The sequence below is a fragment of the Parageobacillus sp. NEAU-HV-2 genome, from assembly GCF_059115485.1.
The window spans coordinates 56,276-112,480 of the sequence record NZ_JBXUJJ010000003.1 but is presented as its reverse complement, the minus strand read 5'-3'; the positions used below and the strand labels follow the sequence as shown (position 1 = coordinate 112,480).

Here is a 56,205-nt window from a genome sequence, read left to right as displayed (position 1 = left end):
GCGGCAAACGTACGTAAAGCGTAAGGAGGGAACAAGGTGATATCGCTTCTGGTGGTATCACCTTTTTTACCGCAGGCGGCTCATTTCGAAAACAAATTCACACTGGCGCAGCTTCGGAGCTGCAAGGATGGATGAGAGGCAGGGCTTCCATTGTTTTTGTTTTTTTGTATGATAGATATATAGATATATCCCGTTTTTAGTTGTCATAACTTTTATTATGTAAACAAAGGGAGGAAAGAAATGAGGCCGCTGCTATACCGTGTGTTTGTGTATGGAACGTTGTTAGTGGGGGAAGCGAACCATTATGTCGCCGCTCCTTATATCCGCGATATTCAGCCGGGAAAAGTGAAAGGACGCTTATATGACGTCGGGGCATACCCCGCGCTCGTTGTCGAAGAAGAAGGCGAAGTAATCGGCGAATGGTTTACCGTAACGGAAGAAGGGCTGCAAGCGATGGATGAGCTCGAAGGATATGAAGAAGGGGGCCGACATAACGAATACGAGCGGGTTTGGGTGAAAGATCTGGAACAGCCGCTCGAAGGGTATGTATATGTATACCCAAAAAGCAAAGCGGCGCACCTTCCGCTCATTCCGTCGGGGTCATGGCGGCACCGTCATCTTCATTAGCAGCATGCGAGAAGGACGGTGTTTTTGGTGAATGAAATCAACAATGCATCGCTTTTTGTCATATGGCTGTTTATCCTTGTGCCGGTATTTATATCATACCGCCATTCATTAAAATTGGAAAAAGACATTATTTGGTCTTCATTGCGCGGATTTGTTCAATTATTAATATTAGGATATTGTATTTCTTATCTTTTTTCTTTAGAAAAATGGTATGTCATTATTGGTTATGTGCTATTGATGGTTGCTGTTGCCTCGTTCAATGTTTCGGAGCGGGGTAACGATACAAAACGTACGTTTTTTCTTGTTTTTTTCAGCATGATTGTTTCTGTTGGGATTCCAATTATGTTATGGCTAATTTGCCGCATTATTCCGTTTCAAGCGCGATACATTATTCCTGTTGCAGGAATGTTTTCAGGAACAGCGATGGTTGCCTCAAGCGTCGTATTAGAAACGATGAAACAAGAGCAACGTGACAATATAAAACAGTACGCCGTCAAAATCGCGATGATCCCTACGATTGATACGTTAAAAACAATGGGGCTTGTACAAATACCTGGAACGATGACGGGAATGATCTTGGCGGGAGCAGATCCGATTGCTGCGGTCAAATACCAAATTTTTATCGTATTTACCCTTCTTGTCGTTGCGGCCATTTCGGCGATTGTCGTTTGTTTTCTCAATTATCGAGCATTCTATCAAACCAATGATTGCTGAGACGGTGATTATAATAAATTCTCTTGGTAATGGCTACATATGTTTATCATAGCGGCTGCCTAAAAGGGTGTTGATGAATTCACCATTATAGGCAGCTGTCTTTTTTATTAATGGAAAAGCATAAATATACAGATATATCACTATTTATAACTCGATTTTTGTGGTTTTTTTGAAAGCGTTTTCTAGTTAGCGTAATAAAAATACAGAAAAATAAATAAAAAAAGTATTGCCAAATACGTGCTCCTTTCCTATAATAAAGACATGTTATAAAAATAAACGTCAGAATGTGAGGTAATGTAACATGTCAAAGGTGATGGTTTCTCCTACAAGCGATCGGGAAGCAGTGCTTGAACAAATCAAAGAAATAATCAAGCAAAAACATGTCGAGCTTTTGCATCTGCAATTTGTCGACATCGAAGGAATTTTAAAACACGTTACGGTGACGGTAGAGCAGCTTGATGATGTTGTGGAAGGAAAAATCATGTTTGACGGCTCCTCGATTAAAGGATTTTCCCCTATCAACAAATCCGATCTCTATCTTCTTCCTGACTTAAACACGTTTGCCGTATTGCCTTGGACGGTAGAGGAAGGATATTCCGAAGCCCGTTTCCTTTGTTCTGTTCTCAATCCTGATGGAACGCTGTTTGAAGGGGATCCGCGCAACGTCTTAAAGAAAACCGTGGACTGTGCTGCAGAAAAAGGGTATACGATTTCTGTCGGTCCAGAATTGGAATTCTTTTTATTCAAAGCGGACGAAAATGGAAACCCGACGACAGAACTCCATGATAGCGGCGGATATTTCGAACCGTCTCCAAAAGATCTTGGCGAGCGCGTTCGTTTAGAAATTTACCGCGCGCTAAAGGCGATGGGCTTTACGATTGAAGCATCTCATCACGAAGTTGCAGAAGGGCAGCATGAAATCAACTTCAAATACGCCGATGCGTTAGGGGCGGCAGACAATGCAACTACATATAAGTGGGTTGTAAAAACGATCGCCAATAAATATGGACTGCACGCCACGTTTATGCCAAAGCCGGTGTTCGGCATCAATGGTTCCGGCATGCATGTGAACATGTCGCTATTTAAAGACGGTGAAAATGCGTTTTTTGATCCAAATGATGAAAACCAATTATCGGAAACGGCCTATCAGTTTATCGCAGGTTTGCTCGCGCATGTTAAAAGCTTTGCCGCCATTACGAACCCGCTAGTAAACTCGTACAAACGGCTTGTCCCGGGATATGAGGCGCCTTGCTATATCGCGTGGTCGGCGTCGAACCGTTCGGCGTTAATCCGCATCCCAGCCAAACGCGGTATGGCGACCCGCGTCGAGCTCCGCTGTCCAGACCCGTCAGCCAACCCTTACCTTGCGTTTGCCATCATTGCTGCCGCTGGTTTGGACGGAGTGGAAAAAGGCTTACAAGCTCCGGCGCCGATTGATGAAGATATTTTCCATATGACAGAAGAGCGCCGCTCTCTGCTTGGCATCGAAAATCTGCCATCGAGCTTAGGAGCGGCAGTGGAAGAGTTCGCAAACGGCACGATCGGCCGCGAAACGCTCGGGGAGCATGTGTTTGAGGAATACGTCGCCATGAAAAAAGCGGAGTGGGACAGCTACCGCACCGCTGTGCACGCTTGGGAAATTGAACAGTATCAAGCGAAATTTTAACATTTTTCCCAATTCACCTCCCTCCTTGAAACGAAGTGAAGGGGAAAATGAATCACATGATAAAGTTCTATTGTTCACACCTAGACAAAACGGGGTTCAGATGATGAGTCTGAATCCCGTTTTGTTTTTTAAAATTCATAGTTGACAACTATGAATACTTGGTATTAATGTATTAATTAATAAAAATATTCGATCATTTCAGATGGAGGGAATGAAATGAAAAAGTTAATCGTGTTTGTGATTGTTGGATTTATCGCTCAGCTTATCGACGGTTCGCTCGGAATGGCGTATGGGGTTACGTCAACAACGCTGTTGCTTGCGTTCGGGATTGCCCCGGCGGTCGCTTCCGCCTCGGTGCATTTAGCGGAAGTAGTCACAACCGCAGCTTCGGGCGCATCTCATATTAAATTTGGAAATGTCGACCGCGACATGGTGATCAAATTAATTATTCCCGGCTCGCTTGGCGCGTTTGTCGGCGCCTGCTTTTTAAGCAATCTTCCAGGGGATTTCATTAAACCATATGTTTCACTATTTTTGTTGGCGCTTGGGTTTTATATCATATATCGGTTTTTATTTCTTTCTGCCAGGCAAGATCAGCAACCGCCGCGAAAATTTTCGAACAAGCAACTTGTTCCTCTTGGTTTAGTGGCCGGCTTTCTCGATGCGACCGGCGGAGGAGGATGGGGCCCGATCGCTACACCGGTTCTTCTTGCGAATAAAGGAATGGAGGCAAGAAAAGTGATAGGAACGGTTGATACGTCTGAATTTGCCATTGCTTTATCCGCTACTATCGGATTTGTCATTTCGTTAGGCTGGGAACAAGTCAATTGGTTTTGGGTAGGAACGCTGATGTTAGGGGGAATCATCGCTGCACCAATCGCGGCGTGGCTCGTTCGCAAGCTGCCATCCCATTTGCTTGGGGTATTAGTCGGGGGATTAATCATTTTTACTAATGTTCGCACCTTGCTTCATGCGTGGGGAGCTCCTGACAACTGGTATCCAGCCGTGTACGGCGCTATTGTGCTCGGTTGGGCAGTTTCGATATGGTTGGCGGTTCGCAATCATCGGAGGGTATCGTTATCGAATGACCTGGCGTCGTAAGTATATACCACGGTGTTTTTTAGGTAACAAAGTGCAGGATACCGTGTGTCGTGGGAGTGATTTAATATGTGTTATTTTTAAAAAAGCAGGCATAACGCCTGCTTTTTTGGTTGCCCTTATATTTTAGAATAGTAAAAATATTTAAAATTATTGTTGATAAAATACTTATAGAGATGATATAATTCTTTTGTAAAACGATTTACTAAAACGATTTACAAAAACTTATATAAAGGAGGTGAGTTATAAGTGAGGAAAATAGTCATCCCATTAAATGCTTTTAATAGCAAAGAGGTACTGGAAAAGGGACAGGGTTTTTTTGTTCCTATGATTTCACGGGCAGGCGCTAACGGTATAGAGATTCGTAGGGAACTATTGACAAAACACGATTATCCACTGACACAACTGAAAACAATCATTATGGATTCTTGTCTATTTCTTGTTTACTCTGCCCCTAATCCATTATGGAAAGCAGATGGAGTGTTGAATAGTGAAGAACTTAACTCTGTGATTCAGGAAGCAAAAGAGCTAGGAGCGTCTCTCATAAAAGTACCATTAGGCCATTATGTGCCGAGTTATTCAAATATTCGTGATATGGAACAGCTGTTAAAAGAAAGTGAAACTAATATTAAGTTGCTTGTAGAAAATGACCAAACTCTTTACGGAGGAACCATTCATCCTTTGTCCTGTTTTTTTCAAAATGTCCACAAAAACAAATTGTCCATTCATATGACGTTTGACATCGGAAACTGGAAGTATTGCGGGGAAAATGTAGTTGAAGCGTTGCGTCAACTCTATCCATTTATTCGTTATATCCATCTTAAGCATGTAGAAAGACATGGAGAGTCATGGGAAACACTACCGTTACCGATGGAAAAATCTGCTGAATGGAAGAGGATTTTGGCAGCGCTTCCGCAAGACTTGCCGGTTGCATTAGAGTTTCCGATCGAAAATGTTCAGCTTATCCAACGTTATATTCGTATACTTCAAGCATCGTAGAGAAGAAAGGAGTACATCAATGGATGTTGTTACATTTGGAGAAGCAATGGTGATGTTTATTGCTGACGAAATAGGCCCTTTGCATCAAGTAAGCTGTTTTCATAAGTCGTTAGCGGGGGCAGAGGTGAATACCGCGATCGGTTTTGCAAGATTAGGTTTGAAAAGCGGATGGGTAAGCAAAGTGGGGGACGATGCATTTGGTGCTTATATTATTGAACAATTGCAAAGTGAAAAGGTAAATATTGATCAAGTGACGATCGATGCAGACCATCCAACTGGTTTTCAACTAAAGTCCAAGGTCTTTGAAGGAGATCCTGAAGTGCAATATTTTCGAAAAGGTTCCGCAGCCAGTTATTTAAACACCGCAGATTTCGATGCAGAATATTTTCGGACGGCAAGACATTTACACATGACAGGAATCCCACTGGCTATTTCCCGTTCTATGAGAGAGTTCGCTAAGCATGCACAATCATTTATGAAGAAAGAAGGAAAAACAGTATCATTTGATCCTAATTTGAGACCTTCTTTATGGAAATCAAAAGAGGAAATGATTAGCGTCATTAATGAAGTTGCATTTGAAAGCGATTACTTCTTACCAGGCATACATGAAGGGGAATTGCTAACAGGATTTACCCAACCGGATGATATTGCTGATTTTTATTTAGACAGAGGAGTAGAACTAGTTGTTGTAAAGCTTGGGAGCAAAGGAGCTTTCTACAAATGTAGCAGTGAGGAGGGATATGTAACCAGCTTTCTGGTTTCTAAAGTAATCGACACAGTTGGAGCAGGCGATGGTTTTGCTGTAGGTGTCATCAGCGGATTGCTTGAAGGGTTGTCTATACGCGATGCAGTATTGCGCGGGAATGCAATAGGCGCTTTAGCAGTTCAGTCAGCGGGAGATAGCGATGGGTATCCAACTCGACAAGAGCTGGAACGATTTATAGAAAAATTCGTAAGGAGGGCTTAATATGAAACATACATTGGCGAAATCACGGTGGTATCGCCTTATTCCCATCGTGTTTATCACTTATAGTTTAGCTTATCTTGATCGAGCAAATTATGGATTTGGTGCGGCAGGCGGTCTGGCAGAAGATTTGAATATTTCCGCAGCAACTTCCTCATTACTGGGATCGTTATTTTTCCTTGGATATTTCTTCTTTCAAATACCGGGGGCTCATTATGCAGAAAATAAGAGTGCGAAAAAATTGATTTTCTGGTCTTTAATTTTCTGGGGAGGACTTGCTAGCGCCACTGGGTTAGTAAGTAATATTCATTGGTTGATGGTTATACGTTTTTTATTGGGAGTTGTCGAAAGCGCTGTCATGCCTTCTATGCTCGTATTTTTAAGTCACTGGTTTACGAAAGAAGAGAGATCTCGAGCCAATACGTTTTTAATCCTTGGAAACCCCGCAACGGTATTATGGATGTCCATTGTATCAGGATATTTGGTCGAATCAGTGGGATGGAGATGGATGTTTGTAGTGGAAGGTCTTCCTGCTGTAATATGGGCATTTATTTGGTGGAAATTAGTAGATGATGAACCGAAAACGGCGACATGGTTAACGAATGATGAAAAACAACAGCTGCAAACACAGTTAGAACAGGAGCAACAAGAACTAAAACCTGTTAAAAACTATCGCGAAGCATTTCAATCGAAAACGGTTATTTTATTAAGCTTGCAATATGCTTTATGGAGTATCGGAGTATACGGGTTTGTGATGTGGTTGCCATCCATCATTAAAGCGGCGCCTCATATGGATATTGTTAAAACAGGATGGTTATCATCGGTTCCATATATTTTTGCGATCATTTTTATGATTGGTTCTTCCTATTTTTCTGATAAGACATTAAATCGTTCAGAGTTTGTATGGCCGTCCTTATTAATTGGAGCTATTGCATTTTATGCTTCGTACGCTATTGGAACTAGTCATTTTTGGGTTTCCTTCATCTTGTTAGTAATTGCAGGGACCGCTATGTATGCGCCGTATGGTCCATTTTTTGCGATCATTCCAGAAATTTTACCTCGTAACGTAGCTGGTGGTGCTATGGCCTTAATTAACAGTATGGGTGCGTTAGGTTCATTTGCCGGATCTTATGTTGTCGGTTACTTAAATGGAGCAACTGGAGGATTTGGAGCATCGTATATTTTTATGGCTGGATCGTTACTCCTTGCATCATTTTTAACACTTATTGCAGTAAAAGGGGTCAATAGACAAAAAAATGTGCCTGATGAATGGGCAGTTCATCAAGCACAAAAATAGGCTATTACCGATTAGTTATTATACTATAAATGATTTGTGTTTGCATTGTTGACGCTTAAACTTATCAGGTATGTTCGGTAACCAATAAAAAATCAGCTATAATGGATCAATTCACGATTTTTTTGCCGTAGTCGGCAGGCCGATGCTTGCCGACTGGGCATGCGATATGAATGCTTTCCTCGAACGAGGAACGTTTTTCGGACAAATTTATTCATCTGATCACGTTCTCGTTCGGGTATCACGGCAGAAAAACACTAATATAGTGGATAATCAACACTCGTGTAAATTTATACTTAAGGGGAGAGAGTATGTCGGTTTACCTTGATCTAGAAAGAAATGGAATTGTAGCAGTGCTTCGCCATGCAAGGATCCAAACGGTTGTGCCTATTGCCCAAACGTTGAAGGAAGCAGGAGTGACAGTATTGGAAGTGACGATGGAAACACCAATGGCACTGAGAATAATAGAGAAATTGTGTACTGAATTTGCGAGTAATATGACAATAGGAGCTGGAACAGTCCTGGATGCAGAAACAGCTAGAACAGCTATATTAGCTGGGGCGCAATTTGTCGTTTCGCCGACAGTCAATATAGAAACAATTCGTACAGTAAAAAGATATGGGGTACTATGCGTGCCGGGGGCGATGACACCATCAGAAATTTTAACAGCCTATGAGTTTGGGGCAGATATAGTAAAAGTTTTTCCAGCTAATGTTCTCAGTCCGGCATATATAAAAGCAATAGCTGGACCATTTCCTCATATTCCTTTATTGGCAACAGGGGGAATCAACTTAGAAAATGTTGAAGATTACATCAAAGCAGGTGCCATTGCGGTCGGATTGGGAAATTCATTGTTAGATCCAAGTAAAGAGATGACAAATGGAGAGTTAATCAGGCTAAAGGAAACGGCGCACCGTTTTGTTGAAAAGGTAAGGAACGCCAAGCAATGGCTGATAGATAGGACACTTGGATAATTATTTATTTCTTCTATATATTTGGATAAGCTACGTTATTCTTGTTAAAATGGAAGCACCAAAAAATCAGTTAATTAATATAGAGGATGATGCAAATGAAAAGGGTAACGCTGGCTGACGTAGCGAAAGAAGCAGGTGTTTCAAAAAGTACGGTATCCCAATTTTTAAATAAACGATATGAGCATATGGGAGACGAAACAAGAGAAAAGATAAGAGCAGCCATTGAAAAACTTGGATATCGTCCAAACTATATTGCAAGAAGTTTAAAGCAAAAACGGACATCAATGATCGGGATTATCGTCGCCAATATTATGCATCGAGTTTCTACGGAAGTTAGTAGAGCGATTGAAGATTATTGTCATGAACATGACATGCATGCGATCGTGTGCAATGCAGATGATGATCCCGTAAAAGAAAGAAAGTATATTGAGATGTTACGCGCGCGGCAGGTAGACGGGTTAGTTATTTTTCCGACCGGAGGCAATATCGAGCTTTACAAACAGATGGAGCGAGAAAACTACCCAGTTGTATTTGTGGATCGGAAAATAGATGAGGTAAATGTCCATACGATTGTTGTAAATAATAGAGAGGCAACATATCAAGCAGTTTCCCATCTTATTGAACAGGGGCATACGCGTATAGGAATAGTAACGCCACCTTTAACAATCTATCCACGCATTGAGCGAGTTAACGGCTATAAACAGGCATTAATGGATCACCATGTTGAGATCAAATCAGAATATATGGCTTCTGATGAGATACACCGTATTTCTTCGCGATTAGAGCAGATGTTTGCTTTACCACAAAGACCTACAGCACTATTAGCGGGAAATGATTTATCTTTTTTTGAGGCAATGGCGTTTATTAAACAGCAACGCATTCGTGTTCCACAAGACTTGGCTGTAATCGTGTTCGACAACATTCCATTTGCTAGCATCTCAACACCAACCATTACAACCATTGCACAGCCTGCGTATGAAATGGGAAAAAAGGCTGCAGAACTGTTATGGAAACAAATTAATAACCAATGCGAGAAAGCGCAATTATATACGTTTTCTTGCAAATTAATTATCCGTGAATCTTCAAACAGGAAAATAATAGGTGTGTAAAATGTAGAAATACCTATGAATGGAGAATGGACGATGTATATTCAGCTTGCTCTTGACAGAATGAACATAAATGATGCCATTCAAATTACTAAACAAGTGGAGGAGTATATTGATTGGATTGAAGTAGGCACCTCCCTTATTAAGGAGTTTGGAATAAAAAGTATCGAAACGGTGAAATGTTCATTTCCTAACAAAACGCTTGTTGCTGATGTAAAAACGATAGATAACGCGAAATATGAATGTAGTCTATGTTTTGGAGCAGGGGCGGACATTATTACGGTAATGGGCGTCGCACCGCAGATTACCGTAGAAACATGTTTGAATGAGGCGAAAATCCATGGAAAAAAGGTAATGATTGATTTATTAAATGCGAGTGAGTCGACGATGCAACAACTACTGAAATATAAAGATGCTATTTTCTGTGTTCATGTCAGTAAAGATGAACAAGAGCTTTCCCTATGGAAAGAAAAACATTCTTTTGCACGCTTTAAAAGCTTTAAGGGTAGCACCCTAGCAGTAGCTGGGGGAATTTCTGTTGCTACAATTGAACGAATTAAACCGCTTCATCCCTCCGTTGTTATTGTTGGTTCTGCAATCACGCAGGCAAAAGATCCGGAAAGTGTGGCTAAGGAATTAAAACAATTGATTAAAAATAGGGAGGGAAAATGATGAATCCAATTGAAGTCATTTTCTCAGAAATGGAACAAGTTTTTGAGGAATTTGACAATGTGAATATAAATCGCGTAGCTGTTAATCTTGCGAAAGCAAATAGAATTTTTGTCGCAGGTGAGGGGCGTTCGGGATTGATGGGGAAGGCGTTTGCCATGCGACTTATGCATCTTGGAGCGACCGTCTATGTAGTAGGAGAAACCATTACTCCTTCGCTTCAAAAGGAAGACACGTTAATTGCTATATCTGGCTCAGGAACTACGAAAAACACGGTGTGGATTGCGGAAAAAGCGAAACAACTCGGGTGTGATATTATAGCGTTCACTACTGACCTGTCGTCTGCTTTGGCCGAAACGGCTTTACTCACTGTTCATGTACCTGCAGCAACAAAATATCGTCGTGGCCATGAGAAGCAAAGTAAACAGCCGTTAAGTTCCTTGTTTGATCAATGTACGCATATTATTTTTGATGCGATCTGTTTACAGTATGCGAATATACGGCAAATTGAACATGAGCAGGCGTTTCAGCGACATAGTAATTTAGAGTAAGCATAGCGCTCCAAGCGGAAATATCGCTTGGAGCGCTATATATTAAAATTATGCCTTATCTTTGCTTTGAGAAGATCTCCGTTTCAACGGAAGGAAGGTGGAAGAAAAGGACGCATATTAGTAGAGATTATTTATTTTGTTTGTTAGAATATTCTGTATAAAATATATCGATAGGAGATGAAATGATGAAGCAGCCAGTCGATTTAGGAAACCGAATTTCCTTAATTGATTTGTATGATTTAAAAACACCGCAGCGCACCGGTACATATGTGCTTCACGAAGAAGAGCTTGCTATTATCGAAACGGGTCCAAGTCCTTCCGTTCCGTATTTATTAGAAGGGTTGGAAGCGCTTCATATTGATCCTGCGGATATCCGCTATATTATTGTGACACATATTCATTTGGATCACGCCGGCGGTGTTGGGGTGCTGCTTGAAAAATGTCCGAACGCCCGCGTCGTCGTCCATCCGAAAGGGAAGCGGCATTTGGCGGACCCGTCACGATTAATTGCTGGGGCGCAAGCGGTGTATAGGGAGAAATTTGATGAATTGTTTTCCCCCGTTTTGCCGGTTTCAGAGGATCGCCTTATCGTAAAAGAAGATGGCGATACCCTCACACTCAGCGGCGAGCGCGTGTTGACGTTTTTGGATACGCCTGGCCATGCCAACCATCATTTCTCGATTTACGATTCGCGCAGCCGCGGCGTTTTCACTGGCGATACGATCGGGGTGTTTTATCCGCAGTTGCTAAAAAATGGCTTGGAATATTGCTTGCCGTCCACTTCTCCGAACCAATTTCAACCAGAGGCGATGTTGCAATCGGCTGAGCGTCTCGAACAGCTTCAGCCTGAACGTATTTATTTTGGTCATTTTGGTATGCTTGAAAATCCTCGCGTAGCGTTTGAGCAGCTTCGTTTTTGGCTTCCGAAGTTTGTCCAAGCAGGAGAAAAGGTGATGGCTGAGCAGGCGGATGCATCGGTGCAAGAAAAAGCGGAAGCGGTGTTTCAAGCGTTATATCAAGAAGTCAGCGCCTTTTTGCAAGCAAAAAATATTCCATCGACGTCCGAAGTGTACGATATTATCCGTCTCGATCTCCAAGTATGTTCGATGGGAATTGTCGATTATTTGCAAAAGACAATCAAACAAGGTTAGAATGGAACATTCGAAATCCATCGGGTGTGGGACGCTGATTTGAATAAACAAGTATCCATGAAACTGGTTCGTACATAATGGGCTTGGTGAATATCACCAAGCTGTTTTTGTTGGGCAGAAAGTTCATGCCATCGCAAGTACCCGATTAGGCACCATCCGCGAAAATGTTGTATGATAAAAAACAAACGCAAGAAAGGATGATCATATGCGACGCGGTATCGTAACCGGCATTGTCGTCTTGTCCGCGCTGGCGGGAATATTATGGCTTGGCGGTCTTGCCCTGACCATTCAAGACCAGTTTTTTTCCGCCGCAGCGCCGCCGGCAGGCACGACAAAATATATAAAAGAGAAAAAAGCGGACAACCGTGAAATTTATATTGTCGCCCTCGGCGATTCGCTCACAAGAGGAACGGGAGACGAAAGCGGAAAAGGGTATGTCGGCTATATGGTCGATCAGCTCCGCAAAAAAACAACGAAGCCGATTCGTGTCACGAACTTGGCCATTAAAGGACAGCGGTCTGACGGACTCCTTAAGCAATTAGGACAAGCCGAAATCGAGCGGCAGCTAAAACTAGCCAATATCATTGTCATGACCATCGGCGGGAACGATTTGTTTCAAGGCGGAGAAGCGCTCAAGCTTACGCCAAGGCAAATCGAGCAGGCAAAAGTTTCGTATTTGCGCAACTTAGACCGCATTTTTCAAACGATTCGCCGCGTCAATAAAGATGCCGTTGTTTTTTACATCGGGCTTTACAACCCGTTTAGCGACCTCGGCGACGCGAAGAAGACATCAGCGATCGTAAGGCAGTGGAATTTTGCTTCGGCAGAAACAGCGGCTCGCTATCCGAATATTATCGCGGTCCCGACATTCGATTTGTTTGCGCTGCATGTGAATGATTACTTATACAGCGACCACTTTCATCCGAATAAAGATGGATATAAACGGATTGGCGAACGCGTCGCTTCCTTAATTACATTCACAGAGGGGGACGAAAAGTGACGAAGCAGGCGACATTAATCGTCGAGAATTTACGCAAAACGATTCGCCGCAAAGAAATTATTAAAGGAATTTCCTTTGAACTAAAAGAAGGGGAAGTGTTCGGCTTTTTAGGGCCAAACGGCGCGGGAAAAACGACGACGATCCGCATGCTCGTCGGGCTCATCAAGCCGACATCGGGACGTATTTCCATCTGCGGCTATGACCTGGAGCGCCAGTTTACCGAAGCGATCCGCCACATCGGCTGCATTGTCGAAAATCCCGAATTATATCCGTATTTAAGCGGCTGGGAAAACCTCGAACACTTCGCGCGCATGGTTCCCGGTATTCCAAAAGAACGAATCATGGAAGTGGTGGAGTTAGTCGGCTTGCAAAACCGCATTCACGATCGTGTTAGCACATATTCGCTCGGAATGCGGCAGCGTCTTGGCATTGCGCAGGCGCTGTTAGGAAAGCCGAAAGTGCTGATTTTGGACGAGCCGACCAACGGGCTTGATCCTGTCGGCATTCGCGAAATGCGCGAATTTATCCGCTTTTTGGCGGAAACGGAAGGATTGAGCGTGCTTGTCTCCTCGCATCTGTTAAGCGAAATTCAATTAATGTGCGACCGTGTGGCGATTATGGCAAAAGGGACGTTGCTTCGGGTTGATACGGTGGAACATTTGTTAAAAGAACAAGCGCGTGTCGTGTGGAAGGCCGAGCCGCTGGAAACGGCGAAAGCGATATTAGCGGCGGAAACGTCGATTTTTCGAACTGATGGCGATACACTTATCACCCCGTACGAACCAAAGAAACTCTCTGTTTGGAACAAAAAGCTTGTCGAAGCAGGGGTCGACGTCCATGAAATTCAGCCGAAACTGCCGACGCTCGAGGATTTGTTCATTGAATTGACGGGAGGGGAGACGATTGAGTAACCTCGTGTACAACGAAATGTTGAAAATTGTCCGCAAAAAGCGGTTATGGGTCATTGCGGCGATTGTCGCCGTGCTTGTTGCCCTTTTTACATACGCGCAATATAAGCAGGTGCAGGAAATGCGGGAACGGCTCGGAACGACGGATTGGCGGACGCAGTTGCAGCAGCAAATTATCGATGCGCAAAACCGCCTCAATTCCAGCAGTATTTCAGACGAATGGCGCAAATACTTGCAAATTCGCCTCCAGCAGCAGCAATACTATTTAGAGCATGACATCAACCCATCCGCTCCTGGTGCGCCGACGTTTATGCGCATGTTTATCGACAACGCGATCGATTTGTTTCTCCCGCTCCTTGTCATGGTCGTAGCCGCTGACTTAGTGTCGTCGGAAGCGAGCGGGGGCACGATTAAGCTCTTGTTGACGCGGCCGGTTAAAAGAGGTGCGATTTTGCTTAGCAAATACATCGCGCTGTTATTGTCGATTTCGCTTATTTTGCTTACGGTTGCTCTTCTGTCGTATTTCATTTCTGGAGCGGTGTTTGGATATGAAGGATGGCGGCTCCCATTATTGACAGGGTTTGTCGCCCAAGGAGAAGAACTGGACACAGCAAACGTTCATATGCTTCCGCAGTGGAAGTATGTGCTTATGGAATTGGGGCTTGCCTGGTTCGTGTGCATCGTGGTGGGGACATTGACGTTTATGCTTTCCGTCTTGATGCGCAGCACCGCCGCGGTGATGGGGATTATGCTTGCGGCATTAATTTCGGGCGCGATTTTGTCCAATATGGTATCTTCCTGGCATTCGGCGAAATATTTGTTTATGGTCAATCTTCGCCTCACGGATTACATCAGCGGGACAGCGCCGCCGATTGAAGGCATGACGCTCGGGTTTTCGATGGCGGTGCTGGCGGTATGGGGACTTGCGGCGCTCGCCATCTCGTTTATAGTGTTTACAAAACGAGATATATACTAAAAAGATGGGACGGCTGGAAGCAGATTCGTCCCTTTTTTACATGTTTCGTGATCCATCTATCTCTGCATACTTAGGCATAAATTTTTTTGAAAAAAAGTATTGACTATATTATTTTTTTTAGATAGAATACTAATTGCCGTTAACGTTAGCGGTTGTAATCGGGAAGTAGCTCAGCTTGGTAGAGCACACGGTTCGGGTCCGTGAGGTCGCAGGTTCAAATCCTGTCTTCCCGATCAATTCGTGATGGGGCCTTAGCTCAGCTGGGAGAGCGCCTGCCCCGCACGCAGGAGGTCATCGGTTCAAATCCGATAGGCTCCATTATCTACATACGGAGGAGTACCCAAGTCTGGCTGAAGGGGTCGGTTTCGAAAACCGATAGGGGTGTCACAGCCCGCGGGGGTTCGAATCCCTCCTCCTCCGCCATTATCATTTATCTTGACTACATACTAAAAAACATTGGAATCATACAGCTTGTCGATGTAATCGGCAAGCTTTTTTATTTTTAATAGAAAAAATAGAAATGACCTGCCCCTTACCAAAGGAACAGGTCATCATTTCGTTAAAAGTTTTTCGCTGCTTGTTCAGCTTGCTTGATCGCGTTTTGTTTAATTGCTTCGGCTTCATTCGGGAATTGCGCCATTCCTTCGACAATAATGGATTGAACGTCAGTAATGCCGATGAAGCTGAATATCGCCCGTAAATAACGGTCTCCAAATTCCATTTCTTTCATTGGTTCTTCTGAATAAATTCCGCCGCGTGCTTGAATATGTAGGGCTTTTCTTCCTGTTAATAGCCCTACCGGACCATTTTCCGTGTAACGGAACGTTTTTCCTGCGATACAAATCGTATCAATAAAGGCTTTCATTTTTGGCGGAAAACTAAAATTCCACATCGGTGTGACAAACACGTATTTATCTGCGCTGATAAATTGATCGGTTAGTTCATTGATGCGGCTTATTTTTTGTTTTTCTTCTGTGTTTAACTGTTCAAATGCATATCCTTGCTGCAGTTTGCCCCAGCCGTTTAATACATCGGCATCAATGTAAGGGATATCGGTACGATAAAGGTCTAATTCGATAATCTCATCTTGCGGGTTTTGTTGTTTATAAGCGTCAAGAAACGCTCTGCCAACGGATAAGCTGTAAGATTCTTCTTCCCGCTTTGGGTTTGCTGTAATGTACAATAATTTAGCCATGATTGTTCTTCCTTTCGTTGCTGTAAATAGTTTGTCAAACACTATGTTAATCCACGTATCGTTTATCGACATAAATGGTATTGTGTTTTAACATTGATATCATAATGCAACCTAAATGTTTTTGTAAAATAATATGATTTCGAGGTAAAAGGAAGATAAATAAGCATTAAAGTAAGTATATTATCACAAAAAATGTATTTTAATAAAATAAATGGAGAAAAAGGGGTGACTTGTCTGCGCTGCAGGCATGATTCTAACTCCTAGCAACAAAGTTTTGTAAGTATTTTCGCTTTTTTTGTCACTAAATCGAAAAATATGGTGATGAGCCGATTTTGTTACAAGCTATATAATAAGTATAGATAGGAAAAAGTAACTATTTATCCTATCGTTGGCGAGTTGGATAGAAAAACAGAAGGTGTTTTTTCCTAGGAAACACTCTTGTTTAGGTGGAAGGGAAAAATTTAATGTTCTATTAAAATGGTTATTTCTATTTTTTCATAGCGGTCACAAACCTGATAGAACAAACGTCGTAAGGCAACAAAATATCTCTAGATCTGTAAGAAAGTTGTGGTTGTTATTTTTCCGTTTCATTTTCAGACAGAGTGAAGGAGGTAGAGAATATGTTGAGTAAGCAGCTGAAGTATCGTACGAATGGAAATCTTTTTTTCATACTTTGCACGGTGATTATTCTTGGAGCAGGAACGATTATCTCCATAAACTCTAGTTTTACAGACTCGGTTTCGAATCCAGGAAATATTGTGCGTTCTGCTTTATTAGATATTTCAACAACACCTGCTAGTCCTACACTCATTTACAATGTCAACAATCTTGTTCCTGGAGATACAGCAACCCGTTTGGTACAGATTCATAACAGTGGGAACGTGGACTTCACCTACAAAATTTCTGTAACTGCAAGCCCAGGAAATACACTACTTTGGACTGATACAAGTAAAGGACTTCAGATTGAAATAAAAGACCAAGATTCTGGTACAGTTCATTATCAAGGACCGATTAGCGAACTTGTCACTTCAGATATTCCGCTTGCAGTCGGTCAGTCTCACAATTTGCAGTTCAAAATTATGTTTCCTGAAGAGGCGGATAATAGTTTTCAGAATCTCCAAGAATCTTTAACATTTACATTTGACGCAACACAATTACCTGGAAGTGAACGTATCAATAACTAGTGAGTGACATTCAATGAAGAAAAGGATCTCAGTTCGTTTATTGCTATTAACAATGATAGTAATGTTTCAAGTTACGTTATTTCAAGCGGCAGAGGCAAAGATGTCAGTGACAAGAACTCTGCCGGGCAATGTATTTTCAACGGGGGAGCATTTGTTTTTTTTAATCAATGTGGCAGGTGGAACAGCGAAACAACCTAGCGCTCCGACCGTTCCTGTTTTAACAGGTCTAAACTCTACGTTGTCGACGGCTGACTTCGGAAGAATCAGCCGATCCCTTATCAATATAGTTACGGTGGCGGACGTAGTGAATATTACTAACAAGTCCAGCTCTGCAAAATTTCTTTCAGTTTCGGTCGTGAATGGTTCTGCACCACTCTTGGGCAGTTTAAGAAGTATATTAAGTTTCCCAGACAACGTAACAGTGAATCCGGGGCAAACGGTTTCGATCAACGCGACAATTAGTACGAACTTATTAACAACACGACTTGGGGAATACACAGGTTGGATAAAGATTACTGACACTGAAACGAATCTCAGTTATTCGATACCAGTTCAATTGGTTGTGGATTTATAAAGGGAGTTCTGTCATCAACAGAACGGAGAGAAAAAAGGTGAATAAGGTACTTGTTACAAATTCCATTCTGCTGTTGTTAATGGCTTTGTTATCTGCAAATCCAATTGGTTATGTAAATTCAAGTTTTACGGATCAGGTTGTCAATGAGGGGAACACACTGACAAGCGCTACTGTCGATATAGAAACTGTTCCTGCAAGTCCTAACGTATTGATGCAAGTAAATAATATGCTCCCGGGGGATTCTGTTTCGGCAAATGTAACAGTGAGAAATACGGGAACCGTTCCGATTGTATATCGAGTATTTGCAAACTCTTCACCGGGAACCACTCCGCTTTGGACGTTTGATGATCCCACGAAAACCTTACAGTTAAAACTGACTGACATGGAGACAGGAAGTGTATTATATAGCGGGCCTCTTTCAGGACTGACAACAGCAAATTTGCCGTTAGCAGAGAACGCAAGCCAAACTTTGCAATTTCAAGTAACGCTTCCCGATACCGCAAACGAAGTTTTCCAAAATTTTTCCGAGACAGTAACGTTTCAATTTATCGCGACTCAACTTGAAGGGGGGGCAAGGTAAATGAAAAGTGTGATAGTTGGTGAACATCCCAAAATCAACCACTATATGAGATTGGTGTCAGATGTTGTATTATGGCTAGGTGTTATCCTACTGAGTTTCTTTTTACTATTTGTGTATGGACCGCTTGTACTTGGTTGGTCCAGCTATATAGTTCTATCACCTAGTATGAATCCTGTGATTCAAGCGGGGTCTATTGCGGTAGTTCGTCCAGTAGATCCAATTACATTACAACAAAACGACATTGCGATCTATCGAAAAAATGAAGCGATAATACTTCACAGAATTCAACAGATCGAAAAAAATAATGATCAGACATTGTTCGTGTTCAAAGGGGACGCAAACAAATATACAGATTTTGAAAAAGTGACTGAAAAGCAAATTGTTGGGAAAATGGTGTATTCAATTCCTTACGCGGGATATATTGTAAAATATGCAAATGACAATAAAATTCTACTCTTAATTTTGGTTGCACTTGCGTTTGTATTATTCAACTCGACTTTCGCACACCGACGAAAACCCCAGTAAAAAACTTAATGCGATTAGAAAGGGGGATAATGGCTTATCAAAAAACTCTTGAAAACGGTGACTTTGCTGAATAGCCGTAAAAAGCGTTCCGATATGGAGCGCTTTTTTTATGGTGAAAATATTTACAAAATTTAGATGTAATAGATACAATTGTATTTAGAAGGAAAAACGTATTATTTACGAGCGATAAACCGATCGATATCGATATCGACGATTTTCGGATGGAGATGTTTGCGACGAACAAAAAAGCAACGGATCATCATAATGTCGGTGAGCAAACGTATCACATTTTGTTAGACGGAGACAAATACGGTGTTGTTTTTGAATAATGACAGAAGCGAGGGAAGGATATGAAAATTGAATTTTTAGGAACAGGCGGAGCGGTGACGATTCCGCGTCCGCTTTGCCAATGCCGCGTATGCGTCGAGGCGCGCGCGAAAGGAATCCCTTACAGCCGCAGTGGTCCAAGCCTGTTTCTGCATGGTCCGGACGTCTTAATCGATACGCCGGAAGATATTTATATGCAGATGAATCGTTCTAAAATTAAACAAATCAATGCGGTGTTTTACTCGCATTGGCATCCTGATCATGTGATGGGAAGGCGGGTGCTGGAGTCTATCAATGCCGATTTTCGGAATTATCCTCCCGCTTCCACGACGACGGATGTCTACTTGCCGCAGCAGGTCGCCATTGATTTTCAGCACCGCCTCGGCAGCGGCGAACATCTTTCCTTCCTCGAAAAGATGAAATACATCCGCCTTCACACGCTGCAAGACGGGAATAGTGTATCGATGGAAGGAGTGGAGATTCGACCGTTCCGCTTAGCTGAAGACTATGTGTATGCGTTTTTATTTTCGGACGAGAAAAAGCGGGTGCTGATTGCGATGGATGAATTGAATAATTGGGATCCACCAGGGGAAGTACAGGAAGTAGATGTAGCGGTTTTACCGATCGGCATTTTTGAGTTTCATCCGCTGACGGGGGAACGGCTGTTACCTGAACATCACCCTGTACTAAAAATAGAAGCGACATTTGCAGAAACGCTGGATATTATTCACAAATTAAAGGCGAAAAAAACCATATTGACCCATATCGAAGAAATGAACGGGTTAGGCTTCGATGATCTCAAAGAAATAGAAAAACAGTTGCAAAAACAAGGGCTGTCCATCGAAATCGCCTATGATACGATGATGGTAGAAGTATAGTTTTTCGTTGATGGGGAGGACACATGGTGTTCTCTTTTTGTTTTCTCAGGTTATTAACAGAAAACTGAATATTTTATATAATGTAATTAAATAATTAGATAATTTTCTAAATAACAAAATAAGCATGGTGAACGTATATGAAAATGAACCTTGTTTATAAAGCGCTAGCCGATCCAACACGAAGAGACATTTTAAACTTGTTGAAGAACAAAGATTTGACGGCAGGGGAAATCGCCGATCATTTCCGCATTTCCAAACCGAGCATTTCCCATCATCTTAATTTGTTAAAGCAGGCGGATTTAGTGCACGCCGAAAAAGAAGGGCAGTTCATCTATTACTCCATCAACACGACGGTGTTGCAAGATGTACTTGCTTGGCTTTTATCTTTGCAAGAAGGAAAGGGGAAGAGGGAATGAAAAAGCATTGGTATTTTTTCTTGTTGATCATCATTAGTGCAGGATTTTCCATATGGGCCTATCCGCAGCTGCCGGAGGAAGTTCCGATTCATTGGAATTTTTCGGGGGAAGTGGATGGCTATTCATCAAAGCTTTTTGCTGTTTTCGCTACTCCGGTTTTAATGATGTTGATTTACGGAATACTAATGGGCGTGCCGAAAATTGATCCGCGTAAAGACAATTTCCAAAAATTTGAGGGAACGTATCGTATTTTCGTGAATGTAACGCTGACTTTTTTCGCCGCTGGTCATCTTTCTATTATTTTCAGCGGGCTTGGCTATCATGTCAATATCGATTGGATTGCAAATATAGGATTAGGTCTGCTTTTTATCATTCTCGGAAATTATATGCCAAAAATCAAAGCGAATTATTTCATAGGCATTCGCACGCCGTGGACGCTGGCGAATGAAACGGTGTGGGCGCGCACGCACCGGTTTGGCGGCAAAGTATTTTTCATTGGCGGAATCATCATGATCGTATCTGCCTTTGCTCCTTCCTCGATTCGCGCTGTGCTTCTCATTGCGTCTATCGTCTGTATTGCACTTGTACCGATGGTGTATTCTTATGCCGTTTTTAAAAAGGTGGCTGACAAATAATTAAGTAAGAAAAGTGGCGCATCGTGATCGACAAGCCGTCTTTTCAGCGTTTTTGGAGAGGTGGCAACCATTTTCGTTGTCCGCCTCTTTTTTATTGCCAATTTGTTGTTACGAGATGTTGAGAAATCGGTTGAATTACGATAAGTAGTTCGCCCGCCATTTCCATATTGACATGAAACCAAATGGTTTCGTATAATCAAAACGAAACCAAAAAGTTTCATAACTAACATGTGGGGGTTGAAACAATGACAACACAAAATACAGTGAACGGCATGTTGCCACATATTCGTCACACGATGGTTTTTCAAGCACCGATTCAAAAAGTTTGGGAGGCGGTTTCTACTTCAGAGGGGCTTGCAGCTTGGTTTATGCCTAACGATCTTCAGCCGATGGTTGGTCATGAGTTTCATTTAAACGCTGGGCCTTTTGGAATGTCTCCGTGTAAAGTAATAGAAGTCGATCCGCCTCACCGCCTGTCTTTTCGCTGGGGGAAAGATTGGACCGTTACTTTTGAGCTAAAAGAACTGAATGAGCAGCAAACAGAGTTTACACTTACTCATTCTGGCTGGGATGCGAATAAAGTGACGGAATTTGGCGAATCTCATACCATCGTACGCAATCGGATGGATCAGGGATGGGCCAAGCTTTGCAAATCTTTAGGATCGCATGTCGAGGCGTAGTATGACTGCTTTATCACACAAGCATGACGTCTTTCAGGCCATCGCTGATCCTACCCGACGCAAGCTGTTGCGATTGTTGGCCGATAAGGAAATGCCCGTTACCGTCATCAGCAGCCATTTTCCGATCAGCCGGACGGCTGTGTCCAAACATTTGCGGATTTTGGCGGATGCCGGACTTGTGAAGGAGAGAAAAGTCGGGCGGGAAACGCGATACCGTCTAGAACCGACTCCATTGTTGGAATTAAAGGAATGGCTGGCCTTTTACGAACGATTTTGGGATAACAAAATGGCGATGCTCAAGCACTATGTGGAAAATGGTGAAGGACATCTTGTTGATGCTGATGGTGAGGATAAATAAACGCCTCGGAAAGAGCCGATCATTTTTTGGCTCTTTCTTTTTTTGGTATCATAAAAAGCAAAGCTATCAATGGTATAGGAGGTATTCATCATGAATCCAGTCATTGAAACGATTTTGCGGCACCGTTCGATTCGCAAATTTGAAGACCGGCCGTTAACGGATGAGCAAATTCGCACGATCGTCGAGTGCGCGCAAGCGGCGTCGACATCAAGTTACGTACAAGCTTATTCCATCATTGGGGTGAAAGATAAAGAGACGAAACGGAAGCTTGCTGAAATCGCGGGAAATCAGTCTTATGTTGAGAACAATGGCCATTTCTTCGTGTTTTGCGCTGATCTTCACCGTCATGAAGTGATTGGCGAAATGGAGCAGAAAGAGGTGCTGCCATCGCTCGAGAGCACGGAAAAGTTTATGGTCGCGCTTATTGATGCAGCGCTGGCGGCGCAAAACGCAGCCATCGCCGCAGAATCGATGGGGCTTGGCATTTGCTATATCGGCGGGCTGCGCAACAACTTGCCGGAAGTGTGCAAGCTGTTGAAAGTGCCGAAGCGGGTTATTCCGCTCTTCGGGCTTGCCGTCGGCTATCCGGCGCAGCAACCTGACAAAAAACCGCGTCTGCCGTTTGAACACGTATACCATGAAGAAACATATGAACAAGACCGCAGCAAATTCGAAGCGCAGCTGAAACAATATAACGATATCGTTTCTGCGTATTACGAAAAGCGGACAAACGGCAAACGCCGCGATACATGGACCGGGCAGATGGCCAATATGCTCAGCAACCCTGTGCGCATGTATATGAAAGAATTCGTAGAAGGAAAAGGGTTTAATTTACGTTAGTCTCGCTTCGTCATGAAGTGAGGTAAATATTCAAACACAGAGCCGTAATCCCTTATGTATCAAGGGATACGGCTTTTTGGTTTTTTATACAATATCCCTAATGACCACATTATAGAGAATTTCTCATTTTTTCGTTGTAAATGACCTCTAATTTTTCACTCAACGACGATTTCATTTTGTTCGTAAGGTGAATATACATTTCGTTCGTAATGGTAGTAGATGAGTGGCCTAACCGTGCCGCAATCGCATGAACATTTTCTTTCATTTCTGCTAGCATCGTAGCATGAGAATGTCGCAATCCATGAAAAGGGATTGGCTACATTCCAAACTCTTTGGACAATTTTCGAAAACGTGTAGAAACATTACCTGGGTAGATTGGCGTTCCTTTGGATGTTGTGAATACAAGGTTATGATGATTTCGGATTCCTAACTCAAAAAACAGTTTCTTTTGCTCGTGGATATGTTGTTTTAGTTGGCGTATAATATTCGGAAGGAACGTCGATCACTCGATAAGAACTTTTCGATTTTAATACTTTTTCAATTCTCATTTTCCCATCAACAACACAAATTTGCTGGTCCACCGTAATCGTATTGTTTTCAAGATCCACATTATGGATCGGAAGTCCTAACACTTCCCCATGTCGTAATCCGGTAAATATGGTTAGTAAGAATATTAAATAATATTGTTCGTTTTTGGCCTTTTCTAAAAACTCCATGCACTTGTCAAACGTCCAATATTTCGTGTTCTTTGCGGTTTTTGGCATTTCAATAACCGAAGATAAATCATACGTAAGCAACTTCCATTTAATAGCATATCTTAATATCCGTTTCAGTTTCGAAAGATGCACTTTAATTGTTCCGTTTTTTAATCCTTTTTCTCTTAATATTTCACGAAATGTTGAATGTGTATGGCATTGAGTTTGGATAACTCAATATGTCCAAGGCTGTTTTCACAGAGATTGTTGCTCAGAGATACACGTCAATCCAATGGACGCCAGTTCGGATCACGTTCATCAGACGCTGTTGGTTTTCGGACGTCATTAATATGAACCCTTTCACAAGCCCCAAATTCAATAAAGTTTTTCTGGGCTTGTCGCAAAGTGACTCTTGTATTCGCTCCAAGAGAATCGGGGTTCTTACGCTGGCAGTGATCATCTTCCTAGAAACAGATAGGACAAACATCGTCCTTTTCTTGCTCCAGTGATTTATATCCACAACATGGACAGGTGTATTTTGTCACAGATATCACCTGTGCTCCAGTTGAATACCGAAACACAATGGTTGCATAGTCTTTTTTATAGCTGTCTACTTGACAGGGGTAAGACCACAAGGAATGGGGCCTTTCTTATTCGTGGTTCAACTTACTTAGTAGGTTCTTAAGCCGAGTTACTTCAATTTTTTTTAAACTACTCTTGTGACAAAATTCTATGAATTTTCCGGAACTTGCTGCCGGAGATGGTCTCGGTCTCGAGCAACGTTTGAGCTATGATAAGTTTTACCATCACATTCGATTCCACACAGATATGAATTTGGCCTGTTGGAAAGACCACTATGGCATCTGCAATCGCAGTTGGATTAGTGGAAAAAGGGCACAAAGTACATTTAACCACAACAGACCCAGCTGCCCATTTAGAGTTTGTTTTTCAAAATAGTGAACTGAATGAACAATTAACCATTAGCCGTATTAATTCGACAGAAGAAGTTGAGGATGACAAAGCAGAAGTGTTATCGAAGGTAAGCAGTGCTCTAGTCTATACAATTTCCCCCTTTTTTCATATATTATTACATATTAAGAAAATATTAAGAAAATATTAAGAAAAGGAGATTATAAACATTGAATTGGGACAACATTGGATTCGTGATATGCAAGCCGGATGCGGTTTACTTAAATTTAGAACAAGAAATTCTTTCATTTCTTCGGCAAAAGGGCTTTAAAATTCTTGCCTGTAAATATGTAACTATTACACCGGATATATGCCGTCTTTTATATTGGAATGGATATGATGTTCCCACTGCTTGGTGGTGGGAATTAGAAGCGGAATTCTTTAATTTAGGAGAAAGTTTATGTGTACTGGTTCAAGGTACAACATCACCTCCGTACAAATCGGTTTCCGAGCTGATTGATAAAAAGTTAAAGGGACATTACAGGCCTGAATATGCAAAGATTGGGACAATTCGGAGTAGGTTTGGAGCAATAAATAGGATTTTTAATCTATTTCACTCGTCAGATTGTACAAAAGCAGCAAAAAGAGAGGCATCGTTGTTTTTTACGGCTGAAGAGATAGAACGTTTAGCATATAAAAATACTCCATGCATACTTAAACAAAATGAAGACCGTTTTCTTGATGTTACTGACACATACTTTCGAATCAAATTGCATTGCATACAGGTTTCATCCATGAACCCGAAAGTGAAGCAAAAATATAGAAACTATATTGATGAAAAATACCGCCAGTCCAAGAGTGTAAGTAACTCTAAGAAGCAAATTTGGCTGTACGAAACCTTGCAAGAGGAATATCGTTTGTTTTATAAGGATATTAATGAAAACAAATTACTGAAAGCCATTACCGACTATAAACATTTTAAAAAAATAGATTACGATGCTCTATTCCAAGAATTCTTTACAATGGGTTTAAAGCTCACAAAATGGGAACTTTGCTTGCTAAAAACAACAATGTTGCTTCCACCTAAAAATTATCGAGGATGATGGAGTTTTTAGATTGGTTAACACATTCTTGGATAATTGCATTTTCGACCAAACTGAGAATATCCTCACCGTTAGGAGCTTTGATGTAGATGCTGTCACCTTGTCCGACATCGATGAAATGGACAGTTAGGAACTTGGTTGCAGCACTAGTTCCCGTGATAGGCACGAGTAAAAAAGAACAAGCGATAATAATAGAAGATAGTGCTTTTAGTAGCCTTATATTCTTTCTCTCCTCCTTGTGCGTGTTCCTTGATACATGTTCCGAATTGATTATACAATTATTTACAAGGAAACAAAAGTAGTATTGGAGGTGCGCGCATGAAATCTACGGGCATCGTTCGTAAAGTGGATGAATTAGGTCGCATTGTCATTCCGATAGAACTAAGGCGTGCACTAGGGATTAATATCAAAGACCCATTAGAGATTTTTGTTGAAGATGAGTATATCATTCTAAGAAAATACAAACCTAATATGGCTTGCATGGTTACAGGTAAAGTGTCTGACGACAACTTGAAGCTTGTTGGTGGTAAAGTCATTTTAAGCCGTGAGGGTGCGGAACAACTTATGAAAGAGATTGAACAATTATTGGCGTTTAATTAAACCTCTGCCGGTTTGGCAGGGGTTTTTTACATAATTGGACAATATTTTTATGTTAATTGTAATATGGTGTAAATGCATAAATGGTAAAACAGAAAGAGTGGGGATAAATCATGTGAAAACTAATATCTGATTCCTTTATTCATGATGACACTTTCGAAGGATGAATCTTACCTCATTTAACCCTGTTTTATTCAATACTCGATCAACGAGAACGAGTTATGCATGTGGGGTGATGATATCGACAGTATATCCAATTTAAAAAGTGTTTTTGCTCCAGCTTGGGTAAAAGATGCAAATGGAAGTCCAGTTCCTACACACTATATAGTCGATGGAAATGATTTAATTCAAGTTGTTGATTTTGATGAGAATCAGCTTTTCCAGTCGTTGCTGATCCAGATTGGCTAAAAATTGCAAAATGTGCTGCTGCTTTAGCAGCGTTTATAGGTGGCAATTTAATTGCAGCTTCGAGCTAATTAAAATCAAACGCTATATAAAGGAATTAGGAGGATTAAGTGAGACTGCAAAACTTCTTATTCACGCAACAACTTGGGAAGAAAAATTGCATTATGGCGGACAAGCTCTTGTTAGTCTTGCAGGGGAAATTAGCGGAGTAACTGCTGTATGCGAAGCGTGCAAAAGGTAGAAAGAAGGTAATAAGCAATGATGAGTGTTACTTATAATACTCAATTTAGTATGCGATTTATTGATATTAGCAACAGGTATTATTTAAACAATTAATAAAGAAAACACTAGTGTTCAAGACATTTCAAAAGAATTCCAGGTTGATTTTTTTAATTTCTACTTGTAGCTTTTATTTCTATAGTTTGTCCTATTTTTATAAAGGGTATTGATTTAAGTTCAGTAACAGATGCTCTGTTTTTAGCGTTTGTAATAACTGGAGCAGTTGAGAGCCTCCATTATCTTTAAAAAAATAAGATTACTGGCAATGCATTATATGTAGAATACTTCAAATTAATTACTGTTATTATTTTAGGCCTCCTCAACGGTATCTCGATGGGATAACAATTAAATAAAATTATGTATAATTCAGCTTGTCGACTTTATCGACAAGCTGAAAGACCGAAATAAATCGGTCTTTTTGTGCGTCTTGTTCAGCCATGTCACTCGTAAACGGGAAGTTTAAGCATTTAGCAACTCTCAAATCCTCATAAGCAGGGGGATTTACTAGAATCCAAATCCTGGTCCATAACCACCGCAGCCATATCCTCCCCCGTAACCACCAAAGCAACCACAACCAACAATGATTAATAAGATGAACAGAACGACGATAAATGCAAGGCCACCACCTGCATATCCTCCAGCACTCATTTAATTACACCTCCATTTAATTTGCCTACAGTTTATAATATGGGACTTTTTATCAGTTTGATTGGACTCTTATCATTTTCCGCGAATGCTGATTATTTGTTATTGGATGATACTGCTCCGTTAGTTGAACAGGAAACCTGACAATATTTAAACCAGAGCCGTTGAACAAAGAGGGCGAAGATTATGCTCTACCTTAGTCTTTATTGTGTATTCATTGCCCTATTAGTCAGAAAAGTAAGAAAAGTGGCGTAAGGAGTACGGAGTAGCGTGTGAGGTGTTGTGTAAGAAGGAATTTTGTGAAGAATAAAAAAGGCGGAGCATGATCTCCGCCTTAAGGCTGTTGCCCTTCTTTGTTAACAGCCTCAAAAGCAGCCAAAACACTGCCTTTTTTACTCCTTCAACAATGGGGTATATTTTTAAATAGTGCTTAACTCTTGGCCACATATTTGAGCAGACGAATGGGCTCATCGATTGTTAGTTCCACTTTTTCTCCATCAAAAATAAAGAGTTGCTTCTTTTTCCAATCAATGAAGACTTTGAATGTGTCCGGTTCTACAGATTCTTCGTATCGGCCGTTAATGAGAACGGTCTGAAACGATGAATATTCAGAAGAGACGTTTACATCTTCTTCGGCGTGAACTTTGCGGCATTCCACAGGGACTTTTCGCACGATCGGGTCATTATCATCGGGATAGGCCAATCCGATTTTGCCGGGAGTGACAAAAACAAGCAGGTGCACCGGCTCTTTTTCTTGGTTTAGGTACCCGTGCAGGACATTTTGCCAACCAAACACGATACTGCCCGGCTCGGCTACGATCGTTTCGCGATTGCCCACAAAATAGGTCAATGTTCCAGACAACACCAATGCGCAATCCTCGCCGGAAGTGTGAATGTGCGCTCCCAACCCTTGGTTATACGGGAAGATGATTTCGTACAGGCTGGTGTTTTTCCCTTTGCTGGAATAGAGCAGTTCGTTTTTGTAAACAGTTGGGGGATTAGAAAGAAGAAAGCTCCTCATATTTCTCACCTCTGACATGGAAAGAGTAATAATCAACTAGGCTCTTTTTTATTATTTTATTTCAACAAAAAGGGCTACTGACCTGCCATGTAAGGTAAGATTGTCTACAGTCTGAAGCGGGATTGCTCCCGCTTTTCTGCGTGACCACGCTTGACCACACAAATAAGTGAAAATGAATTAAAATGAATAATAAATCGATCGGGGAAATAAGTGGAAACCCTTGATTTTTCAAAGGATAAATAAAATTGAGTTACAGTCGATAATTTTCAGGAAAAAGGGGCGATACTCCGGCATGAAGCGAGATTTTTTTAGATTGATTGACTACATTTTGACCACGCTTTATTTCTGTAGGGCTTTGCGAATTTTTGAGCTGCTTGTTCTGGCATGTCTGGCGTTACGTGAGAATACACGTCTAATGTCATCGAGGCAGAGGAATGTCCTAGACGTTCGCTGACCACTTTCACGTCGGAAAGGACTTTTTGAAATGGTTGAAAATTAAAAATGACATAAAAAATGGAGTGCAAACTGGTAACAGTTTGGTCACTCCATTTTTGTTGTTAAATTAAGCTTTTAAAGCAATTTCCTATTCATTACTTATTCTGTAACTTCTGTAGTTCATTAACCGTGACAAATTTATAACCTTTTTTTGATAAAGAATCTAATATCCCTTCAATGGTTTTTAGTTCGTTACCAGTATCATCATACATTGGATGTAACAAAATGATGGCCCCCGGTTTTACATTTTTGTTTACATAGTTCACTTTGTCAGAAACCGAAGAATAATAGGTGTCGGGCTCAAGACTCCATGTAATCGTTTCTATGTGATGGTTTTTCAAATAATAGGGTAAACCAATCAGTTTTTTTCCATTAGGTGGACGAAAGTCTATTTCACCTTTATAACCTGTCTCTCGAATCAATCGGTTGGTCATTTCAATTTCCTGCTTGATAAAAGAAGGTTTTTTAAAAATCATTCGTTGATGAGAATATGTATGATTTCCGATTTGATGTCCAGATTCTGCTATCTCTTTTCCTAACTTTAGATTTTTCTTCAGTTCATTTCCAATGACAAAAAAGGTAGCCTTCGCATCGTATTTATCCAAAAGAGGCAATATTTTCTCTACATTTTTTGTCGGTCCGTCATCAAAAGTCAACGCAACTGCTTTTTGGTTTGTATCTACGTGACTAGTCAATCCTCCAAATAACTGATATGTTCTTGAGTTCATTAATTTATATGTACCGAATAAAAAAAGTAATAATATTAGCGAAATTATTCCATATATGACTATTCTTTTTTTCATCATTTGTCTCCTCTCTATCTGAATCGCTTTTTTCTTGGTGCATTTTATCAGCTAATATTCGTGAAAGCAAGTGAAACAGTTATGGTGCTCTCATGGAGAAACGAATTAACTTTCATCATCTGTGGTAAAGATCGTTTCATGATCATAGTTAACGATGGTTCAATTAACCGACCGATATTAATGGCCAGGGTTATGATTTAACAGAATCCCAATTCTCGGAAGCTATTGAATATATGGATATCCCTTCTAATAGGGAAGAAGCTTTCTCAGATACGAATGAAAGACAATACAATTATTTAAAAACAAATGGATGGACGACATGATGGTTATTAAGCTGGCTTAATAAGAAAAGTCCAAGTACAAATGGTTAGAATAGTTTTATGGTTCGATACAATTGAATAAGGAATATAATGATAATTAGGGGTGGTTTTGAATGAAAAAATTTGCTACATGTGCGAGAGATAATTCAATCTGGATTTATGTAGGTGTAGCTGTCTCAGCGCTTATCTTGTTCCTAAAGTAGATATTCTACATTAAAATCTACATTCACTAACTGGAAACGTTCAATAAGCACAAAATAAACTACCTGAATAGGGTGGCTATCCATTTGCTTGAAAAATCAACAACAAACCTCGCTTCGTTTCGAAGCGAGGTTTTTTTGGGGCGCTGTGTTACAGAATGGAGGTGGTTTTCCTGTTTGGATAATAATTGGATTATTATTACAAAAATGTAAAAATACTTTGAAAGTTTATATTTCGGTTGTTATAATTATTGTAAAAACTGGGGGGATGTAGTTGATTGATATAATCAAGGGGAGGATACTGAAAAAATCTAATTACTTGCCTGAAAGTCATATGGAGTTGTTAAAAAGAGCTATAAGCTTTGCGGAAGAAGCTCATCAAGGGCAAAAGAGAGAGACCGGAGAGCCATATTTCATTCACCCATTAACTGTTTGTGAAATATTCCAAAAAGAAATTACTATTTTTACACCTAAGATGGATATTTTTTTATTGCCAGAAGGAGCAACCGCGCTTGATTTTGCTTTCGTTTTAAATCCTTCTTTAGCTAAAAGGATGTCTCTTGCAAAAGTGAACGGTAAATATAAACCAATTAATACAGTACTAAAAGATATGGATATTGTAGAAATCATTACAGCAAATAAAGAAATGCTTAATTCAAATTGGCTAAATTACGCGTATACCTCTAAAGCAATTAAAGCAATTAATGAAGCATTGGTGAATCTCCCATGGTAGAACGAATTAACTTTCCATCATCCGCAGTGAATCTCGTTTCATGGTTGGCTAGCGGGTAGGAGTGTTGAATTAAGGGTAGTTCTAAAAAATAGCTTGTAGATATTGCTCGTACTATTAGATTCATATCTTTGTATATTGCTTATTTTTAAGGCAGTCTTTTGGAAAAAACAATTTTCGGTTCATATCGTCTACATAGTAATGAAGGATGCGATGAATAACGAGGTGAAAAACATGGAGGAAATAAAATCAGGATTTAAACATGGGCTGCGCGGCGCCTTGCTTTTGTTTTCACTGCTGCTTGCCGTTCCGCCGTTTTTAACAATGGTTGCCGCCATTTACTACGGCGCTGGCAGAGAAGAAGGCAAAGGCAATGAATGGATTCGCGTCATGCAAACGGCACATGAAATGACGACGCCGAACATTTACATCGATTGTTTTCGTTTAAATATATTTTTATTTCGCTAGTAGGTCTTGTTATTAGCATTTTCGGAATAAAACAAAAGGATGCTTTTTATTCTTATTTATCCGGAAGCCTTCACGCGTTTCTTATCGTCTGTCCTTTGCTTATCGTTTATTGCGGTATTGGAATTAATTATCAGCCGTAAGGAAGGGGATTTACTTTATCATATCATCAAGTTGCTTATTTGATGAGTATCGAGGTGAATATCATGAATTGGTATTATGAGAAACGGGAGAGATTATCATGGACATATTCCCTATACTTCAACAACTAACCCATCTATTCCACGAAGAATTAAAGGGAAATTTAGTCGGCGTTTATTTACATGGATCGCTGGCAATGGGCTGCTTCAATCCGAAAAAAAGTGATATAGATTTGCTCGTGATTGTGAAGGACAAACTCGATGTCGCAACGAAGAAACGAATAGCGAGAAAACTAGTAGGCATCGACGGCGCTCTTCTAAATGAGGGTGGAATTGAATTAAGCATTGTCCTAGAAACATACGTGACGGATTTTATTTATCCGACACCGTTTGAGCTTCATTATTCGAAGCTGTATAGGGAAGCATATAAAGCGGATGAACATTATGTTTGCCAAGGGATGGAAGATCCGGATTTGGCGGCACACATTTTTGTCACTTATCATCGGGGAGTAACGCTATATGGCAAGCCAATTCGTGAAACGTTTCGACCAATCGATAGGCAGTATTATGTCCGTTCAATTATGTATGACTTGGAAGACACGCTGAATGAGATCGTTCGTTCTCCTGTTTATTATGTGCTGAACTTATGCCGGGCATGGTATTTCCTTAAGGAAGGAGCGGTTGCTTCCAAACAGGAAGGAGGAGAGTGGGCGAAAAACAAGCTTCCTAAAACGTACAAAGCAATCGTTCAACAATGTCTAGACGATTACCATGGCCAAACAGATCACTTTCGTGTTCCTCCTAAGCAGTTAATAGAGTTTGCTCGTTTTATGCTTAAAAAAATAAATACGTTGGTGGAAAAATAGGCTAAAAAGCTTTATTATTGCTGTTTATACCCATTACCGGTATAATGTATATAGAACGATGGAATGAGGTGAAATGCATGAATCATCGTGAAGAGAATCAGATCAATCCAAAAATGGTTCCGCGCACGAAAGAAGAAATAGAGAGCATTGTGAAGCGCTTAAAGCGCATCGAAGGACAAGTGCGCGGTGTGCAAAAAATGGTTGAGGACAACCGCTACTGCATCGATATTTTAATTCAAATTTCTGCTATTCAAGCGGCACTGCAGAAAGTCGGATTGAATTTGCTAGAGCGCCACGTCCAGCATTGCGTCGCCAAGGCGATTCGCGAAGGCAACGGCGACGAATCGATTCAGGAGTTAATGACCGTCATCAACCAATTCTCCAAATAGGAAGGGAAACACGATGAGCGAGAAAAAGCATGTGACGTTGCATATTACTGGCATGACGTGCGCCGCCTGCTCGAACCGCATTGAGAAAGTGCTCAATAAGATGGATGGAGTCGAGGCGAACGTCAATTTAGCGATGGAAAAGGCAACGATTGAGTACGATCCAGCAAAGCACAGCCTTCACGATATTCAAGAAAAAATCGAAAAGCTCGGATACGGCGTTGCGGCCGAAAAGGTGATGCTGGATATTGAAGGCATGACGTGCGCTGCTTGTGCGGCGCGCATCGAAAAAGGCTTGCAGCGCATGGAAGGGGTGGAACGCGCCGCGGTCAACTTAGCAACAAACAGCGCGGTTGTGGAATATAAGGAGGGCATCATATCAGTTGAGGAGATATTAGAAAAAATCAAAAAACTTGGCTACAAAGGACAAGTGCGGAAGGAAAAAGAGAGCGTAGGGTTTAAAGGAGAACAGCTAAAGCAAAAACAGCGGCAGCTTATGATTTCGATTGTTTTATCGCTTCCGCTTCTTTATACGATGATTGCACATCTGCCGTTTACCCTTGGCCTGCCGATGCCTGATTGGCTGATGAATCCGTGGATGCAGTTTCTGTTCGCGACGCTTGTGCAGTTTTATATCGGCGGTCCTTTTTATGTCGGCGCATATCGCGCTTTAAGAAACAAAAGTGCGAACATGGACGTCCTTGTCGCGATCGGTACGTCCGCCGCTTATTTTTACAGTTTGGCAGAAGCGATCAAAACGATTGGAAACCCTCACTATATGCCAAATTTATATTTTGAGACAAGCGCGGTTCTCATCACGCTTGTGCTTGTCGGAAAATATTTTGAAGCGCGCGCGAAAGGGAGAACGACCGAAGCGATTTCGAAATTGTTAAGCTTGCAGGCGAAGGAAGCGCTCGTTCTTCGCGACGGCCAAGAAGTCAAGGTTCCTCTCGAACAAGTGGTAGTCGGAGACACGATTGTCGTCAAGCCAGGAGAAAAAATACCGGTAGATGGTATCGTGATGGCGGGAGCGTCCGCAGTAGACGAATCGATGATTACAGGTGAATCGATTCCGATTGATAAAAAAGAAGGTGACCGCGTCATTGGCGCAACGATCAACAGGACAGGCACTCTTACGATTCGGGCGGAAAAGGTCGGAAAAGATACAGCCTTAGCGAATATCGTGAAAATCGTTGAAGAAGCTCAAGGTTCGAAAGCGCCGATTCAGCGGATGGCCGATGTGATTTCCGGAATTTTTGTGCCGATTGTTGTTGGCATCGCCGTGTTGGCGTTTATTGTCTGGTACTTTTTTGTCGCACCGGGCGATTTGCCAAAAGCGCTGGAAGTGGCGATTGCGGTGCTTGTCATCGCCTGTCCATGCGCCCTCGGTCTGGCCACGCCGACATCGATCATGGTCGGCACCGGAAAAGGAGCAGAACACGGCATCCTCTTTAAAGGGGGTGAGTACCTGGAGGAAACGCATAAAATCAACGCGGTGCTATTGGATAAAACAGGAACGGTGACAAAAGGAAAACCGGAAGTAACGGATGTCATTGAGTTTCAAAAAGGGATGCTTGCTTACGCCGTGTCGGCGGAAAGAGGTTCTGAGCATCCGCTCGCGCAGGCGATTGTCGAATATGGCAAACGACAACAAATCGCGGTGAAGCCGTTTGAGCACTTCGCGGCGCTTGCCGGTCATGGTATTGAAGCGACAATCGATGGGAAACGTGTCCTTGTCGGAACGAGAAAGCTAATGAGAGAAAACAAAGTCGACATTTTGCGTCATGAAGAGAAAATGGTCCGATTAGAAGCGGAAGGAAAAACGGCGATGCTCGTTGCGATCGATGGAGAGCTTGCCGGCATCATCGCCGTCGCTGATACGATCAAAGAAAATGCCAAAGCGGCAATTCAAGCGTTGAAACAACTTGGGATTGATGTGTACATGGTGACAGGCGACAATGAACGGACGGCAAAAGCGATCGCCAAACAAGCGGGAATCGATCGTGTATACGCCGAAGTGCTTCCAGAAGACAAAGCAAACATTGTCGAAAAGCTGCAGCGAGAAGGTAAACGGGTGGCGATGGTCGGCGATGGCATTAATGATGCTCCGGCGTTGGCGAAAGCCGATATCGGCATGGCGATCGGAACCGGAACGGATGTCGCCATCGAAACGGCCGATGTCACCTTAGTTGGCGGCGATTTGGCGCATATTCCGAAAGCGATTGTCCTCAGCCGCAAAACAATGGCCAATATTCGGCAAAACTTGTTTTGGGCGCTGTTTTACAATACGATCGGCATTCCGGTTGCCGCCGCCGGGCTGTTGGAACCTTGGATTGCCGGAGCGGCGATGGCGTTTAGCTCCGTATCGGTAGTGACGAACGCTCTTCGTTTGAAACGCGTGAAACTATAAAGCAACAAGGAGGAATCCATCATGACAACAACATTGCAAGTGCAAGGAATGACATGCAACCATTGCAAAATGGCTGTCACGAACGCTTTACAAGAAATAGAAGGAGTCAACCGCGTCGAAGTGCATTTGGAAAAAGGCACGGTTGATGTCGATTACGATGAAACAAAAGTCAGCTTGAATCAATTGAAAGAAGCGATTGAAGAACAAGGGTATGATGTAAAATAAGCTGTCCCCTCTATGTAGAGGGGGCATTTTTGCAAAACCGCTGTTAAATTTCAGTGTTGATTTTTAGAGTTTTTTGTCAGTCTTGTTCAACTATCGCCACTCGTTTGCTGAATAAGACTTATACTTCTTCCTGATAAACATGTAAGCGTATTGGTTTAAATTTCAATGGAATTTTAAATTCTTCAATACTTTCTACTTCAGTAAAAAACTTATCAAAATTGTATCCAATCCCACTCCGAATAAAAACGGAAGAGGGAATTTTAGATTGGAAACATATTTCGTGAGTGCTGGAAGAACAAAATTATGGGGTAGGAGAGATGATCCCAATCTATTTACCGCTTGTTCTTTATGACGAGAAACGATACGCGCATCGCTGCGTTTTGATTAACGGGAAACTAGTACAATTTACAACAGAGGAAGATGGGATGAATAATGTTTCGCATTGATAATCAATCTGATACCGCTGTTGTTCTCATTCATGAAATCTATGGAATCAATTCACATATGCACGATGTTGGACAGTCGCTTGCGTAATATGGTTTCGATGTATGGTGCCCTAATTTGTTAGAGCGGGAAGCTTTTGATGATACCCAAGAACAAGAAGCTTACTACTATTTTATGAAAAACATAGGGTTTAACCAAGCTTCCAGTATCATTCATCGTTTGCTAGAGGATGTAAGGCATCAATATGAAAAAATCGTTCTTGTTGGTTTTAGCGTTGGGGCGACGATCGCGTGGCTATGCAGTGAGGAAGAGCTTGTCGACGGGATTGTTGGCTATTATGGCTCCCGCATTCGAGATTATGTGTCGCTTTCTCCGCAATGTCCCGCATTATTATTTTTCCCGCAATCGGAAGCATCGTTCGATGTCAGCGAGCTGGTCGAAACGCTTCGAGACAAGACGAATGTCGAAGTGCATCAATTGGAGGGAAAACATGGCTTCAGCAATCCGTACTCTCCTGCTTATCATAAGCAATCGGCTGTGGCTGCCTTCCATAAAATGATGTGTTTTATACAAAAATGCCGAGGAGAATCTAATCGTAGTTGAAATTTTTCGTATTGCATTTTTCCCAATCGCTTGTCCGACAGTGTTGTTATTTTCTTGAAGGAAAATAGGGGTTCGCCAAGCTTCCAAACTATTTTTCTAAAAATGATTCCTATGATGAATTAAGATTAACGAAAGGAAAGTGTTCCATGAAATTGCCAATTTGCTGCAAATGTCATTATTCATTCCGTTGGAGAAGCTCCATAAAGGTATTGTTTGGATGGAAAAGATTGATCTGTCCCAATTGTAAAACAAAGTTGTATCCGACTACGGAATCACGGCAAAAAGCGTCATTCGCGTTTTCTCTTTCGTTGCTGGTATTATTGCTTTTGCCATCTTTCGGAGTATCCTTTCCATGGACCGTTATCATCTATTTCGTGCTTGTAGCAAGCACGATGGCGCTATTGCCATTTTTCTACACTTTTGTTGATGAAGAAGAGCCGCTTTGGTGACAATGATAGAATAGATGAATGGCTATTTCCGTTAAAATTATTGTAAAAAGGCCGTAATCTCGGCCTTTTTTTGTTGCCAAGGCGCATTTATTATAGCAGATCGGCATATAGAAATAGAGAAAGTAGACATGTGATAGAAACAACGAACATATAATTTTATAAATAGGAATCATTACGTTTTAACGATCCGAATGGAAATGCAAAGGGGGAAGGGGAATGTATCGCTGGTTTTCTTCTGCGTTGATTGATGCCACCGGAATCGTCGTGATTGCGGTTGCCGCTTATTTCATGTTGGCCAGTCAGTTTATAGGTACGGCATGGTCGATGAAACTTCCAACTTCTTTTCAGCAATTTAGTACGATTTTTTTAAGCATTATCATTGAGGCGATTCCGTTTGTGTTGATTGGCGTGATCATTGCCGGATGTATCCAAATTTTTGTTACGGAAGAGCAAATTCGGCGTTGGATTCCACAAAATCGGTTTCTCGCCGTCATGATGGGATGTGTGATTGGCGCTTTTTTTCCTGCGTGCGAATGCGGAATTGTACCGATTGTGCGAAGACTGGTGGCAAAAGGAGTGCCGCTGCATGCCGCGGTCGGCTTTCTGTTGACGGGGCCGTTAATTAATCCGATCGTCATTTTGTCCACGTATATGGCGTTTGGAAATGATGGCACCATCGCGGCGTTGCGAATGGGGATTGGCTTTGTGGACGCTTTGATCATTGCTTTTATGATTAGTTTTTTATTTCCGTCTAATCAGCTAAAATCTGTCGCTGTATTGGATGTACGGGAAAATGTTAAACGTGCGTCATTGTTTCAGCAATTGGAGGAAGTGCTCAAACATTCGATTGATGAGTTTTTTGATACGGGAAAGTATTTAATTATCGGGGCTTGTTTTGCCGCGTTGATGCAAACCTATGTACATACTAAATCTCTGTTCCTTTTTGGCGATGGAGATTTCGGGAAGACAACCGTCATGATGGGGCTTGCCTATTTCTTATCATTATGTTCGGAAGCGGATGCGTTTATCGCGGCTTCATTTAAAAGTTTATTTCCGGTCACCTCTATACTCGCGTTTTTAGTGTACGGACCGATGATTGACTTGAAAAATACGATTATGCTGTTGAGTGCATTTCGGTTTAGATTTGTGCTCGTCTTGCTTATTTTGATTACTTCCGTCGTGTTCATAAGCGTGCATCTAATAAGGGTGCTGTAAGGTGGTGAAACGTGATGCGTTTTCATTTTCGGCAGTTTTTACGGGCGATTATGTTAGCGAGTTTTTCTCTTTTTTTCATTCGCCTTCACGTTACAGATGAAATAACGAAGTATGTGAATCCAAAGTATACCGTGATGAGCCAAATTGCCGCCGGGATATTTGTGCTGCTGCTATTCATTCAAATTTTCCGCATATGGGAACCAAACGATCATACACATTGTCATGCCGGATGTGAGCACCATCATCATTCGCATGTTGGAGCGGGAAAACGGATTAGTTTTTTCATTATCCTCTTTCCACTGTTGGTTGGATTCGCTTTTCCCCCGGCCGTACTCAATGCTTCCCTGGCGGAGAAAAAAGGAACCGTCCTTCCTCAGCCCCATAAAAGCCAACAACAAGACTCTTTACCGGCCATCGATCATAATAAGGCTTTACCTAATGATAATTATTTTTCCCAAGGGGAGTATCATCAAAGAATGGAGCAGCTAAAGAAACAAAATGTAATCGAGATGAAAGAAGATGTGTTTGCCCCTTATTACGAGGAGATTGAAAATCACCCGAAAAGCTACCGTGGAAAGAAAATCAAAGTAAGCGGGTTTGTATACAAAGAAGCGGGATTGAGTCCTCATCAACTAGTTATCTCGAGATTTCTCATTACTCATTGCCTTGCAGATGCCAGCATTATAGGAATTTTAACCGAATTTGAAAAGGCAAGCCTATATAAACCAAATACATGGATGGAAATAGAAGGAACTTTACAGATTACTAAATACAACGGAGTGGAAGTCCCAGTCATCAAAGCGGATAAATGGAAGGTTATACCGCAGCCTTCGCAGCCTTATATTTATCCGGTATTGATAAAAATTTTATAAAAAATGGCATTACTTTCACTGATACTGTTAGGAATTTTTAACTGATTGGCGAAACTAGTCTTTGTATCATGTATAATGATGGTACGTTGATTTTTTAGGAGGATTTCATCTGTGTGGCGAAACATCGCAGCGAAGCGAACCGGTTGGATACTCATTATTCTGTCTACTATGCTCGAGCGATGTTATTGTATTCAATAATATTGTTATGTAAACTTATTGGAGGATAGCATGAAAAAATCAAGTTATGAAATGAACCTTTATGAACTTAAAAAGGATTTATCTATGGAAACTGGCTTGGGATATCCAGTATTTTTAGCCGGTATATTGTTTTGGTTGTTCGTAGGAATTAGTAGTTTCGTTGTAACGCCAGAAACATTAGTATGGATGTATGTGTTTGGAATAGGGGCGATCATGCCTTTGGCCATCCTCATTTCCAAATTATTGCGCATTAACTTCCTCTCTTCTAATCCGCTGTCGACTGTGGCGGGACTTGTCGGAGGAGTTCAACTCTTTTTTGCGCCCCTTGTCATCATGATTGTTCTCCATCAGCCTGATTGGGTTCCTTTTGCGATTGGTGTGCTTGCGGGAGCTCACTTTCTGCCTTATGTTTGGATATATGATAGCAAAGTATACTTGTTTCAAACGATTACCACTGTGTTCGCCGCGTCTTTTTTCGGCATCGTCTTTATGGAACTGTCTTTTTATATTGTTCCATTTGCCATCAGCATTGTATACGGTGTGACGATATTGCTGCTTATCCGGCAGCATCGCCTATTAATGATGCAAGGTGTGTTCTCGTTTGAACGTGAAGGAAAGGCAAGCGATAAAAGTGAAATTATTCAATAAAACTTTTTATCTCTTCTTAACGTTTCTTAACGTTAAGAAATATTTTTTTATTATTGGAAAATAACCGTTCATTGAAGAATGAAACCAATTTCCCGTGATATCCGTACTAGTAGTTGCATCAGATTTGGAAAGGCGGGAAATGTAGTGAATCGATTGGAGTATCGGCTATGGCTTGGCGAGGAAAACTATCGACTGCTTTATTTTTATGAATCCATTGACTTGCCGCAAATTATTACCCGGCGCGAATGCGAGTTTTTTGTGAAAGAAGGAGTGACGTATCGGCAAGTTTCTTCCGCGCTCGAACACGATACGTTTGTCATTTATGTCGAAGAATGGGAGCGGGGCCGGCAAGAGACAGAAGTAGTAAGCAGCGGTTTGCGGCTCGAAGTCCGCGAACTTGATGAGGAAAACGGACATCCTATAATAACGGTGGTCGAGCTTCCTTCCCATCTCGATGTGATGGCGTATATAGGGAGTTCATTTACGTATTTTCACGGGAAAGAATGGCTTCGCGACAGTGCGGAAATTGATGAGGACCGAAAAGTGTATGTTCTTTATGTAACTGCAACAGGACTTGTTATGGAAGAAGGAGAGGCTAATCGATGAATAACACGAAGAAGATGATGATTGGCGTGCTGTCGACGTTGATGGTCGCTTCACTTACTGCCTGCAGCGATGAGAGTTTGCCACCGAAACCGAAGGATCGGGATTGTGACGATTGGGAGTGGGATTCATCAACGGGGACGTATGTTTGTGACGACGATGACAGTTCTTATTATCGACATTATTATTATGGAGGCCATTATTATTCGTCGAAACGCAAGCTGCAACGTTCTGCGGCGTATAAAAGCTATCAACAGAGCGCGGAATTTAAGGCACGGGCGAAATCCGGAATCGGTTCGGGAACGAAAGGCAGCTTTTTTGGAGGGTAACGATGTATTCGATTGAACAACACCGCCAGCGGCGCGCCCAGTTTTACGGGGCAATCCCTGATTTTTGGGCCGACTTATACGGCGCGGAATATGCTTTGTTGGATTACTATACGTTAACGACTCGGGAAATCGAGCAAATACGAACGGCCACGAACCGCATCGGCTATTTGTTTCGGAAAACCGCAGGCCTGTTGCGGCAGCTGCCCGATGAGACGCTTCGATTGTTAGGATTTCATCCAGATACGCTTCCGTTTTTGCGCATTTCCGTGCTTCCGGCGGAAACCGTGATTGCTCGCGCTGACCTCGCATATGCCGGCGGAACGTTTAAGCTGATCGAATTGAACGCGGATACACCGACATTTATTCGCGAAACATTTGATATCAATGAACGGGTGGCTTCCTTTTTCCATTTACTTTCGCCAAACAAAGGAGAAGCGCGTTATGTCTCCGAAGCGGTTCGGCATGCGATTTGGCAGTCATACCGTTTCTTGCATCGCCATGGAGAGCCGTATGTCGTGTTTACTTCCCATGAAGATCATATGGAAGACCGTGAGACGGTTCGGTATTTGCAGCGAATAAGCGGAATGGAGGCTGCCTATGTGCCGCTTCATGAGCTTCACGTTGTTGCCGAGGATGTTTCGCTGCGTTGCGGCGGTGTGTTGCGGCGCGGATTGTATGATGCGGAAGGAAGACGAATCGATGTGCTATATCGGCAAACGTATCCACTTGAACATTTAGTCGAAGACCGCGCAGCGGATGGAACGAAAGTAGGAGTACAGCTGCTGGAACTGTGGAAGGAGCGGGAAGTCGCCCTCATCAATCCGCCAACGGCGTTTTTGCTGCAGTCCAAAGCGGTGCAGGCGCTTATTTGGGCACTGTACGAGGAAGGGAATCCGTTTTTTACAGAAGAGGAGCGCCAATGGATTTCCGAACATTTTCTTCCGACTTATTTAGACGAAGATTATTTTCTTGACCAGCAAATGATGTATGTGCAAAAACCAGCGTTCGGGCGCGAAGGCGACACAGTCGTAATCAAAAACGGTAAAGGCGAACCGATCGTTGCCGATATCCAGCAAACATATAAAGACGAAACTCCTGTTTATCAACAATATGTTCCGTTACCCGAAACCGTTGTCAAAACGGTAAACGGATATGAAACGGTGAAACTATTGCATACATGTTTTTTAATCAACGGAAAAGCGGTTGGAATCGGCCTGCGTGCGGGAGGAATGATTACGAACAACTTGTCCTATTATTTACCTGTCATGATGAAAGGATGAAGAAAATGACGTATGTGATGAATTTTCTGCTTTACACCGTGTTAGGGCTTGTGCTGATGGGAGTTGGTATCGGCTTATTCAGCTTAACGACGAAATTTTCCGAGCGTGAACTCATTCGCCAAGGCAATATGGCGGTAGCGCTGAAATTGTGGGGAAAAGCGTTAGGATTAGCGATTGTCATTTATGCCGCCTGGAGCAATAGCGTCAGCTTGCTTGATGCTGTCGTGTGGGGCGTGATTGGGATTATCACGCAAATTCTCGTTTATTTCGCGTTGGAGTACATTTTCACGCCAAAGACCAATTTAGCCAAAAAAGTCGAGGAAGGCAATCTCGCCGTCGGTTTCAGTCTATTTGCCATTTCCATTATTGTCGGCTTGATTGTCGCAGGAAGCATGTCATATTGAAGTGAGCCCGTTACGTTTTGTTTTGGGCTCTTTTTTGATATAAATTTTTATCTTAATTTTTTTATTTGTAGAAAAATTTATACTCTATACTTATATTGTTGTGTAAAATATGAACTAACAGTTATACTGGAGGCCATTGAAATGGAAAGAATAAAACGATTACCGCCGCTTGAGGCAGCGAAACAATTTGTGGAGCACAATTTTCCAGATTGTCATGGCGCGTTGCTAAGCGGCAGTGTGGTTCGCGGTGAAGCGACGACGACATCTGATCTTGATATCGTCATTTTTGATGACAAGCTTCCCGCTTCTTTTCGGGAGTCGCTTATTGCGTTTGGATGGCCAATTGAAGTATTTGCGCATAATTTGACTTCCTACAAAGCGTTTTTTGAAAGCGACCGAAAAAGGGCGAGACCAAGTTTGCCAAAAATGGTGTCAGAAGGAATCGTGTTGGTTGACCGAGGATGCATCGCTGCGATCAAAGAAGAAGCAAACGAATTGTTGCGAAAAGGTCCGGAACCATGGTCCGAGGAAACGCTTGTCTTGAAGCGATATTTCATTACGGATGCCCTCGACGATTTTATCGGGGCAACCGATAGGGCGGAAGAGCTATGGATCGCCAATGCGTTGGCTGACATCATCCATGAGTTTGTGCTGCGGACAAACGGCCGCTGGATTGGCGCGTCCAAATGGGTTGTTCGCGCGTTACGGCAATATGATGAAGAGTTTGCCGCTGATTTTGTTGATGCGTTTGATACGTTTTATAAAAATGGGGAAAAGGAAAAAATTATCGTGCTTGTCGATCGTGTATTGGCACCATATGGCGGAAGATTGTTCGATGGATTTTCCATTGGAAAAATGAGAGGAAGCATTCATAAGTAGCGACGGGATTATGAACGAGAGATGACAAGGAGTAGAGTGTTCAAAATCGATGCTAGGAAGAGTGGGTATCTCTAATTCATCTTAAAAAGTTATGTATATTAGAGACGATATGCGTTTCTTTTTAATCTAAACGAGGAGGGAACGGGATGAAAATCATCCAAACTACTAATGCAGACATAATTGCAAAATTAAATCGACCTGTCCATGATTTGCATGTTCAATGGTATCCGCAGTATTTCAAAGAGTACGATTATGAAGCGGTGAAAGTATTTTTTGAAAGCATTATAAATAAAGACAACTTTATCTTTCTTCTTTTGGAGGATAATGAAGAAGCCATTGGCTATGCTTGGATAGAGATAAGAAAATACCCAGAAACTCCTTTTCGAAAGGCGTATAAATCTATATACGTTCATCAAATCAGTATCGTAGAAACAGAAAGAAAAAAAGGATATGGTTCAAAGTTAATGGAAGAAATTTACCGTATTGCCAGCCATAATAAAATCGATTTAGTCGAATTAAATTATTGGACGGAAAACGAAGCAGCAAAAGATTTTTATCGAAAGCATGGATTTTCTACCTATAGAGAAATCGTTTATAAAAGGCTATAGCTTCCCGATAATCATTCTGGAAAAACGGTGTCACTTTCAATTCAAAATAATTTGGAAAGGAAAACAAGGATGGTGAAGGCAGTCATCTTTGATTTGGATGGCACTTTATTAAATCGCGACGCTTCCATACAAAAGTTTATCGAATACCAGTATGAGCGCTTGCAGCAATGGTTAAGCCATATTCCCAAAGAATCGTATATCGCTAGATTCATTGAACTAGACAATCAAGGATATGTTTGGAAAGATACCGTCTATCAACAAATGGTCCAAGAATTCGAGATTATTGGCATCACGTGGGAAGATTTGCTGGAAGATTATATGAACCATTTCCACAAAAGCTGTGTCCCGTTTCCTCATCTTGTCTGGATGATGGAAGAGTTGAAGCAAAAGTCGTTAAAATTAGGAATCATCACAAACGGAAAAGGAGCCTTTCAAATGCATTCGATAAAGGCGCTAGGCATTGAAGGCTATTTTGACACGATTCTTATTTCGGAATGGGAAGGAATTAGCAAACCAGATCCCCGACTATTTCAAAGAGCGCTTGACAATCTGAAAGTATTAGCCAATGAAAGCGTGTTTGTCGGCGACCACCCAAGCAACGACATTCAAGCGGCACGGAATGTAGGAATGAAAACCATTTGGAAAAAAGATGCGGCATACGAATCAGCGGAAGCCGATTTTGTCATAGAAGATTTAAGAGAAATTCCAGAAATCATCGAAATGCTTCAGCAATAATAAATAAATGAATACAGTCCGTTTGGTAGGAAGTAACGTTATTTGTTCGAGAAAATTTGTATTGCTGATTGTCCTATTCTTTGAAACTATATTTATAGAGAAGCGAATCCTGAGTGGAAAAAGTGAGATGCGATGTATAGTCCGCGAATAAGATAGCGTGAGGGTAAAAAATAAAAGCAAAAGGGACCAGCGATTTTCGTTGGTCCCTTTATGCGCCTTTTACTTCTGTCTGTTTATAATCATCGGCTGGTTTTTGTTTCATAAGCAGCGGATATAAGATTAATCCTGTCACAAATAGACCGATGCCTAAGAAAAATGTATACCAATCGGCTGTTCCCGTTTTGATGACCCAAAGCGAGTATACTAGCGCCGCCAATGTAATGATGCCGTCACGCATGCGAATTGGCTTCACATTTTTATACGTTTCTCCTGTAATAATTAATTTTAGCTGGTATAAAGCCGAGACGAGATACGGAACTAAGTAGGCAAGCGTCGCAACGACAATGGCAAAATTGTACGCTTCGTTCACCGTTCCCGATACGGTCGAAAATAGAAAAATTTGTGTCATGAAGTTCGTGACGAACAAAGAGCGAGTCGGGCTGCCGCTTTTGTTTGTTTTGGCAAAGAAAGCAGGGAATAATCCTTCTCTTGCTGCTTGATACGGAACTTCCGAACTAACGACAATCCAGCCGATCGTCGAGCCGAACAACGAAATGAGCGCCAAGATGGCCATGATGTACGCTCCGCTGCTTCCGATAACAGCATATAGCGCGTCTACGAGCGGTTTTTGCGACTGTTTTAACTCCTCCTGTGAAAGTGCTCCCATTGTCAATAACGTAATTCCGATATAAATGAGAACAGAAATGACAAGCCCAAGCAATGTCGCTTTTTTCACGTCTTTTGGCGATTTGGCGCGGTTTGACAGCATGACGGCCGATTCGATGCCGATAAATGCCCATAGCATCGTAATCGCCGCTCCGTTGATTTGGCTTGGCACGGATACCGCTTGTCCTTTTTCGTCCATGAACGCAAATCCGCTGCCTAAGTTCGCGGCGTTAAATACCCAAACGGTGGCGACAATATAAAGAAGGAACCCAATCACTTTCGCTCCTGTCGCCAAAATGTTAATGTTCCCACCGCGTTGAAAATCGCGAGCGAGAATCCAGTGAATTCCCCACAATACCGTTGTGCATACCATAAAGGTGAGCGCTTTTCCCATTTCCAATTGAAACGTTCCCATCGTAAATAGTACGTGCTCGCTTTGCATTACCGGGAAAAACGTGCTTAAATAGCCGGCAAACGAAATGATGACGGACGCAGTGGCCGCCCAGTTCGCCGCCCAATATCCCCACGCCATGCTGTAGCCTGCGATGTTTCCCGCTTTTGGCGAGGAAAACATCGCTTGCGCGTAGCTTTGCGGTCCCGCTTTTAGCTCGGGTTTTCTTGTTACTAGACTTCCAAATACGAGTGCAATCATCCAGACGCCCAATCCGGTTGCGAGCCAGGCGAGCGCTGCCCCCATTGGACTTGCCACTTGCGCTAGGCTTGCCGGAATCATAAATATACCACCGCCGACCATGTTTCCAACGACAAAGGCAGTTAAAATCCATAGTCCCCATTTTTTTGCAGCCATTGTATGTCCTCCTACTATGTCTTTTGTGAGTGATGGTTGCTTTCGTTCTTTTCTCATCATATCGTATTATTTTAGTTTGGTAAAGTGATAATATAATAAAGAAATAAAGTTGATCAATTGTGAATAATAGTTAATTTCTGTCAATGATATGGGAATTTTCTCGTTTTGTTCATTGTCTCCTCAAACTTCTTTCACATCCCTTTGCTATACTGGCCATACAGTGCGGTCATGAGATATAAGTGCAGACCAGAGAGGGGGAATGATTTGTCATATTGGCAAAAGGCGTTGCGGTGGGGATGGATCATTATTTTTTGTTTAGCCGTGTCAGCAGCGCTTCCTGCCCGATCGTTGGCCCACGCTTACATTGTCGCAGCGACGCCGGCGGCAAATGAAAAGTTGATGGAAACTCCGAAAACCATTCGCATTGAATTCAATGAAAACATTCAATCAACTTTTTATACGCTTACACTTGTCAATCAAAGTGGACGCGAGATCCGCTTGCATAGTGTTCGCATCGATGCAACAAATCCACATGTGCTGGAAGGGAATGTACCGAATCGTTTGGCCAACGGAACATATGTCGTAAAATGGAAAGTTGTCTCTAGCGACGGCCATCCTGTTGAAGGGACGATTCCATTTCAAATCGGCCGAAGCAGCGATAACGGCACATTATCCGATTCGGAAAGAAACAGTTATTTTCCTAAATTGGATATGATTATCATTCGCGGACTTTTTTACATAGGGGTATCGCTATTTTTAGGTTTGCTTTCGTTTAAATTGTTTATATATCTTCCATTGGATGCATGGCGGTTTTCGATCTGGGATAAGGTGCTGTATTGGGTGGCGTATAGTCTAACGGCGCTGGCCACGCTGTTGAGTTTGCCGTTGCAAATTACCGTGGAGGCAAATGTGTCGTGGTTTCAGGCGCTAGAGGGCGCGCTTGTGAAAAAGATGCTGCTTCATACGGTTTTTGGGGCCATATGGATGATTCAATGTGTGCTCTTATTTTTATTATTTGTTGTTGGTTATGCGACAATGTTTAGGAAAAAGGAGCACCATTCGAAACGATGGGCGATCGTCTCATTCGCACTTGGGACTAGCATTCTTTTCGCTAAAGCGTGGACGGGCCACGCGGCTGCTTCGTCTCATCCGCTTGTTGCTCGTGTGATGGATTTTCTTCATCTTTTTAGCGCTTCCGTTTGGGTTGGATGCTTAGTGATCATCGCAGCGATTTTGCCTTTTGATATACCGGGAGCCGAGAAAAGCAAATATTGGGAAGCGGTTCGCCGCTTTTCACGTTGGGCAACTGGATTGGTCGCCATTCTAATGATGACAGGCATTTACGCTGCTTTACAACAAATTCCAACGTTTGACGCACTGTTTCAAACGATATATGGTAAAGTGCTTCTTGGTAAAGTACTCGTTCTTGTCGTTATGCTCATGTTGGCGGCGATGAACTGGATTTCGGGGCACAAGCAGAAAAACGTATTGGGAGCAGCCGTATGGTCTGAATTTGGCCTCGGCATCAGCGCGATGCTGCTTGCCGCTATGTTGACGAATTTGCCGCCCGCAACGGCTTCGCCGGGACCTTTTACGCAAACGAAGGAAGCTGGGAGCTATCAAGTGACACTGCATATTACCCCTAATGTATTAGGGACGAATCAATTTCAAATAAAGATCGAAAACGAGAAGGGAAGAGCTGTTCAAGATATTGAACAAGTAACGGTTACGTTGACGTCAAAAGAAATGGATATGGGAGAAACGACGTTTCAAGCATTCAAAGTTGCTTCCGGTGTTTATCAGACAAAGGAAACGATTAGTATGGCCGGACGGTGGAACGTTCATGTGCATATCCTGACAACGTCGTTGCAAAGCGTGGACGCCACTTTTGCCTGTTATGTAGGAAGCCAATAAACAAATTAGGAGGAGATTCAACGTGAAAAAAGTGTGGTCACAAACATCCAAAGTACTTGTTTTGATGGTGGCAACCTTTTTATTATGCACAGGAATCGCCAGCGCTCACGTAACGGTGAAACCGAACATCTCTGCACCTGGCGCCTGGGAAACGTATACGGTTAAAGTTCCAGTCGAAAAAGATGTTCCGACGACGAAAGTGACTTTAAAAGTTCCGGACGGCATGGAATTGGTATCTTATCAACCGAAGGGAGGCTGGAAAGTGACGCTGGAAAAAGACGCGTCCGGAAAGGTAAAAACCGTAACATGGACAGCGGAAGGGGAAGGGCTGTTGCCAGGACAATTTCAACAGTTTTTCTTTATTGCGAAAAACCCAAATAAGGAAGGAAAGGTTGCCTGGGATGCCTACCAATATTATAAAGACGGCTCCATTGTCGAATGGACGGGAACGGAAAACTCACAAACACCTCATTCTATAACGGAAATCAGCCAGGCGGCTGCGGCACAAAGCGGCCACGATACGCACAGCGACGGCAAACAGGCGGAGCAGCATCAAGCTCAGCCAGAAAATAAAACCAACAGCGAGCAAAACGAAAATGGATTATCGATCGCTACCTTAGTGATTGCCGTTATTGCTCTTATCATTTCGATCGTTGCTTTCCTGAAAAAAAGAGCATAAAATGAACTTAGAAAAGTCCCCTGTATTTTTTTGGGGACTTTTTTGTTGAAGGAGGGGAGAAAGCATGGATGTCATGAAAGAACTCGCACAACGAATCGCTCGCGCCGATGCAATCGCGGTTTTAACCGGTGCGGGAATGAGCACGGAATCGGGAATTCCTGATTTCCGCAGCGAAAATGGGATCTACGCGCAAGAAGAAAATGTCGAATATTATTTGTCCGAATACTACTTTGAAAAAGATCCTATTGATTTTTGGCATCGTTTTAAACGGATGTTTTCGTTAAAACTAATGGGCAATTTTGCGCCGAACGACGGCCATCGGTTCCTCCGCCAATTAGAAGAGATGGGAAAAAAGGTGATCATTTTGACGCAAAATATCGATGGGCTGCATAAAAAGGCAGGGAGCACCAATGTCATCGAATTGCATGGCACCTTGCAGACGGCAACGTGTCCGGAATGCGGCGAAAAGTATGATTTGGCGTTTATCAACCGCCATGATATTCCGCGGTGCGAGCGGAAAACAGCAAATGGAAATAAGTGCAATGAAATTTTAAAACCGGATGTGGTGCTGTTTGGCGGATTGGTGCCAAGAATCGAGGAAGCATTCGCCGCGGCGGCAGCAAGCGATTTGCTGATCGCCATGGGCACGAGCCTAGAAGTAACCCCGGTCAACCAAATTCCCTTTTACGTAGCTGTCCAGTCTCCCGGTACATATAAAGTGATCATTAATAAAACACGGACAAGAATGGATGATGTATTTGATCTTGTCATTCATGGCGGAATTGGAGAAACAGTGGCAAAAGTGTATTCACATATGACAGGTGCACGCTGAATGATCGGCGGTCGCACCTGTTTTTCTATATTTTTTCTAGCCTGAATGGGAAGGAGAGCGAAAAAAATGGTTTCTATATAAATAAAATCAAAAAATATTGTATTTTTCAAAACTTTAGAATATAATAAGGTTAACATACCAACCGGTTGGTATAATTTGTGGGGTTCTGCACTGTTTTAATGATGAAACATGGTTTATAGAGGGAAATGGAGGAGACATACATGTATTTGCGTCTTAATGATGAGCAACGGATGGTGCAAAAGGCTATTCGCAAATTCGTCGAAAAAGAATTAATGCCGTTAGAAAACGAAGTATTGCGAAACGAACGGGAAGGAAAACCGGGGCTGTCTGAGGAGAAGTTGAAAGAATTGCAACTAAAAGCGAAAGAAGCGGGTTTTTGGGGGATTAATACTCCGGAAGAATACGGCGGTGCCAATCTCGGACACGTCATGCAGGCGATTGTGACGATGGAAGTGTCAAAGACGTTTGTTCCATTCCGGTTTGGCGGATCGGCGGATAATATTCTCTATTACGCGAATGAAGAACAAAAGAAAAAATATTTGATTCCGACCATTAACGGCGAGAAAAAATCATGTTTTGCCATAACGGAGCCAAGCGCGGGATCGGACACCAGAAACATTAAAATGACGGCGGTCAAAGACGGAAACGAATGGGTGTTAAACGGGGAAAAAATATTTATCACCGGCGGAAACGAAGCCGATTTTGTGATGGTCATTGCCATTACCGACAAAGAACGTCATCAAGCAACAAACGGGCGGGAAGGAGTGACTTGCTTTATCGTCGACCGGGAGATGGGCTGGCGTTCTGAACCGATACATACGATGGGACCGTCGACCCCTGCCAGCTTGATCTTTGAAAATGTGCGCGTTCCGGAAGAAAACATTTTAGGGGAACTGCACGGCGGCTATAAACTCGGGCTGGAGTGGATCGGATATGCCCGCTGGATTGTCGGCGCCCGCGCGGTCGGAGCGGCGGAACGGCTGCTGCAAATGGCGATTGACTATGCGAAAGAGCGTGTGACGTTTGGCAAGCCGATTGCGGAAAGACAAGCGATTCAATGGATGATCGCCGATTCGGCCGTTGAAATTGAAGCGGCGAAATGGCTCGTGCTAAACGCAGCGTTTACGCTCGACCAAGGCGAAGACAACCGCCATTTAGCATCGATGGCCAAATTGTTTGGTGCCAACATGGGCAACCGCGTCGTCGACCGCGTCATGCAAATTCACGGCGGTATGGGCTATACGAAAGAAATGCCGATCGAGCTCTGGTACCGTGAGGCTAGACTTTGGCGTATTTATGACGGCACCGATGAAATTCAGCGCATGATTATCGCGAGAAACTTGCTTAAAGGGCATGTCAAATTGGGGCAATTTCTATAAAATTTGAAAGCGTTATTGAATAGAGGGAGGAAGCAAGCATGAGTCAAAGATTTACAGGAAGAGTCGCATTCGTTACAGGAGGAAGCCGCGGAATTGGCAAGGCGATCGTTACGCGTTTTGCCGAAGAAGGAGCGAAAGTGGCGTTCATTGACTTAAATGAAGAAGCGCTGCACGCCACTGCGAGCGAATTGCGCGAAAAAGGCTATGAAGTATATGCAAAAGTCGCGAGCGTTACCGATCGCGAACAAGTAGAAACGACGGTGAAAGAAATTGTTGACCAATTTGGCTCGATCGATATTCTTGTCAATAACGCCGGAGTCATTCGCGATAACTTGTTGTTTAAAATGACAGATGAGGACTGGCAAACGGTAATGGATGTTCACCTCAAAGGGGCGTTTTACTGCGCGCGCGCCGTTCAAAAATACATGGTAGAAAAGGGGTACGGCCGCATTATTAATGTTTCTTCCACTTCTGCGCTTGGTAACCGCGGACAAGCGAACTATGCGGCGGCGAAAGCAGGTATTCAAGGCTTTACGAAAACGCTGGCGATCGAGCTGGGCAAGTTTGGCATCACCACGAATGCGGTTGCTCCTGGTTTTATTGAAACCGATATGACAAAAGCAACGGCGGAAAGATTAGGAATTTCGTTTGAACAATTAATTCAGGCTAGCGTCGCAAACATCCCGGTCGGACGAAGCGGCAAGCCGGAAGATGTGGCGCAGGCGGTGGCGTTCTTCGCCGATGAAAAATCTTCCTTTATTAACGGCCAAGTGCTATACGTAGCCGGAGGTCCGAAATGTTAACGGAATAGGAGGAAACGACGTATGTTTGCCGAACATATCGGAAAATGTTCCAACAAAGTAAAAAACGTCGTCGAACGGGGAGCGGTGAAAAAGTTTGCCGAAGCGATCGGCGATCCGCATCCGATTTACTGGGATGAGGAAACGGGGAAAAAATCACGCTACCAAAGAAACATTGCGCCTCCGACATTTCCAAGGGTGTTTGACTACGGCGTGATTGAAGGGCTTAAACTTCCAAGCAAAGGACTGATTCACGGCGAACAGCGGTTTCATTACGAAAGACCGTTGTTTGTTGGGGAAGAGCTGTATTGCTACGCAAAAGTGGAAGATTACTATGAGAAGAAAAGCAGCATGGGCGAGCTTGGATTTTTAGTCATCACGAATTACGGGGAAGACCTGTCCGGAAACGTGATTTTTACGTCGACATCGACAATTATTATTACGGAAGCAGTGAGAAAGGCGATGGTCGTATGACGAAAATCAGCGAATTAAAAGTAGGAGAGTCGTTGCCAGAAGTCAAGCTTCCGCCGGTCTCCCGCCTCGATCTCATTAAATATGCCGGCGCTTCCGGCGATTACAATCCGATTCACACGATTGACGAAGAGGCGAAGAAAGCGGGGCTGCCGGGCATTATCGCCCATGGAATGTGGACGATGGGCAATCTTGCTAAACTGTTTACCCCTTATCATGAAGAAGGATTTGTGCAAGACTACTCCGTTCGCTTTAAATCCATGGTGTTTTTAAATGACGTCGTCACGTTAAAAGCGACGGTGACAGAAAAAGAGGACCGCGCATTGCGCTTTGATGTGGCGGCCGTCAATCAAGATGGAAAAGAAGTCGTAAAGGGAGAAGTCGTGTTTTCTATCTATTAATTAGCTGCAACATCCGTCCCGGTAACAGCAAAACTCTTTTGTTGCCGGGATTTTTATAAAAACGATGGGAGTGACATACATGAAGCGAGATGCGGTCATTGTTTCCGCCGTCCGCACGGCGATTGCCAGACAAGGCGGAGCATTAGCGACCGTGCCGGCGCATATTTTTGGTGCAGAAGTCATAAAAGAAGCGATGCGACGGGCTAACATCGGCCCGGAAATGGTCGACGACGTCATTATGGGCAATGTGTTAAGCGGCGGCGGGAATATCGCGCGGCTTACCGCCTTGCAAACGGGGCTGTCGCTTGAGCTCACCGGTCTTACCGTGGACAGACAATGCGGCTCCGGCATTAACGCGGTAAACCTGGCGGCACAGGCGATCCGCGCGGGAGATGGCGATGTGTATATCGCCGGAGGAGTGGAAAGCATGAGCCGTGCCCCGTACTTAATGGACCGCCCGGAAAAACCGTACAGCTCGACGCCGCCGAGTTTCCGCAAGTCGCAGCTGTCGCCAAAAGAAATCGGCGACCCGCCAATGGGAATCACAGCGGAAAACCTTGTTAAAAAATACGGGATCAGCAGAGAGGAACAGGACGAATTCGCCCTAAGAAGCCAGCAAAAAATGGCGCAGGCGATGCAGGAAGGGCGTTTTAAAGAGCAAATCGTCCCGATTACCGTTCCTGTTAAAAAAGGAGAGCCGATCGTCTTTGATACGGATGAACATCCGCGGCCAAATACGACGATGGAAGCATTGGCTAAACTGCCGCCAGCGTTTTTAGAAGGTGGAACAGTGACAGCCGGGAACAGCTCGGGGTTAAATGACGGCGCATCGGCATTAGTCATTATGTCGAGAGAAAAAGCCGAAGAACTGGGGCTGACGCCATTAGCGGTTATTCGCGCCTATGCGGTTGCCGGGGTCGATCCGAATATTATGGGAATCGGTCCGGTACCGGCGACAAGAAAAGTGTTGAAAAAAGCCGGGCTGACGTTAGATGATATGGATTTGATCGAAATCAATGAAGCGTTTGCCGCCCAGGTGATTGCCTGTGACCGCGAATTAAACATGAATCCGGAAAAAGTGAATGTAAATGGCGGCGCGATCGCCCATGGCCATCCGCTCGGTGCAACCGGTGCGATCTTAATCACGAAAGCGGTGTATGAGTTGCAGCGTTCAGGCGGAAGATACGCGCTCATTACGGCGTGCATCGGCGGCGGGCAAGGCATCGCCACGATTATTGAACGAGAATAAATCATTGGAGAGAGTTAGCATCATGAAAGAAAAAATTATCGAAACAAGTATCGAACTATTCGACCGCAAAGGATTTAAAGAAACATCGGTGCAAGAAATTGTTGAAGCCATGGGAGTAACGAAAGGAGCATTCTATTACTATTACAAAAGCAAAGAAGAGCTGCTAAAAGATATATGCATCTCCTATATGGAAGATCTTTTAGAGCAGCAACAACGCATTTTGCAAGATGCGGAGAAAAACTGTACGGAAAAACTGTACGAAATCGTCTATATGCTCATTCGCAATATTAAAGCAAGGCGGAAAAGCGCACGCATTTTCTTTCGCGAAATGCGGCATTTGCATGAAGATCATTTGCAAGAAATTAAAGCAAAGCGGCGGGCGTTCCGGGAACATTACCAGCAGTTGATCGAAGCGGGAATCGCTTACGGCGAATTTAAGCCAACGCTGACTCCGGATATGATTACATTTGGCATTTTAGGAATTACAAACTGGAGCTATTACTGGTTTCAGCCGGATGGAGAAATATCGGAAGAAGCGCTGGCAGACATTTACGTCGATTTGATTTTAAACGGAATCAAAAATCGCGAATTGTTGAAGGAACAATAAAGGAAAGAGAAGCCGCCCATTCTCTTTCCATCTATCAATCTCCTTAAAAGTGATGTATCGGTAAAAATTTGATTCAAATGTATAATCATGCGAAATGATAAATACATTTCAAATAAATAAGCTAAACCAAGGGGGGAAATGGATGGAATTATTGATCCAACAATTGTTAAATGGGCTGACTGTTGGAAGCGTTTACAGTTTGGTCGCCTTAGGATTAACGCTTGTTTACGGAATTTTACATATTCCGAATTTTGCCCATGGCGCGCTTTATATGATGGGCGGTTATGTGACGTTAACGATGATGAATCAGGCGGGGCTTCCGTATTGGCTAGCCATTATCATTTCCATGATTGTCATCGGATTGCTTGGCGTACTAATGGAACGGCTTGTCTTTTATCCACTTCGTGACGCTCCACCCCTTCATGATAAAATCGCAGCAATCGGCATCCTCTTATTTTTGGAAGCGTTCGCCCAGTTTGTTTGGGGAGCAGACTACCAAACAATGGCCACTCCTTATGGAAACGTTGTCAATGTACTTGGTCTCACCTTAACAATGCAGCGAGTCCTCATTATTGTTTCCACGATTGTCATCATGATTTTGCTCTATTTCTTCCTAAAAAAGACGTTTATCGGCGCCTCGATTATCGCGATGTCGCAAAACCGCGAAGGGGCGAATTTAGTCGGCATTAACACGAACAAAGTCGCGATGATGACGTTTATGATTTCCGGAAGCCTCGCGGCGCTGGCCGCCTCCTTGGCGTCTCCGATTAACCTTGTCTTTCCGGGCATGGGCCATCTCGTCATTTTAAAAGCGTTTGTCATTATTATTCTTGGCGGAATGGGCAGCATTCCTGGCGCGATTATCGGTGGGTATATTTTAGGATTTAGCGAAAGTTTAGGTGCAACTTATATTTCCAATGATTATAAAGACATTATCGCCTTTGTCATACTTGTCATTATTTTAACAGTGAAACCGACTGGACTATTTGCCAAGGAGGGACAATGATGACGGCGGTGCTAAAACAGAAGAAATGGCTCATACTGGCGATTGCGTTTGCGCTTTCCTTTCCTTTCTTGATTCCGAACAACTATTATTTACACATGATGACGATCTCGTTTATTTGGATGATCGCCGTTTACGGATTAAACTTGTTTGCCGGCTATACGGGCTATTTATCGCTTGCCCATGCGGGATTTTTTGCGATCGGTGCTTATACGCTCGCGATTTTAACCGTCAAAGCAGGATTGCATTTTTGGCTGGCGTTTGTCTTATCCTGCCTTATTTCCTGCTTGGCCGGCTTGCTTGTCGGTTTAGTCGCATTGCGCACAAAGGAACACTTTTTCGCCATTTATACGCTATGCGTCGGGT

Annotated in this window: 67 protein-coding genes, 3 tRNA genes and 4 pseudogenes (2 of these 74 only partly in view); 64 read left to right on the top strand and 10 right to left on the bottom strand. The window is 42.7% G+C overall.

The window, feature by feature from the left end:
• From AC1WMD_RS06810 to AC1WMD_RS06720, 19 genes are all read left to right on the top strand, one after another.
• Window positions 1-24: the 3' end of a cold-shock protein gene (locus AC1WMD_RS06810; RefSeq protein ID WP_043904893.1), read on the top strand. It extends 177 nt beyond the left edge of the window; only the last 24 of its 201 coding nucleotides appear in the window; its start codon lies beyond the left edge, outside the window; its stop codon occupies window positions 22-24.
• Window positions 25-240: 216 nt separating this feature from the next.
• On the top strand, window positions 241-627 hold the full coding sequence (locus AC1WMD_RS06805; protein ID WP_043904892.1) for a gamma-glutamylcyclotransferase family protein: 387 nt from the start codon (window positions 241-243) through the stop codon (window positions 625-627).
• Window positions 628-654: 27 nt separating this feature from the next.
• On the top strand, window positions 655-1,341 hold the full coding sequence (locus AC1WMD_RS06800; RefSeq protein WP_494256437.1) for an ABC transporter permease: 687 nt from the start codon (window positions 655-657) through the stop codon (window positions 1,339-1,341).
• A gap of 301 nt (window positions 1,342-1,642) precedes the next feature.
• On the top strand, window positions 1,643-3,007 hold the full coding sequence (locus tag AC1WMD_RS06795) for a glutamine synthetase family protein (protein ID WP_494256436.1): 1,365 nt from the start codon (window positions 1,643-1,645) through the stop codon (window positions 3,005-3,007).
• Between the two features lie 216 nt (window positions 3,008-3,223).
• Window positions 3,224-4,108, top strand: coding sequence for a sulfite exporter TauE/SafE family protein (locus AC1WMD_RS06790; RefSeq protein ID WP_494256435.1), 885 nt, complete (start codon window positions 3,224-3,226; stop codon window positions 4,106-4,108).
• A 246-nt stretch (window positions 4,109-4,354) separates the two neighbouring features.
• Complete coding sequence (locus AC1WMD_RS06785) at window positions 4,355-5,104, top strand: sugar phosphate isomerase/epimerase family protein (RefSeq protein ID WP_494256433.1); 750 nt, start codon at window positions 4,355-4,357, stop codon at window positions 5,102-5,104.
• Between the two features lie 19 nt (window positions 5,105-5,123).
• On the top strand, window positions 5,124-6,071 hold the full coding sequence (locus AC1WMD_RS06780; RefSeq protein ID WP_494256432.1) for a sugar kinase: 948 nt from the start codon (window positions 5,124-5,126) through the stop codon (window positions 6,069-6,071).
• A gap of 1 nt (window position 6,072) precedes the next feature.
• A complete protein-coding gene (locus AC1WMD_RS06775; RefSeq protein WP_494256430.1) occupies window positions 6,073-7,365 on the top strand; it encodes an MFS transporter in 1,293 nt (430 codons plus the stop codon).
• Between the two features lie 308 nt (window positions 7,366-7,673).
• The gene (locus AC1WMD_RS06770; protein ID WP_494256428.1) at window positions 7,674-8,336 is read left to right on the top strand and encodes a bifunctional 4-hydroxy-2-oxoglutarate aldolase/2-dehydro-3-deoxy-phosphogluconate aldolase; all 663 of its coding nucleotides are present in this window, start codon (window positions 7,674-7,676) and stop codon (window positions 8,334-8,336) included.
• A gap of 95 nt (window positions 8,337-8,431) precedes the next feature.
• Entirely contained in the window at window positions 8,432-9,445 is a 1,014-nt protein-coding gene (locus AC1WMD_RS06765) for a LacI family DNA-binding transcriptional regulator (RefSeq protein WP_494256427.1), read from the top strand.
• A 33-nt stretch (window positions 9,446-9,478) separates the two neighbouring features.
• On the top strand, window positions 9,479-10,114 hold the full coding sequence (gene hxlA, locus AC1WMD_RS06760) for a 3-hexulose-6-phosphate synthase (protein ID WP_494256426.1): 636 nt from the start codon (window positions 9,479-9,481) through the stop codon (window positions 10,112-10,114).
• The gene (hxlB, locus tag AC1WMD_RS06755; protein WP_494256686.1) at window positions 10,114-10,662 is read left to right on the top strand and encodes a 6-phospho-3-hexuloisomerase; all 549 of its coding nucleotides are present in this window, start codon (window positions 10,114-10,116) and stop codon (window positions 10,660-10,662) included. The genes hxlA and hxlB overlap by 1 nt, the downstream gene beginning before the upstream one ends.
• Window positions 10,663-10,847: 185 nt before the next feature.
• Window positions 10,848-11,813 (top strand): MBL fold metallo-hydrolase, encoded by a 966-nt coding sequence (locus AC1WMD_RS06750; protein WP_494256684.1) that lies wholly within the window; start codon window positions 10,848-10,850, stop codon window positions 11,811-11,813.
• 205 nt (window positions 11,814-12,018) lie between these two features.
• Window positions 12,019-12,813: an SGNH/GDSL hydrolase family protein gene (locus tag AC1WMD_RS06745; RefSeq protein WP_494256425.1), complete on the top strand. Its 795-nt coding sequence runs from the start codon at window positions 12,019-12,021 to the stop codon at window positions 12,811-12,813.
• A complete protein-coding gene (locus AC1WMD_RS06740; RefSeq protein WP_494256424.1) occupies window positions 12,810-13,724 on the top strand; it encodes an ABC transporter ATP-binding protein in 915 nt (304 codons plus the stop codon). The genes AC1WMD_RS06745 and AC1WMD_RS06740 overlap by 4 nt, the downstream gene beginning before the upstream one ends.
• Window positions 13,717-14,697, top strand: coding sequence for a DUF2705 family protein (locus tag AC1WMD_RS06735; RefSeq protein WP_494256422.1), 981 nt, complete (start codon window positions 13,717-13,719; stop codon window positions 14,695-14,697). The genes AC1WMD_RS06740 and AC1WMD_RS06735 overlap by 8 nt, the downstream gene beginning before the upstream one ends.
• A 159-nt stretch (window positions 14,698-14,856) precedes the next feature.
• Window positions 14,857-14,930: transfer RNA gene (locus tag AC1WMD_RS06730), tRNA-Pro, on the top strand.
• Window positions 14,931-14,942: 12 nt separating this feature from the next.
• Window positions 14,943-15,015, top strand: a tRNA-Ala gene (locus AC1WMD_RS06725).
• Between the two features lie 12 nt (window positions 15,016-15,027).
• A tRNA-Ser gene (locus AC1WMD_RS06720) sits at window positions 15,028-15,120 on the top strand.
• Window positions 15,121-15,256: 136 nt separating this feature from the next.
• Here the strand turns inward: AC1WMD_RS06720 and AC1WMD_RS06715 are convergent.
• Window positions 15,257-15,892 (bottom strand): FMN-dependent NADH-azoreductase, encoded by a 636-nt coding sequence (locus tag AC1WMD_RS06715; protein WP_043904882.1) that lies wholly within the window; start codon window positions 15,890-15,892, stop codon window positions 15,257-15,259.
• A gap of 620 nt (window positions 15,893-16,512) precedes the next feature.
• Between AC1WMD_RS06715 and AC1WMD_RS06710 the strand changes: the two genes are divergently transcribed.
• From AC1WMD_RS06710 to nfsA, 10 genes are all read left to right on the top strand, one after another.
• Window positions 16,513-17,076, top strand: coding sequence for a TasA family protein (locus tag AC1WMD_RS06710; RefSeq protein ID WP_043904881.1), 564 nt, complete (start codon window positions 16,513-16,515; stop codon window positions 17,074-17,076).
• Window positions 17,077-17,089: 13 nt separating this feature from the next.
• Window positions 17,090-17,650, top strand: coding sequence for a hypothetical protein (locus AC1WMD_RS06705; protein WP_043904880.1), 561 nt, complete (start codon window positions 17,090-17,092; stop codon window positions 17,648-17,650).
• Between the two features lie 37 nt (window positions 17,651-17,687).
• Window positions 17,688-18,230, top strand: a complete 543-nt coding sequence (locus tag AC1WMD_RS06700; protein ID WP_052351485.1) for a TasA family protein — start codon at window positions 17,688-17,690, stop codon at window positions 18,228-18,230.
• Window positions 18,231-18,755 carry a signal peptidase I gene (locus AC1WMD_RS06695; RefSeq protein WP_052351484.1) on the top strand — a complete coding sequence of 175 codons (525 nt, stop codon included), beginning with the start codon at window positions 18,231-18,233 and terminating at the stop codon, window positions 18,753-18,755.
• A gap of 350 nt (window positions 18,756-19,105) precedes the next feature.
• The gene (locus AC1WMD_RS06690; protein WP_043904879.1) at window positions 19,106-19,960 is read left to right on the top strand and encodes an MBL fold metallo-hydrolase; all 855 of its coding nucleotides are present in this window, start codon (window positions 19,106-19,108) and stop codon (window positions 19,958-19,960) included.
• A gap of 143 nt (window positions 19,961-20,103) precedes the next feature.
• On the top strand, window positions 20,104-20,376 hold the full coding sequence (locus AC1WMD_RS06685; RefSeq protein ID WP_186003960.1) for an autorepressor SdpR family transcription factor: 273 nt from the start codon (window positions 20,104-20,106) through the stop codon (window positions 20,374-20,376).
• On the top strand, window positions 20,373-21,011 hold the full coding sequence (locus AC1WMD_RS06680; RefSeq protein WP_494256419.1) for an SdpI family protein: 639 nt from the start codon (window positions 20,373-20,375) through the stop codon (window positions 21,009-21,011). The genes AC1WMD_RS06685 and AC1WMD_RS06680 overlap by 4 nt, the downstream gene beginning before the upstream one ends.
• A 245-nt stretch (window positions 21,012-21,256) precedes the next feature.
• Window positions 21,257-21,691 carry an SRPBCC family protein gene (locus AC1WMD_RS06675; RefSeq protein ID WP_494256418.1) on the top strand — a complete coding sequence of 145 codons (435 nt, stop codon included), beginning with the start codon at window positions 21,257-21,259 and terminating at the stop codon, window positions 21,689-21,691.
• A gap of 1 nt (window position 21,692) precedes the next feature.
• Window positions 21,693-22,049 (top strand): ArsR/SmtB family transcription factor, encoded by a 357-nt coding sequence (locus AC1WMD_RS06670; RefSeq protein WP_494256417.1) that lies wholly within the window; start codon window positions 21,693-21,695, stop codon window positions 22,047-22,049.
• 90 nt (window positions 22,050-22,139) lie between these two features.
• Window positions 22,140-22,889, top strand: a complete 750-nt coding sequence (gene nfsA / locus AC1WMD_RS06665; protein WP_494256415.1) for an oxygen-insensitive NADPH nitroreductase — start codon at window positions 22,140-22,142, stop codon at window positions 22,887-22,889.
• Window positions 22,890-22,998: 109 nt separating this feature from the next.
• On the opposite strand, the gene AC1WMD_RS06660 is transcribed toward nfsA, so the two are convergent.
• From AC1WMD_RS06660 to AC1WMD_RS06645, 4 genes and pseudogenes are all read right to left on the bottom strand, one after another.
• A complete protein-coding gene (locus tag AC1WMD_RS06660) occupies window positions 22,999-23,202 on the bottom strand; it encodes a tyrosine-type recombinase/integrase (RefSeq protein WP_313770004.1) in 204 nt (67 codons plus the stop codon).
• 118 nt (window positions 23,203-23,320) lie between these two features.
• A complete protein-coding gene (locus tag AC1WMD_RS06655) occupies window positions 23,321-23,737 on the bottom strand; it encodes a site-specific integrase (protein ID WP_043904873.1) in 417 nt (138 codons plus the stop codon).
• A gap of 131 nt (window positions 23,738-23,868) precedes the next feature.
• Window positions 23,869-24,129 (bottom strand): annotated as a pseudogene (locus AC1WMD_RS06650) (CPCC family cysteine-rich protein).
• A gap of 185 nt (window positions 24,130-24,314) precedes the next feature.
• Complete coding sequence (locus AC1WMD_RS06645; protein WP_409994240.1) at window positions 24,315-24,401, bottom strand: putative endonuclease domain-containing protein; 87 nt, start codon at window positions 24,399-24,401, stop codon at window positions 24,315-24,317.
• 15 nt (window positions 24,402-24,416) lie between these two features.
• Between AC1WMD_RS06645 and AC1WMD_RS06640 the strand changes: the two genes are divergently transcribed.
• Together AC1WMD_RS06640 and AC1WMD_RS06635 are read left to right on the top strand one after the other, a co-directional pair.
• Complete coding sequence (locus tag AC1WMD_RS06640; protein WP_313770003.1) at window positions 24,417-24,704, top strand: ArsA-related P-loop ATPase; 288 nt, start codon at window positions 24,417-24,419, stop codon at window positions 24,702-24,704.
• A 19-nt stretch (window positions 24,705-24,723) separates the two neighbouring features.
• Window positions 24,724-25,596, top strand: coding sequence for a nucleoside-diphosphate kinase (locus tag AC1WMD_RS06635; RefSeq protein WP_043904871.1), 873 nt, complete (start codon window positions 24,724-24,726; stop codon window positions 25,594-25,596).
• Window positions 25,597-25,651: 55 nt separating this feature from the next.
• On the opposite strand, the pseudogene AC1WMD_RS06630 reads toward AC1WMD_RS06635, so the two are convergent.
• Window positions 25,652-25,783 (bottom strand): annotated as a pseudogene (locus tag AC1WMD_RS06630) (MBL fold metallo-hydrolase); the annotation flags it as partial.
• Window positions 25,784-25,914: 131 nt separating this feature from the next.
• On the opposite strand from AC1WMD_RS06630, the gene abrB reads away from it, so the two are divergent.
• The gene (abrB, locus tag AC1WMD_RS06625; protein WP_043904870.1) at window positions 25,915-26,196 is read left to right on the top strand and encodes a transition state genes transcriptional regulator AbrB; all 282 of its coding nucleotides are present in this window, start codon (window positions 25,915-25,917) and stop codon (window positions 26,194-26,196) included.
• A 222-nt stretch (window positions 26,197-26,418) separates the two neighbouring features.
• Window positions 26,419-26,601 carry a hypothetical protein gene (locus AC1WMD_RS06620; RefSeq protein ID WP_052351483.1) on the top strand — a complete coding sequence of 61 codons (183 nt, stop codon included), beginning with the start codon at window positions 26,419-26,421 and terminating at the stop codon, window positions 26,599-26,601.
• A 780-nt stretch (window positions 26,602-27,381) separates the two neighbouring features.
• Here the strand turns inward: AC1WMD_RS06620 and AC1WMD_RS06615 are convergent.
• From AC1WMD_RS06615 to AC1WMD_RS06605, 3 genes are all read right to left on the bottom strand, one after another.
• A complete protein-coding gene (locus AC1WMD_RS06615; protein ID WP_088124159.1) occupies window positions 27,382-27,525 on the bottom strand; it encodes a YjcZ family sporulation protein in 144 nt (47 codons plus the stop codon).
• Between the two features lie 427 nt (window positions 27,526-27,952).
• A complete protein-coding gene (locus AC1WMD_RS06610) occupies window positions 27,953-28,543 on the bottom strand; it encodes a cupin domain-containing protein (RefSeq protein WP_494256411.1) in 591 nt (196 codons plus the stop codon).
• 590 nt (window positions 28,544-29,133) lie between these two features.
• Window positions 29,134-29,841, bottom strand: coding sequence for a polysaccharide deacetylase family protein (locus AC1WMD_RS06605; protein WP_043904868.1), 708 nt, complete (start codon window positions 29,839-29,841; stop codon window positions 29,134-29,136).
• 176 nt (window positions 29,842-30,017) lie between these two features.
• Here AC1WMD_RS06605 and AC1WMD_RS06600 point away from each other — a divergent pair.
• The 20 genes and pseudogenes from AC1WMD_RS06600 to AC1WMD_RS06505 all read left to right on the top strand — a co-directional run.
• Window positions 30,018-30,164: pseudogene (locus tag AC1WMD_RS06600) on the top strand (YunG family protein); the annotation flags it as partial.
• Window positions 30,165-30,452: 288 nt separating this feature from the next.
• Window positions 30,453-30,635, top strand: a complete 183-nt coding sequence (locus AC1WMD_RS06595) for a hypothetical protein (RefSeq protein WP_494256409.1) — start codon at window positions 30,453-30,455, stop codon at window positions 30,633-30,635.
• Window positions 30,636-31,094 (top strand): TGS domain-containing protein, encoded by a 459-nt coding sequence (locus AC1WMD_RS06590; protein ID WP_494256407.1) that lies wholly within the window; start codon window positions 30,636-30,638, stop codon window positions 31,092-31,094.
• A 231-nt stretch (window positions 31,095-31,325) separates the two neighbouring features.
• On the top strand, window positions 31,326-31,559 hold the full coding sequence (locus AC1WMD_RS06585; protein WP_494256405.1) for a sigma factor regulator N-terminal domain-containing protein: 234 nt from the start codon (window positions 31,326-31,328) through the stop codon (window positions 31,557-31,559).
• A gap of 238 nt (window positions 31,560-31,797) precedes the next feature.
• Window positions 31,798-32,562, top strand: coding sequence for an aminoglycoside adenylyltransferase domain-containing protein (locus AC1WMD_RS06580; protein WP_494256403.1), 765 nt, complete (start codon window positions 31,798-31,800; stop codon window positions 32,560-32,562).
• A 77-nt stretch (window positions 32,563-32,639) separates the two neighbouring features.
• Window positions 32,640-32,951, top strand: a complete 312-nt coding sequence (locus tag AC1WMD_RS06575; RefSeq protein WP_494256401.1) for a metal-sensing transcriptional repressor — start codon at window positions 32,640-32,642, stop codon at window positions 32,949-32,951.
• A 13-nt stretch (window positions 32,952-32,964) separates the two neighbouring features.
• Window positions 32,965-35,358, top strand: a complete 2,394-nt coding sequence (locus tag AC1WMD_RS06570; protein ID WP_494256398.1) for a heavy metal translocating P-type ATPase — start codon at window positions 32,965-32,967, stop codon at window positions 35,356-35,358.
• 21 nt (window positions 35,359-35,379) lie between these two features.
• On the top strand, window positions 35,380-35,583 hold the full coding sequence (gene copZ / locus AC1WMD_RS06565) for a copper chaperone CopZ (protein ID WP_043904861.1): 204 nt from the start codon (window positions 35,380-35,382) through the stop codon (window positions 35,581-35,583).
• A 549-nt stretch (window positions 35,584-36,132) separates the two neighbouring features.
• Window positions 36,133-36,630 (top strand): annotated as a pseudogene (locus AC1WMD_RS06560) (dienelactone hydrolase family protein); the annotation flags it as partial.
• 146 nt (window positions 36,631-36,776) lie between these two features.
• Window positions 36,777-37,079 (top strand): TIGR04104 family putative zinc finger protein, encoded by a 303-nt coding sequence (locus AC1WMD_RS06555; protein ID WP_043904860.1) that lies wholly within the window; start codon window positions 36,777-36,779, stop codon window positions 37,077-37,079.
• Between the two features lie 216 nt (window positions 37,080-37,295).
• Window positions 37,296-38,294, top strand: a complete 999-nt coding sequence (locus AC1WMD_RS06550; protein WP_043904859.1) for a permease — start codon at window positions 37,296-37,298, stop codon at window positions 38,292-38,294.
• A 14-nt stretch (window positions 38,295-38,308) separates the two neighbouring features.
• Entirely contained in the window at window positions 38,309-39,166 is an 858-nt protein-coding gene (locus AC1WMD_RS06545) for a TIGR03943 family putative permease subunit (protein ID WP_043904858.1), read from the top strand.
• Window positions 39,167-39,394: 228 nt separating this feature from the next.
• On the top strand, window positions 39,395-40,012 hold the full coding sequence (locus AC1WMD_RS06540; RefSeq protein WP_052351481.1) for a DUF7010 family protein: 618 nt from the start codon (window positions 39,395-39,397) through the stop codon (window positions 40,010-40,012).
• 144 nt (window positions 40,013-40,156) lie between these two features.
• Window positions 40,157-40,618, top strand: coding sequence for a hypothetical protein (locus AC1WMD_RS06535; RefSeq protein ID WP_043904857.1), 462 nt, complete (start codon window positions 40,157-40,159; stop codon window positions 40,616-40,618).
• Entirely contained in the window at window positions 40,615-40,944 is a 330-nt protein-coding gene (locus AC1WMD_RS06530; RefSeq protein WP_043904856.1) for a hypothetical protein, read from the top strand. The genes AC1WMD_RS06535 and AC1WMD_RS06530 overlap by 4 nt, the downstream gene beginning before the upstream one ends.
• Before the next feature lie 2 nt (window positions 40,945-40,946).
• Window positions 40,947-42,224, top strand: a complete 1,278-nt coding sequence (locus AC1WMD_RS06525) for a glutathionylspermidine synthase family protein (protein ID WP_494256396.1) — start codon at window positions 40,947-40,949, stop codon at window positions 42,222-42,224.
• 5 nt (window positions 42,225-42,229) lie between these two features.
• Entirely contained in the window at window positions 42,230-42,628 is a 399-nt protein-coding gene (locus AC1WMD_RS06520; protein WP_043904854.1) for a DUF350 domain-containing protein, read from the top strand.
• 141 nt (window positions 42,629-42,769) lie between these two features.
• Window positions 42,770-43,507: a nucleotidyltransferase domain-containing protein gene (locus tag AC1WMD_RS06515; protein WP_494256395.1), complete on the top strand. Its 738-nt coding sequence runs from the start codon at window positions 42,770-42,772 to the stop codon at window positions 43,505-43,507.
• Between the two features lie 146 nt (window positions 43,508-43,653).
• Window positions 43,654-44,115, top strand: coding sequence for a GNAT family N-acetyltransferase (locus AC1WMD_RS06510; RefSeq protein WP_494256394.1), 462 nt, complete (start codon window positions 43,654-43,656; stop codon window positions 44,113-44,115).
• Window positions 44,116-44,184: 69 nt separating this feature from the next.
• Window positions 44,185-44,850, top strand: a complete 666-nt coding sequence (locus tag AC1WMD_RS06505; RefSeq protein WP_494256393.1) for an HAD family hydrolase — start codon at window positions 44,185-44,187, stop codon at window positions 44,848-44,850.
• Between the two features lie 208 nt (window positions 44,851-45,058).
• Here the strand turns inward: AC1WMD_RS06505 and AC1WMD_RS06500 are convergent, their stop codons facing one another.
• Window positions 45,059-46,483: an amino acid permease gene (locus tag AC1WMD_RS06500; RefSeq protein WP_494256392.1), complete on the bottom strand. Its 1,425-nt coding sequence runs from the start codon at window positions 46,481-46,483 to the stop codon at window positions 45,059-45,061.
• 264 nt (window positions 46,484-46,747) lie between these two features.
• Here AC1WMD_RS06500 and AC1WMD_RS06495 point away from each other — a divergent pair, with 264 nt between their 5' ends.
• From AC1WMD_RS06495 to AC1WMD_RS06445, 11 genes are all read left to right on the top strand, one after another.
• Entirely contained in the window at window positions 46,748-48,397 is a 1,650-nt protein-coding gene (locus AC1WMD_RS06495) for a copper resistance protein CopC (RefSeq protein ID WP_494256391.1), read from the top strand.
• 22 nt (window positions 48,398-48,419) lie between these two features.
• Window positions 48,420-49,076, top strand: a complete 657-nt coding sequence (locus AC1WMD_RS06490) for a YcnI family copper-binding membrane protein (protein WP_494256389.1) — start codon at window positions 48,420-48,422, stop codon at window positions 49,074-49,076.
• 64 nt (window positions 49,077-49,140) lie between these two features.
• Window positions 49,141-49,908 carry an NAD-dependent protein deacylase gene (locus AC1WMD_RS06485; RefSeq protein WP_494256388.1) on the top strand — a complete coding sequence of 256 codons (768 nt, stop codon included), beginning with the start codon at window positions 49,141-49,143 and terminating at the stop codon, window positions 49,906-49,908.
• Between the two features lie 221 nt (window positions 49,909-50,129).
• A complete protein-coding gene (locus tag AC1WMD_RS06480; RefSeq protein ID WP_043904846.1) occupies window positions 50,130-51,308 on the top strand; it encodes an acyl-CoA dehydrogenase family protein in 1,179 nt (392 codons plus the stop codon).
• 38 nt (window positions 51,309-51,346) lie between these two features.
• On the top strand, window positions 51,347-52,111 hold the full coding sequence (locus tag AC1WMD_RS06475; RefSeq protein WP_494256386.1) for a beta-ketoacyl-ACP reductase: 765 nt from the start codon (window positions 51,347-51,349) through the stop codon (window positions 52,109-52,111).
• A gap of 21 nt (window positions 52,112-52,132) precedes the next feature.
• Window positions 52,133-52,582: a MaoC family dehydratase N-terminal domain-containing protein gene (locus AC1WMD_RS06470; protein ID WP_494256385.1), complete on the top strand. Its 450-nt coding sequence runs from the start codon at window positions 52,133-52,135 to the stop codon at window positions 52,580-52,582.
• Window positions 52,579-52,980, top strand: a complete 402-nt coding sequence (locus tag AC1WMD_RS06465; RefSeq protein ID WP_494256383.1) for a MaoC family dehydratase — start codon at window positions 52,579-52,581, stop codon at window positions 52,978-52,980. The genes AC1WMD_RS06470 and AC1WMD_RS06465 overlap by 4 nt, the downstream gene beginning before the upstream one ends.
• Window positions 52,981-53,059: 79 nt before the next feature.
• Complete coding sequence (locus AC1WMD_RS06460; RefSeq protein ID WP_494256382.1) at window positions 53,060-54,229, top strand: thiolase family protein; 1,170 nt, start codon at window positions 53,060-53,062, stop codon at window positions 54,227-54,229.
• Between the two features lie 22 nt (window positions 54,230-54,251).
• On the top strand, window positions 54,252-54,836 hold the full coding sequence (locus AC1WMD_RS06455; protein WP_494256381.1) for a TetR/AcrR family transcriptional regulator: 585 nt from the start codon (window positions 54,252-54,254) through the stop codon (window positions 54,834-54,836).
• Between the two features lie 142 nt (window positions 54,837-54,978).
• Window positions 54,979-55,842 (top strand): branched-chain amino acid ABC transporter permease, encoded by an 864-nt coding sequence (locus AC1WMD_RS06450; RefSeq protein WP_043904840.1) that lies wholly within the window; start codon window positions 54,979-54,981, stop codon window positions 55,840-55,842.
• Window positions 55,842-56,205, top strand: partial view of a branched-chain amino acid ABC transporter permease gene (locus AC1WMD_RS06445; RefSeq protein WP_494256681.1) — the 5' end (the start) only. It continues 677 nt past the right edge of the window; only the first 364 of its 1,041 coding nucleotides appear in the window; the start codon lies at window positions 55,842-55,844; its stop codon lies beyond the right edge, outside the window. Before AC1WMD_RS06450 ends, AC1WMD_RS06445 begins: the two co-directional genes overlap by 1 nt.

Bases quoted from the DNA above. Each gene is read 5' to 3' on its own strand.
- AC1WMD_RS06805 (WP_043904892.1), top strand. From the start codon at position 241: ATGAGGCCGCTGCTATACCGTGTGTTTGTGTATGGAACGTTGTTAGTG.
- AC1WMD_RS06795 (WP_494256436.1), top strand. From the start codon at position 1,643: ATGTCAAAGGTGATGGTTTCTCCTACAAGCGATCGGGAAGCAGTGCTT.
- AC1WMD_RS06790 (WP_494256435.1), top strand. From the start codon at position 3,224: ATGAAAAAGTTAATCGTGTTTGTGATTGTTGGATTTATCGCTCAGCTT.
- AC1WMD_RS06780 (WP_494256432.1), top strand. From the start codon at position 5,124: ATGGATGTTGTTACATTTGGAGAAGCAATGGTGATGTTTATTGCTGAC.
- AC1WMD_RS06775 (WP_494256430.1), top strand. From the start codon at position 6,073: ATGAAACATACATTGGCGAAATCACGGTGGTATCGCCTTATTCCCATC.
- AC1WMD_RS06770 (WP_494256428.1), top strand. From the start codon at position 7,674: ATGTCGGTTTACCTTGATCTAGAAAGAAATGGAATTGTAGCAGTGCTT.
- AC1WMD_RS06765 (WP_494256427.1), top strand. From the start codon at position 8,432: ATGAAAAGGGTAACGCTGGCTGACGTAGCGAAAGAAGCAGGTGTTTCA.
- hxlA (WP_494256426.1), top strand. From the start codon at position 9,479: ATGTATATTCAGCTTGCTCTTGACAGAATGAACATAAATGATGCCATT.
- hxlB (WP_494256686.1), top strand. From the start codon at position 10,114: ATGAATCCAATTGAAGTCATTTTCTCAGAAATGGAACAAGTTTTTGAG.
- AC1WMD_RS06750 (WP_494256684.1), top strand. From the start codon at position 10,848: ATGAAGCAGCCAGTCGATTTAGGAAACCGAATTTCCTTAATTGATTTG.
- AC1WMD_RS06745 (WP_494256425.1), top strand. From the start codon at position 12,019: ATGCGACGCGGTATCGTAACCGGCATTGTCGTCTTGTCCGCGCTGGCG.
- AC1WMD_RS06715 (WP_043904882.1), bottom strand. From the start codon at position 15,892: ATGGCTAAATTATTGTACATTACAGCAAACCCAAAGCGGGAAGAAGAA.
- AC1WMD_RS06710 (WP_043904881.1), top strand. From the start codon at position 16,513: ATGTTGAGTAAGCAGCTGAAGTATCGTACGAATGGAAATCTTTTTTTC.
- AC1WMD_RS06705 (WP_043904880.1), top strand. From the start codon at position 17,090: ATGAAGAAAAGGATCTCAGTTCGTTTATTGCTATTAACAATGATAGTA.
- AC1WMD_RS06695 (WP_052351484.1), top strand. From the start codon at position 18,231: ATGAAAAGTGTGATAGTTGGTGAACATCCCAAAATCAACCACTATATG.
- AC1WMD_RS06690 (WP_043904879.1), top strand. From the start codon at position 19,106: ATGAAAATTGAATTTTTAGGAACAGGCGGAGCGGTGACGATTCCGCGT.
- AC1WMD_RS06685 (WP_186003960.1), top strand. From the start codon at position 20,104: ATGAACCTTGTTTATAAAGCGCTAGCCGATCCAACACGAAGAGACATT.
- AC1WMD_RS06680 (WP_494256419.1), top strand. From the start codon at position 20,373: ATGAAAAAGCATTGGTATTTTTTCTTGTTGATCATCATTAGTGCAGGA.
- AC1WMD_RS06675 (WP_494256418.1), top strand. From the start codon at position 21,257: ATGACAACACAAAATACAGTGAACGGCATGTTGCCACATATTCGTCAC.
- AC1WMD_RS06670 (WP_494256417.1), top strand. From the start codon at position 21,693: ATGACTGCTTTATCACACAAGCATGACGTCTTTCAGGCCATCGCTGAT.
- nfsA (WP_494256415.1), top strand. From the start codon at position 22,140: ATGAATCCAGTCATTGAAACGATTTTGCGGCACCGTTCGATTCGCAAA.
- abrB (WP_043904870.1), top strand. From the start codon at position 25,915: ATGAAATCTACGGGCATCGTTCGTAAAGTGGATGAATTAGGTCGCATT.
- AC1WMD_RS06620 (WP_052351483.1), top strand. From the start codon at position 26,419: ATGTGGGGTGATGATATCGACAGTATATCCAATTTAAAAAGTGTTTTT.
- AC1WMD_RS06615 (WP_088124159.1), bottom strand. From the start codon at position 27,525: ATGAGTGCTGGAGGATATGCAGGTGGTGGCCTTGCATTTATCGTCGTT.
- AC1WMD_RS06610 (WP_494256411.1), bottom strand. From the start codon at position 28,543: ATGAGGAGCTTTCTTCTTTCTAATCCCCCAACTGTTTACAAAAACGAA.
- AC1WMD_RS06605 (WP_043904868.1), bottom strand. From the start codon at position 29,841: ATGAAAAAAAGAATAGTCATATATGGAATAATTTCGCTAATATTATTA.
- AC1WMD_RS06585 (WP_494256405.1), top strand. From the start codon at position 31,326: ATGGAGGAAATAAAATCAGGATTTAAACATGGGCTGCGCGGCGCCTTG.
- AC1WMD_RS06580 (WP_494256403.1), top strand. From the start codon at position 31,798: ATGGACATATTCCCTATACTTCAACAACTAACCCATCTATTCCACGAA.
- AC1WMD_RS06575 (WP_494256401.1), top strand. From the start codon at position 32,640: ATGAATCATCGTGAAGAGAATCAGATCAATCCAAAAATGGTTCCGCGC.
- AC1WMD_RS06570 (WP_494256398.1), top strand. From the start codon at position 32,965: ATGAGCGAGAAAAAGCATGTGACGTTGCATATTACTGGCATGACGTGC.
- copZ (WP_043904861.1), top strand. From the start codon at position 35,380: ATGACAACAACATTGCAAGTGCAAGGAATGACATGCAACCATTGCAAA.
- AC1WMD_RS06555 (WP_043904860.1), top strand. From the start codon at position 36,777: ATGAAATTGCCAATTTGCTGCAAATGTCATTATTCATTCCGTTGGAGA.
- AC1WMD_RS06550 (WP_043904859.1), top strand. From the start codon at position 37,296: ATGTATCGCTGGTTTTCTTCTGCGTTGATTGATGCCACCGGAATCGTC.
- AC1WMD_RS06545 (WP_043904858.1), top strand. From the start codon at position 38,309: ATGCGTTTTCATTTTCGGCAGTTTTTACGGGCGATTATGTTAGCGAGT.
- AC1WMD_RS06540 (WP_052351481.1), top strand. From the start codon at position 39,395: ATGAAAAAATCAAGTTATGAAATGAACCTTTATGAACTTAAAAAGGAT.
- AC1WMD_RS06530 (WP_043904856.1), top strand. From the start codon at position 40,615: ATGAATAACACGAAGAAGATGATGATTGGCGTGCTGTCGACGTTGATG.
- AC1WMD_RS06525 (WP_494256396.1), top strand. From the start codon at position 40,947: ATGTATTCGATTGAACAACACCGCCAGCGGCGCGCCCAGTTTTACGGG.
- AC1WMD_RS06520 (WP_043904854.1), top strand. From the start codon at position 42,230: ATGACGTATGTGATGAATTTTCTGCTTTACACCGTGTTAGGGCTTGTG.
- AC1WMD_RS06515 (WP_494256395.1), top strand. From the start codon at position 42,770: ATGGAAAGAATAAAACGATTACCGCCGCTTGAGGCAGCGAAACAATTT.
- AC1WMD_RS06510 (WP_494256394.1), top strand. From the start codon at position 43,654: ATGAAAATCATCCAAACTACTAATGCAGACATAATTGCAAAATTAAAT.
- AC1WMD_RS06505 (WP_494256393.1), top strand. From the start codon at position 44,185: ATGGTGAAGGCAGTCATCTTTGATTTGGATGGCACTTTATTAAATCGC.
- AC1WMD_RS06500 (WP_494256392.1), bottom strand. From the start codon at position 46,483: ATGGCTGCAAAAAAATGGGGACTATGGATTTTAACTGCCTTTGTCGTT.
- AC1WMD_RS06485 (WP_494256388.1), top strand. From the start codon at position 49,141: ATGGATGTCATGAAAGAACTCGCACAACGAATCGCTCGCGCCGATGCA.
- AC1WMD_RS06480 (WP_043904846.1), top strand. From the start codon at position 50,130: ATGTATTTGCGTCTTAATGATGAGCAACGGATGGTGCAAAAGGCTATT.
- AC1WMD_RS06475 (WP_494256386.1), top strand. From the start codon at position 51,347: ATGAGTCAAAGATTTACAGGAAGAGTCGCATTCGTTACAGGAGGAAGC.
- AC1WMD_RS06470 (WP_494256385.1), top strand. From the start codon at position 52,133: ATGTTTGCCGAACATATCGGAAAATGTTCCAACAAAGTAAAAAACGTC.
- AC1WMD_RS06465 (WP_494256383.1), top strand. From the start codon at position 52,579: ATGACGAAAATCAGCGAATTAAAAGTAGGAGAGTCGTTGCCAGAAGTC.
- AC1WMD_RS06460 (WP_494256382.1), top strand. From the start codon at position 53,060: ATGAAGCGAGATGCGGTCATTGTTTCCGCCGTCCGCACGGCGATTGCC.
- AC1WMD_RS06455 (WP_494256381.1), top strand. From the start codon at position 54,252: ATGAAAGAAAAAATTATCGAAACAAGTATCGAACTATTCGACCGCAAA.
- AC1WMD_RS06450 (WP_043904840.1), top strand. From the start codon at position 54,979: ATGGAATTATTGATCCAACAATTGTTAAATGGGCTGACTGTTGGAAGC.